The 55,328-nt window shown below is 68.2% G+C and carries 57 protein-coding genes and 1 tRNA gene (2 of these 58 running past the window's edge); 30 read left to right on the forward strand and 28 right to left on the reverse strand.

What is annotated here, in order from left to right:
- Positions 1–757, forward strand: partial view of a heme o synthase gene (locus tag ACZZZF_RS01465; RefSeq protein ID WP_053099149.1) — the 3' portion only. It extends 149 nt beyond the left edge of the window; 757 of the gene's 906 nt are visible here — the last part of the coding sequence; its start codon lies beyond the left edge, outside the window; its stop codon occupies positions 755–757.
- On the opposite strand, the gene ACZZZF_RS01470 is transcribed toward ACZZZF_RS01465, so the two are convergent.
- The gene (locus ACZZZF_RS01470) at positions 703–1,137 is read right to left on the reverse strand and encodes a hypothetical protein (protein ID WP_463496771.1); all 435 of its coding nucleotides are present in this window, start codon (positions 1,135–1,137) and stop codon (positions 703–705) included. The two genes, ACZZZF_RS01465 and ACZZZF_RS01470, sit on opposite strands and share 55 nt — an antisense overlap.
- A gap of 72 nt (positions 1,138–1,209) precedes the next feature.
- Complete coding sequence (locus tag ACZZZF_RS01475; protein ID WP_463496774.1) at positions 1,210–2,313, reverse strand: COX15/CtaA family protein; 1,104 nt, start codon at positions 2,311–2,313, stop codon at positions 1,210–1,212.
- Between the two features lie 232 nt (positions 2,314–2,545).
- On the opposite strand from ACZZZF_RS01475, the gene sufB reads away from it, so the two are divergent.
- Genes sufB through ACZZZF_RS01510 form a run of 7 tightly spaced genes read left to right on the forward strand, consistent with a single transcriptional unit; the run spans position 2,546 to position 9,143 of the window.
- Positions 2,546–3,964: a Fe-S cluster assembly protein SufB gene (sufB, locus tag ACZZZF_RS01480; protein ID WP_053096457.1), complete on the forward strand. Its 1,419-nt coding sequence runs from the start codon at positions 2,546–2,548 to the stop codon at positions 3,962–3,964.
- Positions 3,965–5,170 (forward strand): Fe-S cluster assembly protein SufD, encoded by a 1,206-nt coding sequence (gene sufD, locus ACZZZF_RS01485; RefSeq protein ID WP_463496776.1) that lies wholly within the window; start codon positions 3,965–3,967, stop codon positions 5,168–5,170.
- Complete coding sequence (locus ACZZZF_RS01490) at positions 5,167–5,493, forward strand: non-heme iron oxygenase ferredoxin subunit (RefSeq protein WP_053096453.1); 327 nt, start codon at positions 5,167–5,169, stop codon at positions 5,491–5,493. The genes sufD and ACZZZF_RS01490 overlap by 4 nt, the downstream gene beginning before the upstream one ends.
- Positions 5,494–6,264 carry a Fe-S cluster assembly ATPase SufC gene (sufC, locus tag ACZZZF_RS01495; RefSeq protein ID WP_053096451.1) on the forward strand — a complete coding sequence of 257 codons (771 nt, stop codon included), beginning with the start codon at positions 5,494–5,496 and terminating at the stop codon, positions 6,262–6,264.
- 10 nt (positions 6,265–6,274) lie between these two features.
- On the forward strand, positions 6,275–6,604 hold the full coding sequence (locus tag ACZZZF_RS01500; protein WP_053096448.1) for a metal-sulfur cluster assembly factor: 330 nt from the start codon (positions 6,275–6,277) through the stop codon (positions 6,602–6,604).
- A gap of 2 nt (positions 6,605–6,606) precedes the next feature.
- The gene (locus ACZZZF_RS01505; protein WP_072591383.1) at positions 6,607–7,761 is read left to right on the forward strand and encodes a MalY/PatB family protein; all 1,155 of its coding nucleotides are present in this window, start codon (positions 6,607–6,609) and stop codon (positions 7,759–7,761) included.
- Entirely contained in the window at positions 7,758–9,143 is a 1,386-nt protein-coding gene (locus ACZZZF_RS01510) for an MFS transporter (protein WP_463496779.1), read from the forward strand. The genes ACZZZF_RS01505 and ACZZZF_RS01510 overlap by 4 nt, the downstream gene beginning before the upstream one ends.
- Here ACZZZF_RS01510 and ACZZZF_RS01515 read toward each other — a convergent pair.
- Positions 9,091–9,705 carry a TetR family transcriptional regulator gene (locus ACZZZF_RS01515; protein ID WP_447647660.1) on the reverse strand — a complete coding sequence of 205 codons (615 nt, stop codon included), beginning with the start codon at positions 9,703–9,705 and terminating at the stop codon, positions 9,091–9,093. The two genes, ACZZZF_RS01510 and ACZZZF_RS01515, sit on opposite strands and share 53 nt — an antisense overlap.
- Positions 9,706–9,758: 53 nt before the next feature.
- Here ACZZZF_RS01515 and ACZZZF_RS01520 point away from each other — a divergent pair, with 53 nt between their 5' ends.
- The 3 genes from ACZZZF_RS01520 to ACZZZF_RS01530 are packed head-to-tail and all read left to right on the forward strand — an operon-like array spanning position 9,759 to position 11,621.
- A complete protein-coding gene (locus tag ACZZZF_RS01520; protein ID WP_463496780.1) occupies positions 9,759–10,349 on the forward strand; it encodes a biotin transporter BioY in 591 nt (196 codons plus the stop codon).
- On the forward strand, positions 10,339–11,031 hold the full coding sequence (locus ACZZZF_RS01525) for an energy-coupling factor ABC transporter ATP-binding protein (RefSeq protein ID WP_082586603.1): 693 nt from the start codon (positions 10,339–10,341) through the stop codon (positions 11,029–11,031). Before ACZZZF_RS01520 ends, ACZZZF_RS01525 begins: the two co-directional genes overlap by 11 nt.
- Positions 11,032–11,069: 38 nt before the next feature.
- A complete protein-coding gene (locus ACZZZF_RS01530; RefSeq protein WP_230100746.1) occupies positions 11,070–11,621 on the forward strand; it encodes an energy-coupling factor transporter transmembrane component T in 552 nt (183 codons plus the stop codon).
- On the opposite strand, the gene ACZZZF_RS01535 is transcribed toward ACZZZF_RS01530, so the two are convergent.
- The 4 genes from ACZZZF_RS01535 to ACZZZF_RS01550 form a co-directional block, all read right to left on the reverse strand.
- Complete coding sequence (locus ACZZZF_RS01535; protein WP_463496783.1) at positions 11,568–12,884, reverse strand: acyltransferase family protein; 1,317 nt, start codon at positions 12,882–12,884, stop codon at positions 11,568–11,570. The two genes, ACZZZF_RS01530 and ACZZZF_RS01535, sit on opposite strands and share 54 nt — an antisense overlap.
- A gap of 110 nt (positions 12,885–12,994) precedes the next feature.
- Positions 12,995–13,663, reverse strand: coding sequence for a response regulator transcription factor (locus ACZZZF_RS01540; protein ID WP_285363218.1), 669 nt, complete (start codon positions 13,661–13,663; stop codon positions 12,995–12,997).
- Positions 13,660–14,925: a sensor histidine kinase gene (locus tag ACZZZF_RS01545; RefSeq protein WP_463496786.1), complete on the reverse strand. Its 1,266-nt coding sequence runs from the start codon at positions 14,923–14,925 to the stop codon at positions 13,660–13,662. The genes ACZZZF_RS01540 and ACZZZF_RS01545 overlap by 4 nt, the downstream gene beginning before the upstream one ends.
- A 5-nt stretch (positions 14,926–14,930) precedes the next feature.
- On the reverse strand, positions 14,931–15,551 hold the full coding sequence (locus tag ACZZZF_RS01550; RefSeq protein ID WP_053096431.1) for a DedA family protein: 621 nt from the start codon (positions 15,549–15,551) through the stop codon (positions 14,931–14,933).
- A gap of 197 nt (positions 15,552–15,748) precedes the next feature.
- Here ACZZZF_RS01550 and ACZZZF_RS01555 point away from each other — a divergent pair, with 197 nt between their 5' ends.
- The 4 genes from ACZZZF_RS01555 to ACZZZF_RS01570 are packed head-to-tail and all read left to right on the forward strand — an operon-like array spanning position 15,749 to position 19,214.
- On the forward strand, positions 15,749–17,347 hold the full coding sequence (locus ACZZZF_RS01555; protein ID WP_053096429.1) for an ABC-F family ATP-binding cassette domain-containing protein: 1,599 nt from the start codon (positions 15,749–15,751) through the stop codon (positions 17,345–17,347).
- 47 nt (positions 17,348–17,394) lie between these two features.
- Positions 17,395–18,012, forward strand: a complete 618-nt coding sequence (locus ACZZZF_RS01560) for a pyridoxamine 5'-phosphate oxidase family protein (RefSeq protein ID WP_053096428.1) — start codon at positions 17,395–17,397, stop codon at positions 18,010–18,012.
- A complete protein-coding gene (locus ACZZZF_RS01565; RefSeq protein ID WP_463496788.1) occupies positions 18,009–18,443 on the forward strand; it encodes a cupin domain-containing protein in 435 nt (144 codons plus the stop codon). Before ACZZZF_RS01560 ends, ACZZZF_RS01565 begins: the two co-directional genes overlap by 4 nt.
- 3 nt (positions 18,444–18,446) lie before the next feature.
- Positions 18,447–19,214, forward strand: a complete 768-nt coding sequence (locus tag ACZZZF_RS01570; RefSeq protein ID WP_463496790.1) for a LamG domain-containing protein — start codon at positions 18,447–18,449, stop codon at positions 19,212–19,214.
- 6 nt (positions 19,215–19,220) lie between these two features.
- Here ACZZZF_RS01570 and ACZZZF_RS01575 read toward each other — a convergent pair whose 3' ends face one another.
- The 4 genes from ACZZZF_RS01575 to ACZZZF_RS01590 are packed head-to-tail and all read right to left on the reverse strand — an operon-like array spanning position 19,221 to position 21,255.
- On the reverse strand, positions 19,221–20,021 hold the full coding sequence (locus tag ACZZZF_RS01575; protein ID WP_053096422.1) for an SURF1 family cytochrome oxidase biogenesis protein: 801 nt from the start codon (positions 20,019–20,021) through the stop codon (positions 19,221–19,223).
- An 8-nt stretch (positions 20,022–20,029) separates the two neighbouring features.
- Positions 20,030–20,224 carry a hypothetical protein gene (locus ACZZZF_RS01580; protein WP_187249736.1) on the reverse strand — a complete coding sequence of 65 codons (195 nt, stop codon included), beginning with the start codon at positions 20,222–20,224 and terminating at the stop codon, positions 20,030–20,032.
- On the reverse strand, positions 20,221–20,577 hold the full coding sequence (locus ACZZZF_RS01585) for a DUF3099 domain-containing protein (protein ID WP_072591374.1): 357 nt from the start codon (positions 20,575–20,577) through the stop codon (positions 20,221–20,223). Before ACZZZF_RS01585 ends, ACZZZF_RS01580 begins: the two co-directional genes overlap by 4 nt.
- 51 nt (positions 20,578–20,628) lie before the next feature.
- Positions 20,629–21,255 carry a DUF4190 domain-containing protein gene (locus tag ACZZZF_RS01590; protein ID WP_285363213.1) on the reverse strand — a complete coding sequence of 209 codons (627 nt, stop codon included), beginning with the start codon at positions 21,253–21,255 and terminating at the stop codon, positions 20,629–20,631.
- Between the two features lie 134 nt (positions 21,256–21,389).
- On the opposite strand from ACZZZF_RS01590, the gene ACZZZF_RS01595 reads away from it, so the two are divergent.
- Positions 21,390–22,097 (forward strand): beta-ketoacyl-ACP reductase, encoded by a 708-nt coding sequence (locus ACZZZF_RS01595; RefSeq protein ID WP_053096412.1) that lies wholly within the window; start codon positions 21,390–21,392, stop codon positions 22,095–22,097.
- 21 nt (positions 22,098–22,118) lie between these two features.
- On the opposite strand, the gene ACZZZF_RS01600 is transcribed toward ACZZZF_RS01595, so the two are convergent.
- The 3 genes from ACZZZF_RS01600 to glgC form a co-directional block, all read right to left on the reverse strand.
- A complete protein-coding gene (locus ACZZZF_RS01600) occupies positions 22,119–22,817 on the reverse strand; it encodes an alpha/beta fold hydrolase (RefSeq protein WP_053096410.1) in 699 nt (232 codons plus the stop codon).
- A gap of 32 nt (positions 22,818–22,849) precedes the next feature.
- Positions 22,850–23,485 carry a phosphoserine phosphatase SerB gene (gene serB / locus ACZZZF_RS01605; RefSeq protein ID WP_053096408.1) on the reverse strand — a complete coding sequence of 212 codons (636 nt, stop codon included), beginning with the start codon at positions 23,483–23,485 and terminating at the stop codon, positions 22,850–22,852.
- A gap of 61 nt (positions 23,486–23,546) precedes the next feature.
- Entirely contained in the window at positions 23,547–24,788 is a 1,242-nt protein-coding gene (gene glgC, locus ACZZZF_RS01610) for a glucose-1-phosphate adenylyltransferase (RefSeq protein WP_053096406.1), read from the reverse strand.
- 69 nt (positions 24,789–24,857) lie between these two features.
- Between glgC and glgA the strand changes: the two genes are divergently transcribed.
- The 3 genes from glgA to ACZZZF_RS01625 all read left to right on the forward strand — a co-directional run bounded on the left by glgA (position 24,858) and on the right by ACZZZF_RS01625 (position 27,194).
- Positions 24,858–26,042 carry a glycogen synthase gene (glgA, locus tag ACZZZF_RS01615; protein WP_295101054.1) on the forward strand — a complete coding sequence of 395 codons (1,185 nt, stop codon included), beginning with the start codon at positions 24,858–24,860 and terminating at the stop codon, positions 26,040–26,042.
- A gap of 17 nt (positions 26,043–26,059) precedes the next feature.
- Entirely contained in the window at positions 26,060–26,845 is a 786-nt protein-coding gene (locus tag ACZZZF_RS01620; RefSeq protein WP_053096402.1) for an ABC transporter ATP-binding protein, read from the forward strand.
- 91 nt (positions 26,846–26,936) lie between these two features.
- Positions 26,937–27,194 carry a type B 50S ribosomal protein L31 gene (locus ACZZZF_RS01625; RefSeq protein ID WP_042537536.1) on the forward strand — a complete coding sequence of 86 codons (258 nt, stop codon included), beginning with the start codon at positions 26,937–26,939 and terminating at the stop codon, positions 27,192–27,194.
- Between the two features lie 96 nt (positions 27,195–27,290).
- On the opposite strand, the gene ACZZZF_RS01630 is transcribed toward ACZZZF_RS01625, so the two are convergent.
- Genes ACZZZF_RS01630 through ACZZZF_RS01640 form a run of 3 tightly spaced genes read right to left on the reverse strand, consistent with a single transcriptional unit; the run spans position 27,291 to position 30,878 of the window.
- Positions 27,291–27,572 carry a hypothetical protein gene (locus tag ACZZZF_RS01630; protein ID WP_187249731.1) on the reverse strand — a complete coding sequence of 94 codons (282 nt, stop codon included), beginning with the start codon at positions 27,570–27,572 and terminating at the stop codon, positions 27,291–27,293.
- 53 nt (positions 27,573–27,625) lie between these two features.
- Positions 27,626–28,873: an alpha/beta fold hydrolase gene (locus ACZZZF_RS01635; protein WP_463496793.1), complete on the reverse strand. Its 1,248-nt coding sequence runs from the start codon at positions 28,871–28,873 to the stop codon at positions 27,626–27,628.
- 1 nt (position 28,874) lies between these two features.
- Positions 28,875–30,878, reverse strand: coding sequence for a DUF262 domain-containing protein (locus ACZZZF_RS01640; protein WP_463496795.1), 2,004 nt, complete (start codon positions 30,876–30,878; stop codon positions 28,875–28,877).
- Between the two features lie 176 nt (positions 30,879–31,054).
- Here ACZZZF_RS01640 and ACZZZF_RS01645 point away from each other — a divergent pair, with 176 nt between their 5' ends.
- Positions 31,055–31,828 carry a hypothetical protein gene (locus tag ACZZZF_RS01645; RefSeq protein ID WP_053096395.1) on the forward strand — a complete coding sequence of 258 codons (774 nt, stop codon included), beginning with the start codon at positions 31,055–31,057 and terminating at the stop codon, positions 31,826–31,828.
- 188 nt (positions 31,829–32,016) lie between these two features.
- Positions 32,017–32,520 carry a DUF3145 domain-containing protein gene (locus ACZZZF_RS01650; RefSeq protein WP_053096393.1) on the forward strand — a complete coding sequence of 168 codons (504 nt, stop codon included), beginning with the start codon at positions 32,017–32,019 and terminating at the stop codon, positions 32,518–32,520.
- 139 nt (positions 32,521–32,659) lie between these two features.
- Here ACZZZF_RS01650 and yczR read toward each other — a convergent pair whose 3' ends face one another.
- Positions 32,660–34,063, reverse strand: coding sequence for a MocR-like transcription factor YczR (yczR, locus tag ACZZZF_RS01655; RefSeq protein WP_463496797.1), 1,404 nt, complete (start codon positions 34,061–34,063; stop codon positions 32,660–32,662).
- 95 nt (positions 34,064–34,158) lie between these two features.
- Between yczR and yczE the strand changes: the two genes are divergently transcribed.
- Entirely contained in the window at positions 34,159–34,815 is a 657-nt protein-coding gene (gene yczE / locus ACZZZF_RS01660; protein ID WP_463496800.1) for a membrane protein YczE, read from the forward strand.
- 65 nt (positions 34,816–34,880) lie between these two features.
- Here yczE and ACZZZF_RS01665 read toward each other — a convergent pair whose 3' ends face one another.
- The 6 genes from ACZZZF_RS01665 to aceE all read right to left on the reverse strand — a co-directional run bounded on the left by ACZZZF_RS01665 (position 34,881) and on the right by aceE (position 42,514).
- Entirely contained in the window at positions 34,881–36,119 is a 1,239-nt protein-coding gene (locus ACZZZF_RS01665; protein ID WP_053096389.1) for a beta-ketoacyl-[acyl-carrier-protein] synthase family protein, read from the reverse strand.
- Positions 36,120–36,209: 90 nt separating this feature from the next.
- The gene (locus ACZZZF_RS01670) at positions 36,210–36,458 is read right to left on the reverse strand and encodes an acyl carrier protein (protein WP_017202249.1); all 249 of its coding nucleotides are present in this window, start codon (positions 36,456–36,458) and stop codon (positions 36,210–36,212) included.
- A gap of 68 nt (positions 36,459–36,526) precedes the next feature.
- On the reverse strand, positions 36,527–37,528 hold the full coding sequence (locus ACZZZF_RS01675; RefSeq protein WP_053096388.1) for a beta-ketoacyl-ACP synthase III: 1,002 nt from the start codon (positions 37,526–37,528) through the stop codon (positions 36,527–36,529).
- On the reverse strand, positions 37,525–38,445 hold the full coding sequence (locus tag ACZZZF_RS01680) for an ACP S-malonyltransferase (protein WP_072592302.1): 921 nt from the start codon (positions 38,443–38,445) through the stop codon (positions 37,525–37,527). The genes ACZZZF_RS01675 and ACZZZF_RS01680 overlap by 4 nt, the downstream gene beginning before the upstream one ends.
- A 105-nt stretch (positions 38,446–38,550) precedes the next feature.
- Positions 38,551–39,756 (reverse strand): PucR family transcriptional regulator, encoded by a 1,206-nt coding sequence (locus ACZZZF_RS01685; RefSeq protein ID WP_056278864.1) that lies wholly within the window; start codon positions 39,754–39,756, stop codon positions 38,551–38,553.
- A 31-nt stretch (positions 39,757–39,787) separates the two neighbouring features.
- The gene (gene aceE, locus ACZZZF_RS01690; protein ID WP_053096386.1) at positions 39,788–42,514 is read right to left on the reverse strand and encodes a pyruvate dehydrogenase (acetyl-transferring), homodimeric type; all 2,727 of its coding nucleotides are present in this window, start codon (positions 42,512–42,514) and stop codon (positions 39,788–39,790) included.
- A 153-nt stretch (positions 42,515–42,667) separates the two neighbouring features.
- Here aceE and ACZZZF_RS01695 point away from each other — a divergent pair.
- Positions 42,668–42,740 (forward strand) — tRNA-Val (locus ACZZZF_RS01695).
- Between the two features lie 191 nt (positions 42,741–42,931).
- Positions 42,932–43,366 (forward strand): hypothetical protein, encoded by a 435-nt coding sequence (locus ACZZZF_RS01700; RefSeq protein ID WP_463496802.1) that lies wholly within the window; start codon positions 42,932–42,934, stop codon positions 43,364–43,366.
- A gap of 54 nt (positions 43,367–43,420) precedes the next feature.
- Here ACZZZF_RS01700 and ACZZZF_RS01705 read toward each other — a convergent pair whose 3' ends face one another.
- The gene (locus ACZZZF_RS01705) at positions 43,421–44,257 is read right to left on the reverse strand and encodes an alpha/beta fold hydrolase (RefSeq protein ID WP_072591362.1); all 837 of its coding nucleotides are present in this window, start codon (positions 44,255–44,257) and stop codon (positions 43,421–43,423) included.
- 196 nt (positions 44,258–44,453) lie between these two features.
- Here ACZZZF_RS01705 and ACZZZF_RS01710 point away from each other — a divergent pair, with 196 nt between their 5' ends.
- Both ACZZZF_RS01710 and ACZZZF_RS01715 read left to right on the forward strand, forming a co-directional pair.
- The gene (locus tag ACZZZF_RS01710; protein WP_463496805.1) at positions 44,454–45,707 is read left to right on the forward strand and encodes an MFS transporter; all 1,254 of its coding nucleotides are present in this window, start codon (positions 44,454–44,456) and stop codon (positions 45,705–45,707) included.
- Positions 45,708–45,769: 62 nt separating this feature from the next.
- Positions 45,770–48,061 (forward strand): helix-turn-helix domain-containing protein, encoded by a 2,292-nt coding sequence (locus ACZZZF_RS01715; RefSeq protein WP_463496807.1) that lies wholly within the window; start codon positions 45,770–45,772, stop codon positions 48,059–48,061.
- A 21-nt stretch (positions 48,062–48,082) separates the two neighbouring features.
- On the opposite strand, the gene ACZZZF_RS01720 is transcribed toward ACZZZF_RS01715, so the two are convergent.
- Positions 48,083–49,153: a PucR family transcriptional regulator gene (locus ACZZZF_RS01720; RefSeq protein ID WP_463496810.1), complete on the reverse strand. Its 1,071-nt coding sequence runs from the start codon at positions 49,151–49,153 to the stop codon at positions 48,083–48,085.
- Between the two features lie 233 nt (positions 49,154–49,386).
- On the opposite strand from ACZZZF_RS01720, the gene ACZZZF_RS01725 reads away from it, so the two are divergent.
- From ACZZZF_RS01725 to ACZZZF_RS01735, 3 genes are read left to right on the forward strand one after another with little or no spacing between them, the layout of a single operon-like run.
- Entirely contained in the window at positions 49,387–50,109 is a 723-nt protein-coding gene (locus ACZZZF_RS01725) for an alpha/beta hydrolase (protein WP_463496813.1), read from the forward strand.
- Positions 50,102–51,775, forward strand: coding sequence for an MFS transporter (locus ACZZZF_RS01730; protein ID WP_463496816.1), 1,674 nt, complete (start codon positions 50,102–50,104; stop codon positions 51,773–51,775). Before ACZZZF_RS01725 ends, ACZZZF_RS01730 begins: the two co-directional genes overlap by 8 nt.
- Positions 51,765–52,976 carry a cupin domain-containing protein gene (locus ACZZZF_RS01735; protein ID WP_431738233.1) on the forward strand — a complete coding sequence of 404 codons (1,212 nt, stop codon included), beginning with the start codon at positions 51,765–51,767 and terminating at the stop codon, positions 52,974–52,976. Before ACZZZF_RS01730 ends, ACZZZF_RS01735 begins: the two co-directional genes overlap by 11 nt.
- Before the next feature lie 20 nt (positions 52,977–52,996).
- Here the strand turns inward: ACZZZF_RS01735 and ACZZZF_RS01740 are convergent, their stop codons facing one another.
- Positions 52,997–54,250 (reverse strand): NAD(P)/FAD-dependent oxidoreductase, encoded by a 1,254-nt coding sequence (locus ACZZZF_RS01740; RefSeq protein WP_230100757.1) that lies wholly within the window; start codon positions 54,248–54,250, stop codon positions 52,997–52,999.
- Positions 54,247–54,606, reverse strand: a complete 360-nt coding sequence (locus ACZZZF_RS01745) for a UBP-type zinc finger domain-containing protein (RefSeq protein ID WP_463496818.1) — start codon at positions 54,604–54,606, stop codon at positions 54,247–54,249. Before ACZZZF_RS01745 ends, ACZZZF_RS01740 begins: the two co-directional genes overlap by 4 nt.
- A 142-nt stretch (positions 54,607–54,748) precedes the next feature.
- Between ACZZZF_RS01745 and ACZZZF_RS01750 the strand changes: the two genes are divergently transcribed.
- Positions 54,749–55,328 carry the 5' portion of a Dyp-type peroxidase gene (locus ACZZZF_RS01750; RefSeq protein WP_463496819.1) on the forward strand. 398 nt of this gene lie beyond the right edge of the window, so only the first 580 of its 978 coding nucleotides appear in the window; its start codon is at positions 54,749–54,751; the stop codon falls past the right edge of the window.

Genomic DNA, 55,328 nt, shown 5'->3' on the forward strand with positions numbered 1-55,328 from the left:
GGTGCTGGCCACCGTGATCGGCGGCTCGCTGAGCGCCGGCTCGGCTGCGGCGTTCAACATGTACCTCGACCGCGACATCGATGCCCACATGCATCGCACGGAGAACCGTCCGCTGGTGACCGGCGAGATCAGCCCGCGAGGCGCGCTGATCTTCTCCTGGACGCTCGCCGTCGTCTCGACCGTATGGCTGTGGTTCACCACGAACTGGCTGGCGGCCACGCTGTCGGCATCCGCCATCTTCTTCTACGTCGTCATCTACACGATGATCCTCAAGCGACGCACCGAGCAGAACATCATCTGGGGCGGCATCGCCGGGTGCTTCCCGGTGCTCATCGGCTGGGCTGCCGTCACCGGCTCGCTCGACTGGCCCGCGTTCATCCTGTTCGCGCTCATCTTCCTCTGGACGCCGCCGCATTACTGGCCGCTGTCGATGAAGTACAAGGACGACTACGACGACGTCGACGTGCCCATGCTCGGTGTCACCCGCAACGCCTCACAGGTCGGGCTCCAGGTCATCCTCTATGCCTGGGCGACCGTCGCCTGCTCGCTGCTGCTGATCCCGATCGCGAACATGGGCCTCGTCTACGGCGTCTCCGCCGCGGTGTTCGGCGGCTGGTTCATCTATGAGTCGCACCGCCTGTACAACCAGGCGGTGCGAGGCAACGAGGCGCGGCCGATGCGAGTCTTCCACGCCTCGATCACCTATCTGACGCTGATCTTCGTGGCCGTCGCGGTCGACCCGCTGCTGCCGTTCTGATCCTGCTCTGCGTCGCCGACCAGCTCGTCGTCCGCCGCTGTCGCGGGGATCTCGGAGTCGATGGGGTCGGCCTCAGCTGACTCGTTCGTCCCATCGATCGGCCCGACGACTGCGGGTGCAGGAGAAGGCAGGAGCGCCTGCACCGCACTCAGACCGACGGCGATCAGCACGCCGATGACGCCGGCGCCCAGAAGCGCGGCTCCGACGACGACGAGCGACTGCCCCACGTAGACCTCGATGCCGGTCGCCGTGCCGTCGAGCAGAGTGCTCGTCATGGTGCCGACCTGGCCGGCGATCAGCCACCCGCCCACTCCCGCTGATGCGAGCGAGAGCACGAGGAGGAGCCAGAAGCCGATGCTGCGTGTCAATGACTTGTTCATGTCCGCAACGGTGCACGACGAACTGATGAGCCGCTGATGCCCGGGCTATGCATCCCCTGTGCGCAGCCGGGGTCAAGCCTCCGCAGCGGCCGGCTTCTTCAGGTTCAGCACCACCACGGTGTACGCAGCCGCCGACAGCGAGGCGAGCACCATGTGGATGCCCACTAGCACCGGCGGGAGGCCTTCGCGCGCCTGCCACACGCCCACGCCGACCTGCACCAGGATCGCCAGCACGAGCACGAGCAGCCATCTGCGCGGTCGTAGGTGCAGGACCCACGCGGCGATCGTCAAGGTGACGACGAGCGCGGCGAGGATGTATCCCGGCCAGGAGTGCACGTGGGCGAGCACCGTGGCGTCGAATCCCTGGCGCTCGACGGCCGCGTCGCCGGAGTGCGGCCCGGAACCGGTGGTCAGCACGCCGAACAGGATCGTCACGGCGAGGGCGAGACCGGTGATGTGGCTCAGCGCCGCGAACCAGGTCGGCACCGCGCGCTCACGCGGTCCGGGCGCGGCGTAGAGCCTGACCAGGAAGGCCGCGGTCACGCACACAAGAAGGAGGGACGACACGTAGTGGAATCCGACGATGAAGGGGTTCAGTCCCGTGAGCACCGTGATGCCGCCCACAAGAGCCTGCGCGACGACGCCGATCAGCACGACCCAGGCGAGGATGACGAGATCCCGCCTTTCGGTCGTCAACCTGACCGATCTGACCGTGGCGGCGATGACCGTCACGAGCAGAGCCGCCATCGCGAAGGGCGTGGCGGGGAGGTCGACGAGCGTGAAGATGAAGAACACGACCCCGGCCGCCAGGATTCCGGCCGCGGCGAAGCGGAGGGCCGAGAACACCGTGGCCTTCCCCCCGGTGCGCGCCAGCACGAGCAGCAGGACGGCGAGGGCGATGACGCCGACCACACCCGTCATGACGCGGTTGCCGAACTCGATGATGCCGTGGATTCCCTGATCGGCATAGATCGGGACGAGCGACTCCGGCGTGCAGAGCGGCCACTCGGAGCATCCGAGGCCTGATCCGGTCAGCCGCACGGCGCCGCCGGTGCCGATGATGATGGTCTGTGCGAGGAATGAGAGCCAGGCGAAGACGCGAAGCGCTCGCCCCCAGAGGATCGCATGCGTCGACGCTGCCGCGTTCGTGGGGGAGGAGATCGTCGTCTCGGGCATAAGTCTCTCCGAACCGCGCCGGACACGGCGAGCGGCCCTGTCTTCAGGCGGAACCTGTAGAATCGGATTGTTGTGATGAGCGCTGACCGCGCTGAAGCATCGCTAACAGTTTAGGCGCGATGGATGCGCCGGTGATGAGGGCCCACCAACGGCACCCGCTCCCGCAGACTCGACGGGGATCAGGTGTGTCGGGGCGGATGACACCGTTTGGGACCTGTGAGGAGAGTGTGTGATGTCGGATGTGCTGATCGACCGCCCGGAGCTTGACGGCCTGGGGGTGTACGAATTCGGGTGGCATGACGAAGATGCCGCCGGAGCCATCGCCAAGCGCGGTATCTCCGAAGAGGTGGTCCGCGGGATCTCGGCGCTCAAGCACGAGCCCGAATGGATGCTGAAGACTCGACTCAAGGGCTATCAGCTCTTCGGTCGCAAGCCGATGCCGACCTGGGGTGCAGACCTCAGCGAGATCGACTTCGACAACATCAAGTACTTCGTGCGCTCGACCGAGAAGCAGGCCCAGTCCTGGGAGGATCTCCCGGCTGAGATCCGCGAGACGTACGAGCGCCTCGGCATCCCCGAGGCCGAGCGTCAGCGCCTCGTCGCCGGCGTCGCAGCGCAGTACGAGTCCGAGGTCGTCTACCACCAGATCCGCGAGGATCTGGAGGAGCAGGGCGTCATCTTCATGGACACCGACACCGCGCTCCGCGAGCACCCCGAGTTCTTCGAGGAGTACTTCGGCACCGTGATCCCGGCCGGCGACAACAAGTTCGCCGCGCTCAACACGGCCGTGTGGTCGGGAGGTTCGTTCGTCTACGTCCCCAAGGGCGTGCACGTCGAGATCCCGCTGCAGGCGTACTTCCGCATCAACACCGAGAACATGGGCCAGTTCGAGCGGACCCTGATCATCGCCGACGAAGACAGCTACGTCCACTACATCGAGGGCTGCACCGCTCCGATCTACAAGTCGGACTCGCTGCACTCGGCCGTCGTCGAGATCATCGTGAAGAAGAACGCCCGCGTTCGGTACACGACGATCCAGAACTGGTCGAACAACGTCTACAACCTCGTCACCAAGCGCGCCGTCGCCCATGAGGGCGCGACGATGGAGTGGGTCGACGGCAACATCGGCTCCAAGGTGACGATGAAGTACCCGTCGATCTACCTGATGGGCGAGCACGCCAAGGGCGAGACCCTCTCGGTCGCCTTCGCGGGTCCCGGCCAGCACCAGGATGCCGGCGCGAAGATGATCCACATGGCTCCGTACACGCAGTCGTCGATCGTCTCGAAGTCGATCGCCCGTGGCGGTGGACGTGCGGGATACCGCGGCGAGGTGAGGGTGGACGCGAACGCGCACCACTCCGCGAACACCGTGCGCTGCGACGCGCTGCTGGTGGACACGAAATCGCGCTCCGACACGTACCCGGCCATCGACATCCGGGTCGACGACGTGCAGCTGGGCCACGAGGCCACCGTCTCGAAGGTCAGCGAGGAGCAGCTCTTCTACCTGCAGTCCCGCGGCATGCCCGAGGACGAGGCGATGGCGATGATCGTGCGCGGCTTCATCGAGCCGATCGCGCGCGAACTGCCCATGGAGTACGCGATGGAATTGAACAAGCTCATCGAAATGGGCATGGAAGGATCGGTCGGCTAAATGGCGGCCTCGACGACAGCGCCCAGCGAGGCGCAGCACACGAACGCGCACATCGACCCCGCAGCTCAGGTCTCGGATGCCGGATTCGTCCCGGTGCAGACCCGCTCGGAGCGTCCGCACTCCTTCGAACCCGCCGACTTCGGTTTGCCGACCGGCCGCGAGGTCAACTGGAAGCACACTCCGGTGGCCAAGCTCTCCGCCCTCTTCGAGGTGGCAGGTCTGACCGAGGGCGTGCGCTACTCGTTCGGTGACGGCGAGAAGTACGTGTCGGCACCGCTCGCCGCGGGTGATGCCCCGCGCGGGGAGGTCTTCCTGGCCGAGGACATCACGGCAGCCGTCGCTTGGCAGGGCTCGTCCGAGGCGCTGCACATCCGCATCCCGCGCGAAGAAGAGGTCGCTGAGCCGATCCTCGTCTCGATCGAGGGCCTCGGCGCCGAACTGCGCGCTGATGCCCACATCGTGATCGAGGCCCTCGAGCACAGCTCGGCCACCGTCGTGCTCCAGCACACCGGAGCCGCGCAGTACTCCCAGAACGTCGAGATCATCGTCCGCGATGGCGCGAAGCTCACTGTCATCAGCCTGCAGCAGTGGCAGGACGAGGCCGTGCACACCTCTGCGCATCAGGCCAGGGTCGATGCGGATGCCACGCTCAAGCACTTCGTGATCAGCTTCGGCGGCGGAGTCGTGCGCGTGAACCCGAGCGTCGAGCTCGCCGGCGGCGGATCCGAGGGGTACCTCTACGGACTGTCCTACGCCGATGCCGGGCAGCACCTCGAGAGCCAGGTCTACCTGCACCACAAGGGCCCGCACACCAAGGGCGACGTGCTCTACAAGGGTGCGCTCCAGGGGCAGGGAGCGCACAGCGTCTGGATCGGCGACGTGCTCATCGGCGCCGACGCGACGGGCACCGACTCCTACGAGGCGAACCGCAACCTGGTGCTCACCGAGGGTGCACGCGCCGACTCGATCCCGAACCTCGAGATCGAGACCGGGGACATCCTCGGCGCCGGCCACGCCAGCGCCACGGGGCGCTTCGATGACGAGCAGCTGTTCTACCTGCAGGCCCGCGGCATCAGCGAGGAGGAAGCGCGCCGACTCGTCGTGCTCGGATTCCTCACCGACATCGTTCAGCGCCTGGGGATCCCGGCGCTGGAGACCGAGCTGCTCGACGCGATCGAGACGGAGCTCGCCGAGGTGAACGCATGAGCGCCGAGCGCGTGTGCGGCGTCGCGGAACTCGAGCAGGACATGCCGATCCGCGTCGAGCCGAACGGCGTCCCGATCACCGTGATCAAGGACTCCGAAGGCGTGATCCACGCCATCGGGGACACCTGCACGCATGGCGACATCTCTCTCGCCGAAGGCTTCGTCGAAGGTGACACGGTGGAGTGCTGGGCCCACGGCTCCGCGTTCTCGCTGCTCACCGGCAAGCCTCAGAACCTCCCTGCTTATGAGCCCGTTCCGGTCTACGTCGTCGAGATCGACGGCGACGACGTGCTCATCGACCCGACTGTGACGAAGGAAGTCTGAATGTCTGTTCTCGAAATCCGCGACCTGCACGTGACGGTCGAGACCGAGGCGGGTACCACCCCGATCCTCAACGGAATCACCCTCACCATGAACACCGGTGAGACGCACGCGATCATGGGCCCCAACGGCTCGGGCAAGTCGACGCTCGCGTACACGATCGCCGGCCACCCGAAGTACACCGTGACCTCCGGCTCGATCACCTTCGACGGCCAGGATGTGCTCGCCATGAGCGTCGACGAGCGCGCGCGCGCCGGCCTGTTCCTCGCGATGCAGTACCCGGTCGAGATCCCCGGCGTGACGGTGACGAACTTCCTCCGCACCGCCAAGACGGCACTCGACGGCGAAGCTCCGGCGATCCGCGGCTGGACCAAGGACGTCAAGGCGGCCATGGCGAACCTCCGCATGGACCCGAAGTTCGCTCAGCGCAACGTCAACGAAGGCTTCTCCGGTGGCGAGAAGAAGCGTCACGAGATCCTGCAGCTCGAGGTCCTCAAGCCGCAGTTCGCGATTCTCGACGAGACCGACTCGGGCCTCGACGTCGACGCGCTGAAGATCGTCTCGGAAGGCGTCAATCGCGCCAAGGAGTCGACCGGCCTCGGCGTGCTGCTGATCACGCACTACACCCGCATCCTCCGCTACATCCGTCCGGACTTCGTGCATGTGGTCGTCGCGGGCAAGATCGTCGAAGAGGGCGGCCCTGAGCTCGCAGACCGGCTCGAGGAAGAGGGATACGACCGTTTCCTCGACCCCGCAGCCCCCATCGAGGCGTAGGCTGATTCGCATGACAGCCACCCTCACGGACGCGAAGTACGACGAGGTCACCGAGGCGCTCAAAGACGTCATGGACCCGGAACTCGGGATCAACGTCGTCGACCTCGGCCTCATCTATGACCTCGCCTGGGATGACGAGAACGATGCTCTCGTCATCCACATGACGCTGACCAGCGCCGGCTGCCCCCTGACGGACGTGCTCGAGGACCAGACCGCGCAGGCTCTGGACAACGTCGTCGACCGCTTCCGCATCAACTGGGTGTGGATGCCGCCGTGGGGTCCGGAGAAGATCACAGACGACGGGCGCGACATGATGCGCGCCCTCGGCTTCGCGATCTGAGAATGCTCGAAGTCACGGCTCTGCCTCTGGCGGAGCTCAGACGACGTAGCAGCGAGAAGTGGCGGGAGTATCCCGCCGACGTGCTTCCGCTCTTCGTCGCGGAGACCGATTTCCCGCTCGCACCGGAGGTCTCGAACGCGTTGCGTCGCGCCGTCGAGCTCGGAGACACGGGGTACATCGCCTCGCGGACACCATTGCCCGACACCTACGCGGCGTTCGCACGCCGTCGCTTCGGCTGGGAGGCGGATCCGACGCGGATGCGCACCACGGCCGATGTGAGCATGGGCATCGTCGAGATACTCCGCCGCGTGACGCAGCCGGGAGAGCGGGTGGTCGTCACCCCTCCCGTGTACCCGCCGTTCTTCGACCTGGTGTCCGAGGCCGGCGCCGAGGTGGAACGGGTGCCTCTCATCGACACGGGGATGGGGTGGGAACTCGATCTCGACGGCGTCCGTGCAGCGTTCGAGGACGGCGCGACCGCGATCCTGCTCTGCAATCCGCACAACCCGACGGGCACCGTCCACAGTCGCGACGCGCTCGCGGCGCTGGCCGAGATCGCCGACGAGTTCGGCGCGGCGGTGGTCTCCGACGAGATCCACGCACCGCTCGCCCAGCCGGGAACCGGCTTCACGCCGTTCCTCGACACGGGCGAGGCCGCCGAGCGCGTGGGGTATGCGGTCGTCAGCGCGAGCAAGGCCTTCAATCTGGCCGGCCTCAAGTGCGCCCTCATGGTGACCGCTTCCGATTCGACGAGCGCGGTCGTGCGCGGGTTGCCGATCGAGGTCGAGTGGCGCACCGGTCAGTTCGGTCTGCTCGCGGCTGTCGCCGCCTTCTCGGAGGAGAGCGATGAGTGGCTGGACGGGCTGCTCGCGACACTCGACGCGAACCGCGTACTCCTCGAGGACCTGCTCGCATCGAAGCTCCCCGGTGCCCGCTACCGGATGCCCGATGCCGGCTACCTCGCCTGGATCGATCTCTCGGCTCTCGGATGGGGCGACAACCCCGCGCGTCGGATCCTCAAGGAGGCGAAGGTGGCCCTGCACTTCGGCCCCGCCTTCGGCGAGCAGGGCAGGGGATTCGTGCGGTTGAACTTCGGGACGAGTCCGGAGATCATCACCGAGGCCATCGAGCGCATCGCGACGCTCGTGGATCGATGACGGTCGATCGCGCGACATCGTCGATCTGGGACCGGGAACGCCTCTGGGTCACCGCCGGCGCGGTCGCGTTGATCTTCCTGGCGGCGATCGAGGCTCTGGCGGTGACGACCGTCATGCCGATCGTCAGCGAGGCGCTCGACGGCCAGGCGCTGTATGCGGTGGCCTTCGCGGGGACACTCGCGACGAGCGTGATCGGGATGGTCGCAGCGGGTGCCTGGTCGGACGCTCGCGGGCCCCGGGGTGCGCTGTACGCCGCCGTGTCGCTGTTCATCGCCGGCCTTCTGCTATCGGGGTTCGCGGTGACGATGGATCAGTTCCTCATCGGCCGCCTGGTGCAGGGGCTCGGTGCGGGCGGACAGACGGTGGCCCTGTACGTCGTGGTGGCCCGCCTGTATCCGCCCCACCTGCACGGAAGGGTCTTCGCGGCGTTCGCCGCGGCCTGGGTGGTGCCGTCGATGATCGGCCCGTTCCTCGCGGGTGCCGTCGCCGAGTACCTCGACTGGCGGTGGGCATTCCTCGGGGTGGCCGTGCTGACGACGGCCGCCTTTCTCATGATCGCGATCCGGTTGCGCGGCGTCGACCTCGGGCATGGCGAACCACAGGACCGTCGAGCTCTCGTGACGCGTCTGATGCTCGCCGTCGTCGTCGCGGTGTTCGCCGTGCTGATCGGCTTCACGGCCGAGATGACCGCGCAGATCGGATGGTCGGTCGCACTGGGCTCGGTGGCCGTCATCGCCGTGGCGGTGCTGCCGCTGCTGCCTCGACACACTCTGCGCGCCGGCCGGGGCCTGCCGAGCGTAGTACTCATGCGGGGCGTCGTCGCCGGCGCGTTCTTCGCCGCGGAAGCGTACATCCCGTACCTGCTCATGGAGAGGTTCGGATTCACGGCGACGTGGGCGGGCATCGCCTTGATGTTCGCCGCCTTCGCCTGGGCCGGGGCGTCCGCGCTGCAGGGGAGGTTCGGTGAACGTCTCGGCAACACGAGGATCACCGTCATCAGCCTCTCGCTGCTCGTCTGTGCTCTGGTGTTCGTGCTCCTCGCAGCGCTCTGGGGGTTCTCGCCGCTCTTCGTGGTGGTGGGATGGGCCTTCGCCGGCGGCGGCATGGGTCTGCTCTATCCCCGCCTCACCGTGCTCACGCTCGCGTACTCGGATGCCGGCAACCAGGGCTTCAACTCGTCAGCTCTGTCGATCTCGGACTCCACGGGCGCCGCGGTCGTCATCGCTCTCGCGGGTCTCGCCGTCGCCAGCCTCGGCGGTGGTGCGAGCGCCTTCGGCGTCGTCTTCGCGTTCTGTCTCGGTCTGGTGCTCCTGGCGTTCGTGCCAGGACTCAGGCTGGGGCACGCCGCGGAGCTGACGGATGCGGAGTCGCGCGAGCGGTGAGGTCGGCGCCGGACGACTCTCCGGCGAGCGCGGCCACGCCGAGGTCGAAGACGCGGTCGAGTCCCGCTGTGACGTCGATCGTGTGGTCGTCGAGCGCTGCTCCGTGGCTGTCGGCGTGCATCCGCTGCTGAACGAGAGTCGCATGGCCGAGCACGAAGTGCAGGAGTGCGGCTGCTCGCTCCGGTGCGTCCGACAGGCCGTGGCGCGTCAGCGCGGCTTCCAGTGCGGTGTGCGCATACGACGAGCCGAGACGCAGGGCATACGTGCTGAGCACGAGCTCGGCCCCGTCGCGATAGGTGAAGAGCGCGTCGCGGATGCTGCGGGCGGTGGTCAACACGTCCGCATCGTCGCGCGGGATGCCCGCGGTGATGCGATCGGCCAACTCCGCCAGCAGCTCCTGCTTGCTCGAGAAGTGCCAATAGAGAGCACTCGGCTGCACATCGAGCCTGCCGGCGATCCGCCGCATCGAGAGGTCGGCGAGGCCGACCTCGTCGAGGAGCGCGAGTGCAGCGCGCGCGACGCCGTCGCGGTCGTGACGGGTCGAGTTGTGCTCCGGGGCCATCCCGTCAGTATAGTGAACACCGTTCAAGTGAACGGTGTTCAGGAAGGTGATGGATGATGGCTCGGCACACAGACGACCTCGGTCGCGAACTCGCGAGGGTGGCGATCTTCGCCGCGCTCATCATCGTCCTCGGAATGGTGACGATCCCGATCCCCGGCGGGGTGCCCATCACCGCGCAGACCCTGGGGGTGATGCTCGCCGGCGCTGTACTCGGCCCGCGGTTGGCCCCGCTCTCGGTGCTCCTCGTGCTGGTGCTGGCAGCGGTCGGGCTCCCCGTCCTCGCCGGTGGCCGTGGCGGTCTCGGCGTCTTCGTCGGTCCGACAGCCGGCTACCTGCTCGGGTGGCTCCTGGGCGTCATCGTCATCGGACTGATCGTGCGCAGCGGTCGGCCCAGCTGGTGGCGGATCGCCCTCGGGGTCGTCGTCGGCGGCATCGTGGTCGTGTACGTCTGCGGGGTGCCCGTCACCGCGCTCGTACTCGGGCTCGACCTGGGACCCACCGCACTGGCGAGTCTCGTCTTCCTCCCCGGCGATCTGCTCAAGGCGGCAACGGCCACAGCGCTGGTCCTCGCGCTACGGCGCGCGTACCCTCGAGCTTTCGGCACGAGTGCCCCATCCGTGCCGGCATCCGTCCGTGCGGTCTGAGACCTCGACCGGATCGATCTCGGTCGACGATGTCACCGTGGAGCGGGAGGGGCAGCCGATCCTGCGCGATGTGAGCATCGAGCTCACGACGGCGAGGATCGCGGTCATCGGCGCGAACGGTTCAGGAAAGTCCACTTTCGCGCGTCTGCTGAACGGCCTCGTGCTCCCGGATGCAGGGCGCGTCACGGTGCACGGTCTCGATTCTCGAAGGGATGTGAAGGCTCTTCGGCGGCGGGTGGGTTTCGTCTTCACCGATCCGCAGGCGCAGATCCTCATGCCTACGCCTGCCGAGGACCTCGCGCTGTCGCTTCGCGGATCCTCTCGTGCGGACGTCGACAGACGTGTGGCCGCGGCACTCGCCGAGCACGGCTTGACCGATCGGGCGGACGTGCCGGCGTCGGAGCTGTCCGGCGGTCAGAAGCAGATGCTGGCTCTCGCGTCTGTCCTGATCACCGAACCGCAGCTGATCGTCGCCGACGAGCCGACGACCCTGCTGGACCTGCGCAACTCCCGACGGATCTCGGATCTGCTGCTGGCGCTTCCCGCCCAGGTCGTCATCGTCACCCACGACCTCGAGCTCGCAGCGAGGTGCGACCACGCGGTCCTCTTCGAGGCGGGCTCGATCATCGCGTCGGGCGCCCCGCCGGACGTGGTCGCCGAGTATCGCGAGCTGGCCGCGTGATCCAGTCCTATCGGCCGGGGGCGAGTATCGTCCACCGGATGCCGGCGGGCCCCAAGCTCGCCGTCTTCGCCGTGCTCGCGCTCGTCTCGTCCGGCTACCCGCACGATCGATGGAGCGTCACAGCCGCGCTTCTCGTCGTCTGCCTGCTCTATCTCGCCGCCGGCCTTCCGGTGACGGCCCTGCTCGTCGAGGCGTGGCGGCTGCGGTGGCTCGTCCTGGTTCTCGGGGTCGCCCTGTGGATCTTCGCCACACCGCTCACGGCATGGGTCAGCACGGCCAGGGTGGCATCACTGCTGCTGCTGGCGTCGCTTCTCACGATCACCACCCGGATGGGCGATCTGCTCGCGGTGCTGCATCGGATGCTGAGACCGCTGCGCCGACTGGGCATCGATGCGGATGCCGTCGCGATGATGATCTCACTGACCCTCACGATGATTCCGGTGGTCGCAGGCTTCGCCCATGCGGTCACCGAGGCCCACCTCGCACGCGGCATCCGTCGCGGCGTGCGAGGCGCGGTGCCGCTCATGGTCAGGACACTACGCCACGCGGACGACGTCGGCGACGCTCTCGCCGCTCGCGGTCTCGTGTGATCGGCGGGCGATGCGCAGGGACAGCAGCATGCCGCCGGCGGCGACTGCAGCAGTGAGCACGGTCGTCCCCGCGACGAGGAGCAGGACGACGGAGGCGATGCCCAGGACGGCGGCGATCACGACCCGGTGCGTCCTGTCAGCGGATCGCGGCGACGGCTGCGTCTCGATGCGGGTGAGGGAGGTCGCGATCGCCGCTGTCAGAGTCAGGGCGACGGCGAGCCAGATCGGACGCGACACCCACCAGGAGACGGAACTCGGATCCGGCAGCGCGATTCCGCTGACGAGTGAGGCGACGGCCGAGATCCCCGCCATGGCGAGCAGTACCGGCATGTGCCACAGGTAGATCGTCATGGTGCGGCGATTGACGAAGGCGCCGAACGCGGCGGGGACCGGCCGGTGGCTGAGCGCGTCGATGCGATCGCGCAGAAGCGAGACGGCGCTCAGGTGCACGACGCCGACGAGCAGCAGCGCGGCGGTCGGGGGATTGATGTTCGCGATGAGGTCGGGGGAGTAGATCCCGGTCGCGAACGCTGCGATGAGGGCGGTCAGAGCCGCTGCTCCCACCAGTGCCCGCGTCGCTCGAGGCAGCCGGTCGATCGTGCCGTCGGCGAGGAAGAACCCGATCTGCTGGAGTGCGAGCCACACGAAGGCGAGATTCAGAAACCCCAGTCCCTCGACCCCGGTGCTCGCCCGGGCCACATCGACGCAGACCGATGCCCACACGAGGGCTGCGACGGTGACCAGGGGCCTGCGTGCGTGGGCTCTCGAGAGTGCCGGAAGGAGCGCCTGACAGCCCAGGAAGACTCCGAGGAACCACAGCGGCTGGCTGTAGCGGAAGCCGGCGGTGGCGATGATGTCGGCGGGAACACCTGCGACGTGGAGAGCCGCGAGCGCGACGCCGACGACGGCGATGGCGAACAGTGCGGGCCGGAGCAGGCGATGCACGCGGGCTGCGATGAACTCGGATGCGGTGCCGCCGCGCGCCTGCGACCGCCGGAACGCGATGTGACCGGCGAAGCCTCCGATGATGAAGAACAACGGCATGACCTGGAGGACCCAGCTCATGGGGATGATCCACGAGGTGCCCTCGCTCGCGTTCGCGAAGACCGGGCTGCCGTCGGCGATCGTGACGCCCACCATGATGGCGTGGAGCAGCACGACTCCTGCGACGCAGATCGCTCGCAGCAGGTCGATCGCGGCATCACGACCGGCCGGCAGCGGGGGTCGGGGAGCGATGCGGGGCGGCGCTTCGACGATGGCCATGGAGTCCTCCTCGGATGGGTGTCCGAGGAGCGTATGGGCGCGGTGCCGGTCGGGGGATCACCCTCCGGGCTGGTTCGCACCCCTACTGCGGTGTGACCCAAAGCGGCGGCTCAGGAGGGCTCGACGAGACCCGTGTCGTAGGCGAGGATCACGGCGTGCACGCGGTCGCGGAGTCGGAGCTTGGCGAGCACCTTGCCGACATGCGTCTTCACGGTCTGCTCGGCGATGAAGAGGTCGGACGCGATCTCGCTGTTCGACCGTCCGCGACCGATGAGCACCAGCACCTCCCGCTCCCGATCGGTCAGGTCCGCGAGCGAGGTCGCCGCCTTCGCGGTGCGGGGCCGACGTCCGGCGAACTGCTCGATCATGCGCCGCGTCACACTGGGGGCGAGCAGGGCATCGCCGCCGGCGACGACGCGCACGGCGTGCACGAGCTCCTCGGGAAGAGCGTCCTTCAACAGGAATCCGCTCGCGCCGGCCTCGAGCGCGTCGTAGACGTAGTCGTCGATGTCGAAGGTCGTGAGCATGAGGATCCTCGGCACATGAGCCGCAGGATAGCCGGGGCCGAGGATGCGCCGAGTGGCCTCGATGCCGTCGACCTGCGGCATCCGCACGTCCATCAGGATGACGTCCGGATCGAGGCGGGCAGCGAGGGTGATGGCTTCGGCTCCGTCGGCCGCCTGACCCGCGACACGGATGCCCTCGTGCGCATCGAGCAGAGCGGCGAATCCGGCGCGCACCATCGCCTGGTCGTCGGCGATGAGGACGCTGATCGTCACGGGTTCTCCTGGGTGATCGGAGCGGTGGTCTCGCTCGATGGACGCTCGTGCAGCGGGAGGGAGGCGATGACCTCCCACCCGCCCTCGGCGGTGGGGCCGGCGGTGAAGGACCCACCGAGCAGTTCGACGCGCTCACGCATGCCGCGAAGTCCATAGCCTCCGCTGGGGTGAGCCGGTGGGGTGGTGGCGCGGCCGTTGCGGACGCGGATGCCGATGGCGTGGAGATCCGCCTGCAGGCGCACCGTGACGGCGGCGCCGGACGCGTGCCGTACCGCGTTGCTGAGCGCCTCCTGCGCGATGCGGAAGGCGGCGATCTGCACGGCCTGCGGGGCGTCGGTGAACGCGCCCGTCATCTCGAGCCCCACCGTCACGCCGGCGCGCCGGATCGTGTCGACGAGGGCCGGGATGTCGTCGATGCTCTGCTGCGGCGCCAGCTCGGCCGCCTGATCCTCGGTGCGCAGCACGCCCAGCATCCGCCGCATCTCGGTGAGCGATCCCCGCGCTGTGGCCGCGATGCTCTCGAACTCCGACGTCGCCGCGTCGCCGATCTCGGGGAGTCGGTATCGAGCAGTGGACGCCTGCACCTGGATGACCGACATGCTGTGGGCGATGACGTCGTGCAGTTCGCGGGCGATACGGGTGCGCTCCTCGACGAGCGCGCGGCGGGACTCTTCGAGGGCTGAATGCTCCCGTTCCTTCGTGAGCTCGGCAGATACCCTCACGCGTCCTGCGACCAGTATGGCGACCAGGAACACGGCTGCGGCCACAGACGTGGTCACGATGAGATCTGCCGTGGCGCTGCCTGCCGTCGCCGGGGTGGCGACGATCTCGGGGCGCAGCAGCGGGGCCGTGAGGGAGAGCAGCGCGCCGACGCCGAGCGGGACGACGCCCAGGCGCGCGCCGTGGACGAAGGTCACGACGCCCACGAAGAGGACGAAGGTGACGAGCGCGGGCACCGACCACGGCCACGGCGCCTCGGTCGCCTGATCGGGCACGACCAGCAGCGGGAGCGCGAACGCCGCAGAGCAGAACATCGCGATCGCCCACCGCGGATACCGCAGGGAGAGCAGCGGTGCCGAGCAGAGTGCAGCGCCGAGGATGAACGTCAGCGGCAACGCGGTGCCGTACAGCACGGTCTGCAGCGACACGAGCACCGCGAAGAGCGCCAGGCTCGCCACGGCGAGCGCGGCGCGCGCGGCCGTTCGACGGCTGATGCGGGGAGTCCGCGGTGTGCGGGGTGTGCGGGGCAGGCGACGTGCCATGAGTGTCATCCTGCCAGTTGCGGGACGGGGGCGCGTCGACGCCGGGCAGCGGTGACGCGGTCGATGACCAGTCCGATGATGAGAGCGACTCCGATGCCGATCCCGGCGCTGGCGAGGGGCTGATCTTCGATCCATGATCCGGCGAGCAGCCCGATCGCCAGGCTCAGCGCGCTCCAGCTGAGACCGGCCACGACGCTCAGGGGAAGGAAACGCCTCCAGGGGAATCGCAGCGCGCCCGCCGACATGTTCACAGCGACACGGCCGACAGGGATGTATCGAGCGCCGAGGATCAGAGCCGCACTGCGCTGGTCGAGGGCGCGTTCCGCGTGGGCGAAGGCCGAGGCGATCCGCGGTCGACGCATCCACGCCCAGCGGGTCGTGCCGAGTCGACGACCGAGCACGAATGCGATGTTGTCGCCGATGGTCGCGCCGACGGCGGCGACGAGCCCGAGCGGGATCAGCGCCCATGGCTCTCCTGAGGATGCCAGCACGGCGGCTGCCGCCACGAGCACGGTCTCACTCGGAACAGGCGGGAAGAAGCCGTCGATGATCGTCACCGCGAGCAGCACGGCATACAGCCAGGGGGAGGCGACGGTCTGCAGGATGAGCTCGTTGATGACGTCCACCTCAGCAGGCTAGAAAGCGGAGGGCACGCAGGGCATCACCCTGAGGTATCGATCGCATCCACCCGCAGAGGTAGATCTGTGCACAGGCCGACGACTGCACCACGATCCGTACGTCGACTGAACACCCAGCCGAGCGATCTATACTGGGAGTTTGGCCCCTCGGCCTGAACCCCCTTGAAAGAACGGACATCCCGCCTGTGCTTGCCGTGCACGAACTCGAGATCCGCGTGGGCGCACGCCTCCTGATGGAGAACGTGTCGTTCCGTGTGAGCGACGGAGACAAGATCGGTCTCGTCGGCCGCAACGGTGCAGGCAAGACCACGCTCACCAAGGTGCTCGCCGGCGACGTCCTTCCCTCTGGGGGCACGGTGACACGCTCCGGAGAGCTCGGCTACCTGCCCCAGGATCCCCGTTCGGGCAACCCGGAGGATCTGGCGCGCACGAGGATCCTCGATGCCCGCGGACTCGGACAGCTGAATCTCGGCATGACCGAGGCCTCGCTGGCCATGGGCTCGGAAGACCCCGCCGTGGCCGAGAAGGCGATGAAGCGCTATGCGCGCCTCACCGAGCAGTTCGAGGCACAGGGCGGATACGCCGCAGAAGCCGAGGCGGCATCCATCGCCAACAACCTCTCGCTGCCCGACCGCATCCTGGATCAGCCGCTCTCGACGCTCTCGGGCGGACAGCGTCGTCGCATCGAGCTCGCGCGCATCCTGTTCTCGGATGCGGAGACGATGATCCTCGACGAGCCGACCAACCACCTCGACGCCGACAGCGTCGTGTGGCTGCGCGAGTTCCTCAAGAACTACAAGGGCGGGCTGATCGTGATCAGCCACGACGTCGAGCTCGTCGGCGAGACCGTCAACCGCGTCTTCTACCTCGACGCGAACCGCCAGATCATCGACACCTACAACATGAACTGGAAGAACTACCTGCGCCAGCGGGTGGCCGACGAGGAGCGCCGCAAGAAGGAGCGAGCCAACGCCGAGAAGAAGGCCACCACGCTGCAGCAGCAGGCCGCCCGCTTCGGTGCGAAGGCGTCGAAGGCCGCTGCCGCTCACCAGATGATCGCGCGCGCCGAGAAGCTCCTCGCGGGTCTCGACGAGGTCCGCCAGGAAGACCGGGTGGCGAAGCTCCGCTTCCCCAAACCCGCCGCCTGCGGCAAGACCCCGATGATGGCGACGGGGCTGTCGAAGTCGTACGGATCGCTCGAGATCTTCACGGATGTCGACCTCGCGATCGACCGCGGATCGAAGGTCGTCGTGCTCGGACTCAACGGTGCGGGCAAGACCACGCTGCTGAGGATGCTCGCCGGAGTCGACGAGCCGGACACGGGCCAGCTCGAGCCGGGCCACGGGCTCAAGGTCGGTTATTACGCGCAGGAGCACGAGAACCTCGACGTGAACCGCTCGGTGCTCGAGAACATGGTCTCGGCCGCTCCGCACATCACCGAGATGGAAGCGCGCAAGGTGCTCGGATCCTTCCTCTTCACCGGCGACGATGTGCTCAAGCCCGCCGGGGTTCTCTCGGGCGGCGAGAAGACGCGTCTCTCGCTGGCGACCCTCGTGGTCTCCTCGGCCAACCTGCTGCTGCTCGATGAGCCCACCAACAACCTCGATCCCGCGTCTCGCGAGGAGATCCTCGGCGCTCTCGCGCACTACGAGGGTGCAGTCGTCCTCGTCTCGCACGACCCCGGTGCGGTGCAGTCGCTCAACCCGGAGCGCGTGCTGATCCTTCCCGACGGTGTCGAGGACCTCTGGAGCCAGGAGTACCAGGACCTCATCGAGCTCGCGTAACGCCTCCGGGGTGGGCCACGTCCGACGGGAGTGGCATAGTCGACAGGGTGACCCATGACGACTCCGACCTCGCCCTCGATCCGCTCAACGACTGGCTCAGAGGACGCCACGCTCTCACCGGCGTCGCTCCGGACTGGGACATCCGCGACCTGCCGGATGACCCGGCGGTCCTGTTCGCCGAGTGGTTGCGCGCCGCCGCCGCAGCCGGGGTGGCGGAACCGCACACGGTGACGCTGGCGACGGTCGACGCCGACGGGATCCCCGATGCGCGCACGCTCATCCTGAAGAGGATCGACGAACGAGGGTGGGCCTTCGCGAGCACGCGGTCGTCCCGTAAGGGGGCGCAGCTCGGCGCAGTGCCGGCCGCGGCCCTGAACTTCTGGTGGCAGCCGCAGGTCCGTGCAGTCCGCGTGCGCGGCCGCGTGGAGGAGGCGACGCCCGAGGAGAGCGCCGCCGACCTCGCCGCTCGCTCGGCGGCCGCACAGGCCGGCATCGCCGACGGGGACTGGGTGCTCTGGCGCATCGTCCCGAGCCGCATCGAGTTCTGGCAGGGGGAGACCGATCGGAACCACACCCGTCTCGTGTACGAGGCATCCGCGGACGGCTGGAGCCGGGCGCTCTCCGGTCGCGCCGCTGACCGCATCGAGGAGGAGGCTCGCGCATGAGCGACTTCCAGGTCATCGAGATCGGTGCGCTGGACGAGTGGCGTGAGCACCACGGCGGCTTCGATGCCGCGCGCTCCCGCGACGGTCGCCGCGTCGTCGACCACGAGCTGACGATGCAGTTCATCGGACTCACCGCGAACGCCCTCGCTCCGGGTGAAGAGGCGGGGTACTGGCACGTTCATTCACGCATCGAGGAGCTCTACGTCTTCCTCGAGGGGCGCGGGCAGATGGGTCTCGACGACGAGATCGTCGAGGTCGGCCCCGGCACCGTGATCCGAGTCGGTCAGGGGGTCGCCCGCACCTGGCGGTCTCACCCTGGCAGTGCGGGGGAGCTCCGCTGGCTGTGCATCCGGACCGGAGGCCAGGAGCTGCCGCATCTTCCCGATGACAGTGCGCGCCTGCCTGACCGGCCGCTGCCCTGGTCCGACTGAACGATGAGCGAGGTTCTCCCGCCTCCGCCGTCAGGGGTCCCGAGCTTCGCCGACGACTTCTCGACGGGGCTCGACGACGAGAAGTGGGTCGCCCACTACCTCCCGCATTGGACGGTTCCCGAGAGGTCGGCGGCGCGATATGAGATCGTCGACTCGGGGCTGCGCCTGCGTATCGACAGCGATCAGCTCGATTGGCGGAAGGAGGATGCCTCGCTCCGTGTGTCGAATGTGCAGACCGCGGTGTTCTCCGGATCCGTCGGGTCGGCGCGCGGCACGCACCGACATCGTCCGGACGGTCTGGAGGTGCGAACGGAGACGCCTCTGCACTTGCTGTTCGCTCCCGCCCGCGGACGCATCGATGTGACCGTCGCCGCGAGCGCCGACGAAGGATGCATGCTCGCCGCCTGGCTCGTCGGGATCGAACACCTCTCGGAGAGGGATGCCGGCGAGATCTGCATCTTCGAGATCGACGCGGATGCGGTCTCGAATACGACTCGAGCGCGGACCGGCATCAAGGCGCACGGTGATCCGCGTCTGCAGACCGACATGGCCGAGGTGGTGCTCCCGTTCGACGCGAGTGAGCAGCACACCTGGACAGTCGTCTGGGGTGACGGCGAGACGGTGATCGGCTGCGAGGGGAGGGTGCTGCGGCGGATCCCGCAGTCGCCTGACTATCCGCTGATGCTCCTGATCGATCTCTTCGAGATCGGGACGCCCTCGGGCCGCTACCCCAAGTCCGCCCTCGTCGTGGACGTGCGGGCCTGGGGCTGACGCGCCTCAGCGAGCGTCGAGGAGCTCGTCCTCGACGTCGGCATCGCTGTCACGGCGCCGGGACTTCTTGACGGGTGCCGGCATCCCCTCCACCTCTTCGCGGTGCTTCACGATCTCGGTGCGGATGATGTAGCCGATGAACACGAAGCCCATCAGCGCGAACAGGATCCACTGGATCGCATACGACAGATGCGGGCCGGGGTCGTCGGTAGGGGAGTCGAAGCGGCCCAGGGTGCCTTCGCCCGCCGGTTCCTCGCTCACGATCTGCCCGTACGCGCTCGTGATCACGTCTCCGTCGACCAGCTCGGCGATCGAGGGGAGGTTGATCGTCGGCACCTGGCCCTCGGGAGCGCCGCGTCCCGAGGCCGGCAGCTGCTCTCCGGGACGCAGACGCACGATGACCTCCACCTCGCCGCTCGGAGGCGCAGGAACGGCATCCGGGGAGTCACCGTCACCGGGCGGCACCCATCCGCGGTCGACGATGAACACACGTCCATCGACATCGCGGAACGGCACCAGAACCTCGAACGCACTCGTGCCGCCATGGGGCCGATTGCGCACGAGGAGCTGGTCATCGGCGATGTACTCGCCGTTCAGGACGACGGGATGCCAGACGTCGCCGGGCTCGAGCGCTCCGTCGGCGCCGATGAGGTCGGACAGCGGGACGGGATCCGCGTCATAGTTCTTCTCGACGAGAGCGATCTGCTCGGATCTCGTCTCGTTGCGCTCGAACTGCCAATTCGACAGGAAGGCGCACCCGACCGCGAAGCCGATCGCGATCAGCACGTACACGGTCCATCGACCCATCCGGGCACTCACGAGGGCACACCATCTCTCACTGTCACGGGGAAGTCTCTGGCCGCCAGGTAGTCGTGGAGGAACGAGACATGCTCGTCGCACGCGAGCCAGATCTTCTCACGGTCGGCGGCATGGATACGCGGATTGCGCCACACCACCTGCGTGGTCGCCGCGCTCCGGCATCCGGCACGCGAGCACTCCAGTCCACTCACTCGCGATCCTGGCGGCTTTCGTGGATGGTGATGACGTGAGGCGGCGGATCCTGTTCGACTGGAAGCGTCGGGGCCGGGGCAGGTGCCTCCAGCTGCTGCACGGGAGATTCCGCCGTCGTCTCGGTGCTGTCGCTTCCTGCGTTCGCGAACACCACCGCGATGTAGGGAAGGAGCGCGGCCGCGAGCGCGAAGACCCATGTGTACCAGCCGTAGGGCTGCACGAACATCATGAGCGCGAAGCAGACGATGCGGATCGTCATGGTGAGCGCGTATCGGCGCACGCGGTGGTCCGCCTCGTCTTTCGGCGACTGCGGAAGCGAGGTGACAGCAGGGACCAGTGGCTTGCTCTTCACGATGAGTCCAGCCTACGCCGGTGCGGGCACCACGGCGCGCCCGTCTGCCGCTCAGGTCGAGAAGAGGAAGGGCAGAGTGAAGGCGCCGAAGAACAGGAACCCGATGACCGTCATCACGATGCCGATGACGAGCACCGCGACCATGATGTACCCCATGATGAGGCCGGCGAAGGCCATGCCGCGTCCGCCGATCGAGGGGTTCGCCTTCGTCTGCCGGAGCGCCATGTGGCCGGTGATCACGGCGACGATCGAGGCGAGCAGAGGCACCACGGCCCAGAAGAGCACGACTCCGGCGATTCCGCAGATCAGCGACGTGACCGCGAGTCCGCTCGCCGGGCGAGGTGCGGGATAGTTCGGTGCTGCGTAGTTCGGTGCCGCGTAGTTCGGGTATCCGGTGGCGGGTTGGCCGGGAGCGGACGTCGGGTAGGGCGACGCTGCAGACGCTGAGCCGTAGGGGTGCATCGATTCGCCGCCGTGGACAGGCTGGCTCGGCGCGAAGGAAGGCGCGGCGCCCGGGTACGCCTGGGTGGGCGACGCCGGAGGGGCAGTCGGGTACGACGGCGGCTGCGCCGCCGGAGAAGGTGCCTGGTAAGGCTGTGCGGGTGGTGCCGAAGCTGCGGGCGGCGGGGGAGTCGGCTGCGGTCCGCCCGAAGGGGTGGGGATGCTGTTGTCGCTCACGGTGGCGCCTTTCGTCGGGTTCAGCGTTCCAGTCCCGGCGTCCGTCTGTCAAACGTCGCCGGTCGGACGGCGGCATCCTCGGTAGGATCGAGGACGACCAGGCCCCGACCCGAGCGGCCAGATCAGGAGTGGAAATGAGTTCTCGCGTCGTCCTCGTCACCGGCGGCAACCGCGGCATCGGCCGCGCCATCGCAGAGCGGTTCGTCCGTGACGGATACCGCGTCGCAGTGACGGCGCGGAGCGGGGAAGGCCCCGACGGCACGTTGACGGTCCGCGCGGACGTCACGGACGCCGCGGCTCTCGACGCGGCATTCACCGAGGTCGAGCAGCAGCTCGGGCCGGTGGAGATCGTGGTCGCCAACGCGGGGATCACCAAGGACACTCTCCTCCTTCGCATGAGCGAGGACGATTTCGACAGCGTCGTCGCCACCAACCTCGGCGGAACGTTCCGTGTCGTCAAGCGCGCGTCCAAGGGCATGCTGCGGGCTCGTTTCGGACGCGTCATCCTCATCTCGAGCGTCGTGGGCCTGTATGGCTCGGCGGGCCAGGTGAACTACTCCGCATCGAAGAGTGCACTCGTGGGCTTCGCGCGATCGCTGACCCGCGAACTCGGCGGACGCGGCATCACCGCGAACGTCGTCGCGCCGGGCTTCATCGAGACCGACATGACCGCAGAGCTGCCCGAGGAGACTCAGAAGCAGTACAAGGCGAATATTCCCGCCGGACGCTTCGCCACTCCTGACGAGGTCGCGGGTGTGGTCACCTGGCTCGCGGGCGACGACGCCGGCTACATCTCGGGCGCGGTCATCCCCGTCGACGGCGGCCTCGGGATGGGGCACTGAGCCGAGGCCGACGCCCTGTCGTCACCGACGGGAGACCGCCGCGTCGATGAGCTCGGCCAAGCGGCCCGGAACCGAGAACTGCGGCCAGTGTCCTGAGCCGATGCGGATGACCTCGGCATCGCCGATCGCTCGGAATTCATCCGCGTACGGGCCCCACTGCTCGAGCTCCGACTCGAGAGTCTCCTGATCCATCGCGCCCATCAGCAGTGTCACGGGTACCCCGTGGCGCTGCTCCGAGCGCAGCTCGATCGGATCGGTGGGCACCCGCGCGGGAACGCTCCGAGCCAGCGGACCGGTGCGGGCGCGGGTCGAGTCGTCGAGGTCGTCGACGTCTTCGTCGGGGAAGTAGTCCCACCCCGGGAAAGGGACGACGCCGTCGACGACCTCGAATTCGCTGATGCCGAATCCGGAGGGCGGCGGCACCGTGTCGACGAAGACGACACGCGAGACGAGGTCGGGCCGTGCGTCGGCGACGCCCCAGGCGACGTTGCCGCCGCCGCTGTGACCGACGACGGCCACGGGTGCCCCGATGTCGTCGACCGCGGCCACGGCGGCATCGACCCACTCGGCGATTCCGATGTCGGAGGAAGCGGCGGCGGGGAGACCGACGCCGGGCATCGTCAGGGGATGCACCGAGTGCCCCGCGCGTTCGAGGTCGGCGGTCACCTCGCTCCAACTGGACGCGTCGAGCCAGAGACCGGGGATGAGGATGATGTCCATGCCCCGACGCTAGACGGGGCCTCGGACATCCGCTAGGGCAGCAGCGCGATGACCTCGGAGAGGTCCTGCGGACCGATCACGAGACTCGCCGCCGCGCGTACGGCAGGCTTCGCATTGAACGCCAGTCCGAGACCGGCGACGGCCATCATCTGCAGATCGTTGGCTCCGTCCCCGATCGCGATGGTGGCGTGACGGGGGACCCCGAGCTCGTCGGCCCAGTGCTGCAGTGAGGCGGCCTTCACGGCGGCATCCACGATCTCGCCATCGACGCGGCCGGCCAGGGCGCCGTCCACGATCTCGAGGCGGTTGGCGCGCCACCGGTCTACGCCGAGCCCGGGGGCGACGTCGTCGAGGATCTCGTGGAACCCTCCGGACACGACTCCCACGACACCGCCGCGCTCATGGACGGCCGCGGTGAGCTCGCGCACCCCAGGGGTCGGCTCTATGCGCGCCAGCACGCGCGCGAACCCCGACACCGGCACGCCTTCGAGCGCAGCGACGCGGGAGCGCAGGCTCGTGGCGAAGTCGATCTCGCCGCGCATCGCGGCTTCCGTGGCCGCCTGCACCTCAGGGCCCCGCCCGACCTCATCGGCGATCAGTTCGATCACCTCGTTGCGGATGAGGGTGGAATCGGCATCGAGGACGACGAGGAAACGCGCGGCAGTCACGCCTTCGAGCCTATCGACAGCAGAACGGCCCGCTGTGCAGCCGCGTATCGCGGCGACACCGTCACCTCTCGATGAACAGGCCCTTGCCCACCACGGTGATGCCCGACTCGGTCACGGTGAACCCGCGAGCCAGATCTCGCTCGCGGTCGACGCCGACGGTCGCACCGTCCGCCAGGACCACGTTCTTGTCGAGGATGGCTCGATGGACTCTCGATCCCGCTCCCACCCGCACACCGTCGAAGACGACGGAGTCGGTGATGGTGGATCCTCCTCCGGCGAGTGTCCACGGACCCACGACGCTGCGCTCCAGATGAGTGCCCGAGAGCACGGATCCGAGCGACACGATCGAGTCGATCGCATTGCCGATGCGCCCGACGGAGTCGCGCACGAACTTCGCGGGCGGCGAGTTCACGGCCTGCGAGTGGATCGGCCACTCCATGTTGTAGAGGTTGAAGATCGGAAGCGTGGAGATCAGGTCCATGTGCGCGTCGAAGAAGGAGTCGATCGTACCCACGTCGCGCCAGTACGAGCGGTCGCGCGGCGATGAGCCGGGGACGTCGTTCCGCTTCATGTCGTAGTAGCCGGCCTCACCTCGATCGACGAAATACGGCACGATGTCGCCGCCCATGTCATGCCCGGAGGTCGGCGATTCGCCGTCTGCCTCGACCGCGGCGATCAGCGCATCCGCGTCGAAGATGTAGTTGCCCATCGAAGCGAGCACTTCGTGGGGCGAGTCCTCGAGGCCGGCGATGTCGGTCGGCTTCTCGAGGAACTGCTTGATGCGGCCGGACTCGGTGTCGGCGTCGATGACCCCGAACTGGGACGCCATGGCGAGCGGTTGGCGGATGCCCGCGACGGTGGCCTTCGCGCCGGACTCGATGTGGGCGTCGAGCATCTGTCGGAAGTCCATGCGGTAGACGTGGTCGGCGCCGATCACGACGACGATGTCGGGCTTCTCGTCGTTGATGAGGTTCAGGCTCTGCAGGATCGCATCGGCCGAGCCCGAGAACCAGCGCTTTCCGAGACGCTGCTGCGCGGGCACCGAGGTCACGTACGAGTCGAGGAGAGCTGACATGCGCCACGTCTGCGAGATGTGGCGATCGAGGCTGTGCGACTTGTACTGCGTGAGTACGACGATCTGGCGCAGACCCGAGTTGATGAGGTTCGAGATCGCGAAATCGATCAATCGGTACTGTCCGCCGAAAGGCACTGCAGGTTTGGCCCGATCGGCCGTGAGGGGCATGAGACGCTTTCCCTCGCCGCCGGCGAGGATGATGCCGAAGATCTTCTTTGGTGCGGACATGCACCAACCATAGATGCGATTCGGCTCGGCTAACTAGCATCTGGACAACTGAGTCACTACCGTCTAGACATGCGCGTCGAGATGATCACGAAGGAATACCCGCCGGAGATCTACGGAGGTGCCGGTGTGCACGTCGCCGAGCTCGTCACGGCCCTGCGGCAGAATATCGATGTACAGGTCAGAGCCTTCGGAGCTCCTCGTGACGAGGCGGGAACTTTCGCCTACCGGACACCTGCAGGACTGGCCTCCGCGAACCCCGCGCTGCAGACGCTCGGGACGGACCTCGAGATCGTCGCGGCGATCTCGGACGCCGATCTCGTGCACAGTCACACCTGGTACGCGAACTTCGCCGGGCACATCGCCTCGCAGCTTCACGGCATCCCGCACGTCCTCACCGCGCACAGCCTGGAACCGCTCCGCCCGTGGAAGGCCGAGCAGCTCGGCGGGGGATACGCGGTGTCGAGCGGAATCGAGAAGCTCGCGTACGAGAACGCGGCGGCGGTGATCGCGGTCAGCGCCGGCATGCGCGAGGACATCCTGCGGAGCTACCCGTCGGTCGACCCGACCCGGGTGCGCGTGATCCACAACGGCATCGACGTGGATCGCTGGCGGCCGGTGCAGAACCCGGCGTTCCTCGAGTCGGTCGGTATGGATCCGACCAGGCCGTCCGTCGTGTTCGTCGGCCGGATCACCCGGCAGAAGGGCCTGCCGTACCTCCTTCAGGCCGCTCGTCTGCTGCCCCCGGAGGTCCAGCTCATCCTCTGCGCCGGCGCGCCGGACACCCCCGAGATCATGGCGGAGGTGCAGGAGGGCGTACGACTTCTCCAGCAGACCCGCGAGGGCGTCGTCTGGATCGATCGGATGCTGCCGCGCGACGAGCTGTCGGCCATCCTCACCGCGGCGACGACATTCGTGTGCCCGTCCGTCTACGAGCCGCTGGGAATCGTGAACCTCGAGGCCATGGCCTGCGGCGCTGCCGTCGTCGGCACGGCGACCGGCGGCATCCCCGAAGTCGTCGACGACGGGGTCACCGGCCGCCTGGTGCCGATCGAGCAGCTCCAGGACGGCACGGGGACGCCGGTCGATCCGGAGCGCTACGTCGCCGACCTCGCTGACGTGCTCACCGAGGTGACGTCCGATCCCGAGCGAGCCCGTGCCTACGGCGCGGCCGGCCGGGAGCGGGCTCGCGACGAGTTCAGCTGGGGCGCGATCGCCGACACCACGCGCGCGCTGTACGCGGAGCTGACCGCCTGAGCCGATAGGCTGGAGGCATGTCGAGCGCTCTGGAATTCACCGACGTCGTCGTGCGCCGCGAGGGGCGCAACATCATCGATCACGTGACCTGGCAGGTCGACGATGATCAGCGGTGGGTGATCCTCGGACCCAACGGCGCAGGCAAGACGACGCTGCTCCAGCTGGCAGACACCCTTATGCACCCGACCTCCGGAACCGTCACGGTGCTGGGAGAGACCCTCGGACGCACGGATGTGTTCGAGCTGCGCCCGCGCATCGGCTTCGCGTCCTCCGCGATGGCGAAGCGCGTGCCGCGTGAAGAGACGGTTCTGAACACGGTGCTCACAGCGGCATACTCCGTGCTCGGGCGATGGAACGAGAGCTATGAGGACATCGACGAGCGTCGTGCGCTGCGCGTCCTCGGCGACTGGCGACTCGACCACCTCGCCGACCGGACCTTCGGCACGCTGAGCGACGGCGAGCAGAAGCGCGTGCAGATCGCCCGCGCCGTGATGACCGATCCCGAGCTGCTGCTGCTCGACGAGCCGACCGCGTCTCTCGACCTCGGCTCTCGCGAGGAGCTCCTTGCACTCCTGAGCGGCTATGCGTCGTCGCCGACGACGCCGGCGATGCTGATGGTCACGCACCACGTCGAGGAGATCCCGGTCGGATTCACTCATGTGCTGCTGATGCGCGAGGGGCGCATCGTCGCCGCCGGGCCCGTCGCCGAGACTCTGACGGCCGAGGCTCTGACCGAGACGTTCGGCATGCCGATCGTCCTCAGCAGCGAAGAGGGTCGATATGCGGCCCGCGCGGCATCCTGATGCGCATCTGATAGAATCGATCCTTGGTGCTCTCTGCACCGCAGACTTCCCTCGTCCCTGGCACAATCCAGGGCAGCAACTAAGGAATCCCATGAAGACTGACATTCACCCCGTGTACAAGGCTGTCGTGTTCCGCGACCTCGGCTCGGGCGAGACGTTCCTCACCCGTTCGACTGTCTCGAGCGACAAGACCATCGAGCTCGACGGCGTCGAGTACCCGGTGATCGACGTCGAGATCTCCTCGGCATCGCACCCGTTCTACACGGGCAAGCAGCGCATCATGGACTCGGCCGGTCGCGTCGAGAAGTTCAACCAGCGCTTCAAGGGCTTCGGCGGATCGTCCAAGTAACGACCCCCGCGATCGAAGGCCCCGTGTTCCTCGGAACACGGGGCCTTCGTCGTCTGCAGTGGGTTCGTCTTCTGCGGTCGGAGAGCGCGCGAGTCGTCAGACGTCGATGACGATGCGCTCTCCGTCGATGCGGCCCAGCGGGTCGCCAGGGGCCGGTGCGGGGGCGGTGCGCTGAGTCTGACGGTCTCGCTCGGCACCGGCTTCGTGCGCCGACGGCATCCACACCGCGTCGAACGATCCGCCCAGGCCGCCGCCCGCGCTCTCGTACTTCTTCTCGAGCGGAGTACGGGCGTAGACCGCCACGATCACCACCACGACCGCGGTCGCGGCGACGAGGAGGATCGCGATCGTCAGCAGGGTCCCGAGAATGTCGGCCATGACTCCAGGCTAGGCGGGACGGCTTCGATCGGCATCCGTCTGCAGGAGGATCCTCAGCGGATGCGTCGGCCCTGGGCGAGATCGATGAGATGCGTCAGCACGAGACCCGACCGCAGGCCGTTGTGCTCGTGTTCGCTCGTCACCCAGAGCTTCACGCCCGGCAGCAGGCGCGCGGTCTCGAGGGAGTACTCCAGCGGCACGTAGACGTCGTTCACGTACACGGCGGCCGCGCCCGTCGCACCCGAGGTGGCGATGGCGACCTCGTCGTAGATGCGCGGCCACTCGAACTCGGCGAGCGCGAGCGTCACATCGCGCCACGGCCGGAAGGCCGGCACGGTCTCGGTCCAGTCGCGGCGGATGTGCTCTCCGGTGAACAGCGTGACGTCGTCCCGGAAGTCCTGGGGCTCCGTCCGCTCGGCGGACCAGCGGGTCGCGTGTCCGCTGGCGTAGCTCGACTCGTGGAAGACGAAGTAGAGCGGGTTGCGCCCGCTGTAGGGCAGCGCGTGCATGAGGTCGTGGCGGAACGCGTTCGATGCGGCATCTCGCTCCAGGAGCGACCACAGGGTCTGCCAGCCCTCGTTCGTGCCGAGCGCCGAACCCACAGAGCGCAGTCGAGACGGCGAGACCACCTCGCCGTCGGGGAGCACGATGTCGCCGGCCGCTGCCCGGTCGACCAGACCCCGCATGACCTCGCGATGCTGCGGGAATCGCCGGTAGTACTGCTCGGAGGCCGCGCGCATCTTGTCATAGCAGAGCGCGTACACCTCGTCAGGATGACGATCGACGGCGCTCAGGCCGCCCGTGATGAAGACGTCCGCCAGCGAGTCCGCATCGGTGGACAGATAGGCCAAGGTCGTGAACCCGCCGAACGACTGGCCGAGCACGCTCCACGTCTCAGCGCTGAGGTGCTCGCGCATCGCCTCGCAGTCCCGGACGATCGAGTCCGCGCGGAGATGGGTCAGGTACTCGGCCACTGCCTCGGAGCCTCGTGCGAGGTCGCCGTCGCCCACGGGGGTGGACAGGCCGGTGCCGCGCTGGTCGAGCATCACGACGCGGTAGTGCGCGAGGGCCTCGTCGAGCCAGGCGGGGGAGGATGAGGCGTGGAAGGGTCGCGGCGCTTCGTGACCGGGGCCGCCCTGCAGGTAGACGAGGAAGGGGAGTCGCTCGCCTCCCTCGCGGGTGACGACGCGGGCGAAGATGTCGATCGTGCGGGTGTCTGCGGCGTCGCCCCAGACGAGCGGCACGGTCAGCGTGTGCTCCTCGATCGTGAGGTCGAAGAGGCGGTGGATGGTGGTGGTCATGTCACATCACATTCCCGATATAGGAGTACTTGACGAAGACCTCCGAGGCGATGTCGGCCTCGTGGAGCACGCCCTGCACTGCGTTCATCATGTAGTTCGAATCCCACCCCATGTAGAGGTGGTGCGTCTCGTCCAGCTGGTCCCACTGACCCTTCCAGGCCATGGTGTCGTAGATCGGACCGCCGTGAGCGGCGCAGTACGACACGGCGGCCGCGCGGGTGTCGGTCCAGGCTCGGCGGAAGACGCGGTTGAAGAGGTGCTTGACGTCGAAGACCTCCCAGCGCTCTCCGCGGTATTCGACGTACTCGAACTCGCGTTCCCACCCGGCGGGCCACCCACGGCGGCGGACGGCATCGAGGATGGGAGTGAGGCCGTCGTCATCGATCTCCGGCAGTGCGGGGCGGGCCCAGATCCGCAGCAGGTCTGCGGTCAGGCGGATCGTGCGCTGCGAGATGGCCGCGGTGCCCCAGGTGTCGGTGGCCGCGAGCGCCTTCGTCTCGGCGATCGTGCTGCGGGCGTACGCGGAGTGGCGCTTGACGGAATAGGACTCTCCGAAGACCCGCTCCGCCAGTCGCTGCTCGAGAAGCGTGAGGTTGCCGAGCGTGGGGGCGAGAGCGCGATGCGCGTTGCGTTCGTCGTCCGAGTACTCGATCCACTGGCGCACGCCGTCGCCGGACCAGCTGTCGCTGGGCACCGTGGGCACGATGTGCTCGACATCGAAGTCGATCGGGTCGTCGACCCCCTCGATGCGGCCCAGCACGTATGCCGGGTGCGCGAGCTCGCTGTACTTCACCACCGCACTCACCCGTTCGTCAGACGGGGTGATGCGGGCGAAGGCGCGAGCCAGGGCGTCGCGCCCATGCGCACGTGCGCGGCAGAGACGGGCGACCAGGCGCTCGTTCGGAAGATTGACGAGCGTCCGCCGCAGGTACATCGCCTGGATCCACTCGAGAGTCTCGACGAGCTCATCCCGCTCGATCAGACCTCGGGCGTGCTCGCTGTAGACGCTGAGGACGAGAGGGTAGGACGCCCGGCCGAAGGTGTTGACGTAGCGCAATTGCCGGGCGATCTCCGGGTCCTGCTCGCGCGAAGGATCGAGCAGGATGCCGTAGATCTCCGCGTAGTGGCGCCAGACCTCGGCATCCGCCTGCAGATGGTCCAGGTCGACGCGAGGGAACGACTGCCGGAACGCGCTGTAGACGCCGTGCTCGCCGTTGGCGGCGACCTCCCGTCCCGTCGTCATCACCAGATAGTGCCGCCAGAAGGCTCCGATCGCCTCTCCGGTGTGCCGTTCGATCGGAAGCCAGAACCGCTCCTCGACCTCGAGCTGCTCCGTGTGGGTCAGGCCCATGAGCATGTAGTTGTGGATGAGCTCGTGGTCGCGCAGCGGCTCGCCCGTCGAGTTCAGGCTCGCGAAGATCTGCTGGGCGTTCGCGTCGGCACCGAGCGTGATCGACACGTGCTCGAGCTTCTGCAGACCGGCCCAGATGAGCGGGGCTTCATCGGCGTGCACCTGGCTGCGGAAGAACGCGTAGTTGTCATCGAACCGCGACTCGCGGTCGGCGTGGCCGTCGCGTTCGAGCACCACGGATTCGTAGAGCTCGGCCCACGCGTCGTGCGGGCGCAGCTTCGTGCGGGTGGGGTCGTCGGGGCGCACGAGCACGCGGTCGAGATCGGCGGCGAGCCGGGGGTCGGAGTCCTGGACCGCATGCCGAAGGGCCGCGACCAGCAGCATCAGCGTGGTGATGCGCTGCTGCCCGTCGATCAGGACGAGGTCGGTGTCGGCATCGCTGTCGTCGGCCGCCGACAGGATCGACCCGATGAAGTGGCGGTGGGATGAGTCCTCGCGGGCGACCGCACGGACGTCCGAGAGAAGCTGCTCGCACCCGCCGATGTCCCACCGGTACTGGCGCTGGTACACCGGCACGACGATGGTCGTGGAGTCCTCTGCGAGCCACTCGATCGTGTTGACAGCTGTCGCCTCGACGTTGGTCGCAGTGCTCATGCTGGTGTCTCGTCCTCCCGTAACGCCCGGCGCCGAGGAGTCGCCAGGCGCCCGATTCAGTCTATTCGCTTATTCACGGCGGCCCTCGGCGGCGCTCCAGAGGTGCCCTGTTAGGCTTGCCTTATCAGGGCCTGTTAAAACGTGCTGGCCCCCGATGAAGGGACATGACCTAGATCATGGGATACATCAAATCGAAGGCGCTCGAAGACAAGGGCTTCGTCGTGCTCGACAGCTACGACCAGGAGCTCGACCCCAAGGAGTGGCTCGACATCGAGTACAACGACTGGAAGTCGTCGGGCGACACCCGCTTCGCGCCGCTCGCCAGCGCCAAGGGCGAGATCGAGTGCAACGGCTTCTGGAACCACAAGCCGCCGCGCACCGACAAGGACGGCGTCTGGATCGACTCGCAGACGGCGAAGGCTCCGAACCTCACGCGTCGCGCACAGGAGCCCGGCGCCAACGTCGGTCGCTGCCGCGTCATCGAGCTGCAGCCGACCCCGTACGGCGAGTGCCTGTACAACCTCCACCAGGACGACAACAACCGCCTGAACCCCGACGGCACCGGATGGGTCGTGCGCGGATTCTTCAACCTCAGCGACGACAAGGACAGCTTCTTCGTCCTGCGCGAGAACCGCACGGACCCGAGCATCGAGTACCGCATCGCCCTGCCCGCCGGTGCACAGCTCATCGTCGACACGCAGCGTCTGTGGCACGCCGCGACGCACGTGGGCACCGAGCCCCGCTACTGCCTCATCACGTCGTGGACGTCCGGCCCTGAGCTCGACGCCTACATCGAGAAGTACCACGGCACCCAGGACGTGCCGAACGTCGAGGTCCCGCAGGAGGTCCTCGAGGCCGGCTACGCCGAGCAGGCTCGCCGTGACGCCGCCCGTGCCGCGTACTACGCCGCCAAGGGGCAGCAGGTCAAGCAGGCCATGAGCGAGGCCTGAGCCTCATCCGAATCAGGACCGGCGACGGTCCGAAGGCCCCGGTCCTCGTGACCGGGGCCTTCTTCGTGGAATCACATGCTTGTGATTTCGCCTGGTCTGGGCGAGAATAGCCCCATAACCGCATATTCACGCCAGTTCTCGGTGTTTCAGGTCGTTGGGGAAGACGCACCTGATGAAACGGAGAGATCATGGCGACGGCTTACGCACGCGGAGTGGTGTTCATCCACTCTGCACCTCGCGCGCTCTGCCCGCACCTGGAATGGGCGGTCGGACGCGCCATCGGTCGTGCGGTGAACTTCGACTGGAGCGACCAGCCCGTGCTCGACGGCGCACGCCGTGCCGAGTTCTACTGGGATGGTCCGGTCGGCACGGGTGCTGCTCTCGCGACCGCGATCCGCGGGTGGGAGCATCTCCGCTTCGAGGTGACCGAGGATCCGACTCCTCGCAGTGACGGCGGGCGCTGGCTGCACACTCCCGACCTCGGGATCCACTACGCCCAGACGGATGCGGCCGGCAACATCGTCATCGGCGAGGACCGCATCCGCTACGCGATGGAGATCGCGGCCGGGAGCGCGACCGAGCTGCAGCGTGAACTCGACATCGCACTCGGCTCGGCCTGGGACGAGGAGCTGGAGCCGTTCCGCCACGCGAGCGATGACGCGCGTGTCGTGTGGCTGCACAAGGTCGGCTAGGCAGCCGCCCACAGACCTGGAAGGGGAAGGCGCGAGTATCGGATGCCGGTGAGCGATCCCGGACGCTGAGAAGGCGAATTCCCTTTCCATACATGACGAGGACCCCGCCCCTGGGCAACAGGGACGGGGTCTTCGTCCGTCAGATGACGGCTGACCGGGCCATGTCGGTGCGGGCGGTGGTTCCGCCGGACATCACGTCGTCCCACGCGAGCCGCAGTCGCTGCATCGCCTCGGCGGTGCGCTCCGGGGGCAGCGTGATCGGGATGCGCAGGCGCCGCTCGAGCACGCCACCCGTGGAGAAGCGAGGTCCGGGCGGGAGGATCAGCCCGTGATCACGTGCGGCCAGCGACAACTCCGTCGAGACGGGAGCGCCGAGATCGAGCCAGGCGGACAGTCCGCCGTTCGTCTGAGGCATCGAGAGGCTCTCGATCGATTCGAGTCCCACCGCCACGGCATCACGACCCGCGTGCAGGCGTGACGCGACGTGCGAGGTGAGAGCGGGCATCTCGCGCAGCAGCTCGACGGCGATGCACTGCTCGAGCAGCGCCGTGCCGAGCTCGAACGAGGGGCGGACGGCGAGCAGGCGGGTGATCATCGCGCGGTCGGCACGGATCCAGCCGATGCGCATGCCGCCCCAGGCGATCTTCGACATCGAGCCGACGGTGATGACGCGCGGGCCGAACGCCGCGAGAGGACGTGGAGTCCAGCCTCGATCGATGTCGAGCTCCGCGGTCGTCTCGTCGACGACGAGATGCGTCCCGACGCTCTGCGCTGTCGCCGCTATGCGTGACCGGGCCGTGTCGGGCAGCGTCGCGCCGGTGGGATTGTGGAAGTCGGGGATCAGATACGCCAGGTGGGGGCGACTGCGAAGAAGCGTGTCGGCGATGTGGCGCTCATCCCACCCGGTGACATCCACCGGAGTCGGCACCAGTCGGTAGCCATGGCGGTGGAACGCCTCGAGAGCGTGCGGGAAGGTCGGCTGCTCGACGAGTGCACGCTCTCCGCGTCGGCCGATCGTCGCGAGCACCAGGTTGAACGCGTGGAGAGCGCCGGACGTGATCATGATCTCGTCGGCATCCGTCGGGAGCCCCCGCTGCGTGAAGCGCTCGGCGACTGCGTCACGCAGCTCGGGGAGGCCCTGCAGCGAGTATCCGCTCGTGCCGCGCAGCGCGGCCAGACGGGGGAGCGATCGTACCGTCGCGTCGTACAGCCCCGGCGTCGAATCCATCGAGGCGATCGACAGATCGATCGCCGAGGCGTCAGCCACAGGACCGACACGTGCTGCGGTGTGCGGAAGCGTGACACGGGTGCTGCCTCCGTGCCGTCGCGAGACGTAGCCGTCGACCTCGAGGAGCCCGTACACGCGGGTCGTGGTGGAGCGGGACCGCCGCAGCTCGAGGGCGAGCGCTCGCTCGGACGGCAGACGCTCGCCCACCGTCAGTCGACCGTCGAGGATCAGCGCACGGATCTGTTCGGCCAGGGCCTTCGCTGTACCGCCGGCGACGTTCTGTGCGCCGAGCTGCTGGACGAGTCGTGAGGTCATCTGTCCAGCATGCCGCAAAGTGGCCTGAGGAAAGCAGGCCACTTCTCGTCGAGTGGACGTCTGGCGCGCATCCGCGGCGGGTGCACGATGGAGGGATGCAGCTCCGTTCCGTCTTCCTCCCCATCGCAGCCACCAGTCGTCGTGACATCATCGAGCGCATCGTCCAGCTGCTCGTCGGGCTGTTCCTCTACGGTGTGGCACTCGGTCTGATGGTGCGCGGAGGCATCGGCGTCGCGCCCTGGGATGTCCTCGCTCTCGGCATCGCCGGAAACGCAGGCATCGGCTACGGGGTGGTGACGGTGCTCGTCTCCGTGCTGGTGCTGCTCCTGTGGATCCCCCTGCGGCAGCGCGTCGGTCTCGGCACGCTGCTCAATGCACTGCTCGTCGGACCGAGTGCAGATCTCGCACTGTTCGTCCTCCCCGTGCCCCCGTCGTTGTGGGTGGGTGCCCCGATGTTCGTGGCGGGGCTGCTGCTCCTCGCGTTCGCCACCGGGCTCTACATCGCCGCGGACTTCGGTCCCGGCCCGCGCGACGGCCTCATGACGGGTCTCGTCGGGCGAACGGGCTGGCCGGTCTGGCTCGTCCGCACTCTGATCGAGGGCAGCGTGCTGCTGATCGGGTTCCTGCTCGGCGGACCTGTGGGCGTGGGAACCGTGCTCTTCGCGTTCGGAGTGGGGCCGCTGATCGGGTGGTTCCTGCCCTGGACGACGCGGGTGCGGGCGGCTCGCTCACGACAGCTCGCCCGCGCGTAGTCCCACCGCTGTCGACGACAACGGCCCCCGGGATCACCCGGGGGCCGTTCTCTCTTCCACCTCAGTCAGTCGGCGCTTGCGAACACGGCGACGGCGTTGTGCCCGCCGAAGCCGAACGAGTTGCTGATCGCGTAGAGCTGACCGTCGCCGAGGGGCTGCGGTTCACCTGAGAGCTTGAACGGCACGGCCGGGTCGGGCTCGGTCATGTTGATGGTCGGCGGAGCGACGCGGTCCCGCAGGGCGAGCAGCGAGAAGATCGCCTCGAGGGCTCCGGTGCCGCCGAGCAGGTGCCCCGTCGACGCCTTCGTGGCCGACACGGGGATCTCATCGATCCGGTCGCCGAAGACCTTCTTGAGTGCGACGTACTCGTTGGGGTCGCCGACCGGGGTCGACGTCGCGTGGGCGTTGATGTGGGCCACCTGGTCGGCGCTGATGCCGGCCTCGTCGAGAGCCTGGGTGACGGCGCGGGCGGCACCGTTGCCCTCGGGGTCATTGCCCGTGATGTGATAGGCGTCTGCCGTGACGCCACCGCCGAGCACGTAGCCGTAGATCTTGGCGCCGCGCGCCCGGGCGTGCTCCTCGGTCTCGAGGATCAGCGCCGCAGCGCCCTCTCCCATCACGAAGCCGTCACGGTCGATCGCGCCGGGGCGCGAGGCGGTCGCCGGGTCGTCATTGCGCCGCGACAGGGCCTGAGCCGAGGCGAAGGACGCCATCGTGATCGGGTGGATGGCGGATTCGGTGCCACCCGCGATCACGACGTCGGCGAGACCGTCCTGCAGGTGGTGGAAGGCGTGGATGATCGACTCGGTGCTCGATGCGCAGGCACTCACGACGGTCTGCGCGTAGGCGCGAGCCTGGAACTGCAGCGACAGGTTGCCGGCAGCGGCGTTCGGCATCAGCATCGGAACGGTCAGCGGCATCACCCGGCGCGGTCCCTTCTCGCGCAGGGTGTCCCAGGCGTCGAGGAGAGTCCAGAGGCCGCCGATGCCGGTGGCGAAGTCGACACCGAGGCGCTCGGGTGCGACCTCGGGCGAGCCGGCATCCGCCCAGGCCTCGCGCGCCGCGATGAGCGCGAACTGCGACGACGGGTCGAGACGCTTCGCCTCGTGGCGGGGAAGGACCTCTTCGGGGCGGACGATCGCCTCAGCGGCGAAGGTCACGGGGAGTTCGTACTGCTGCACCCAGTCGTGCTCGAGAGTGCGGGTGCCGGACTGGCCTGCGAGCAGGTTCGTCCAGTTCTCGGGAGCTGTCCCGCCGATGGCGGACGTGGCGCCGATGCCGGTGACGACGATGCGCTTGGTCATGTGTGGTTCCTTGTCAGGCGGGTCGAGCAGAGGGCGGGCAAGGCGGAGGATGCCACGCCCCGCAGATGCGGGGGTGGCATCCTGCGTGGATTACTCCTGGCCTGCGACGATGAAGTTGACGGCGTCGCCGACGGTCTTGAGGTTCTTGACCTCGTCGTCGGGGATGGTGACGCCGAACTTCTCCTCGGCGTTGACGACGATCGTCATCATCGAGATCGAGTCGATGTCGAGGTCGTCGGTGAACGACTTCTCGAGGGCGACCTCGGAGGCGTTGATGCCGGTCTCGTCGGTGATCAGCTCTGCGAGGCCAGCGAGGACCTCATCGTTGGTGAAAGCCATGTGGTCTTCCTCTTTCTTACGGGTTGTATTCGGAACCGTGGAACAGTCTAGGGAAAGTCGGCGCGTTGTCAGGGAAGGACGACGACCTGAGCGGCGAACACGAGACCCGCGCCGAAGCCGATCTGCAGTGCGAGGCCGCCGGAGAGCTCGGGGTGCTCGGCCATCAGACGGTGACTCGCGAGCGGGATGGAGGCCGCCGACGTGTTGCCGGTGGTCTCGATGTCGCGGGCGATCACGGTGCTCTCCGGAAGCTTGAGCTGCTTCGCGAACTCGTCGATGATGCGCATGTTCGCCTGGTGCGGGATGAACGCGGCGATGTCCGTCGGCTCGACGCCGGCCCGGTCGAGCGCTTCGCGCGCGACCTTCGCCATCTCCCAGACCGCCCAGCGGAAGACCGTCTGGCCCTCCTGACGAAGGGTGGGCCACGGCACCTCGCCGTCGCGGAACTCGGTGAGCGTCGCATTCATGCCGACAGCGTCGGCCTTCGACCCGTCCGATCCCCACACTGCGGGCGCGATGCCCGGCGTGTCGCTCGGGCCGATGAGCGCGGCTCCGGCACCGTCGCCCAGCAGGAACGAGATGCTGCGGTCGGTCGGATCGACGACGTCGGACAGCTTCTCGGTTCCGATCACGAGCGCGTAGCGGGCGGCGCCGGACCTGATCAGCGCATCCGCCTGGGTGATCGCATAGGCATAGCCGGCGCAGGCGGCGTTCACGTCGTAGGCCGCGGCGGGATTCGCACCGACGCGGTCGGCGACGATCGCGGACACCGACGGCGACTGCTTGGGGTTGCTGATGGTGGCGACGATCACGAGGTCGACCTGGTCAGCGGGGATGCCCGACTTCTCGATGGCCTCAGCGCCGGCGATCGCGGCGAGATCGATCGCGTCCGTGTCCTTGTCCGCGCGAACACGTGTGACGATGCCGGTCCGCTGGCGGATCCACTCGTCGCTCGAGTCGATCGGTCCGATGAGGTCCTCGTTCGGCACGGCGTTCTCGCCCCGGGCAGCGCCGAAGGAGTAGATGCGGGTGTAGGCGGGACCGGTGATCTGGTTCAGGGTGGGGCTCATGCGGCTTCTCCGTTCAGCAGCGCGACGGCCGCATCGAGATCATCGGGGGTCTTCACGGCGACGGTCGGCACGCCGCGCAGGCCGCGCTTGGCGAGACCGGTCAGCGCGCCCGCCGGGGCGAGCTCGATCAGGCCGGTGATGCCCTGGTCGGCGAACGAGGCCATGCACAGGTCCCAGCGCACCGGCGAGGAGACCTGGTCGACGAGATAGGTCAACGCCTGCGAACCGTCACTGACGACCGAGCCGTCGCGGTTGGTCCACAGTGTGATGTCGGGATCTGCGGGAGTCACGGTCGACACGGCGTCACGCAGCGCGGCGACGGCCGACCCCATGAACGAGGTGTGGAACGCGCCCGCCACCTGCAGAGGGATGACGCGGGTTCCCTTGACGGGCTCGGTGGCGAGAGCGTCGAGCCCGGCGAGCTCACCGGCCACGACGAGCTGGCCGCCGCCGTTGTAGTTGGCGGGGGAGAGACCGAGCTCGCTCAGACGGGTGAGGATGGCCTCCTCGTCTCCGCCGAGCACGGCGCTCATGCCGGTCGGAGTCTGGGCGGCGGCATCGGCCATCGCGCGGCCGCGGATGCCGACGAGGCGCATGCCGGTCTCGGCATCGATCACTCCGCTGCCGACGAGTGCGGCGATCTCGCCGACGGAGTGTCCGGCGACGCCGTCTGCTCGGCGACCCGCGCGAGCGGTGAGTGCGGCGGCGGCGATGAGGGACGCGGCGACGATCAGCGGCTGGGCGATGCGCGTGTCGCGGATCGTGTCAGCATCCGACACCGTTCCGTGCTGCCGGAGGTCGACCTCGGAGGCCTCGGAGTACGAGGCGAGAGTCTCCGTCACGCCGTCCAGCTCGAGCCAGGGGGAGAGGAAACCGGGGGTCTGCGAGCCCTGTCCAGGGCATACGACGACAATCACCACCCCAGTCTGCCAACGATCTGACAGAAGTGGTGGATGATCCATCACAAGATTCCGAAGAACCCTTGTGTGTGGCGTACAGCTGAAGCGTGTCTGGTGCGGCGATCAGCGTGAGGGACGCCGCAGCGGAGGGCGACGTCGCACCTGCTCGGCGGCGCCGATCGAACCGAGGATGAGCGCCGTCTGCAGGATCAGAGCCTCGCGTGGGCCCGTGGCGTCCCAACCGATGACCTCGCTGACGCGCTTCAGGCGATAGCGCACGGTGTTCGGGTGCACGAACAGCTCGCGGGCGGTCGCCTCGAGGGAGCGACCGTTGTCGAGGTAGCTCCACAGCGTCGTCACGAGGTCGGTCGAATGCGCCTGCAGCGGTCGGTAGATGCGCTCGATCAGCGTCTGCTTGGCGAGCGGATCACCGGCGAGGGCACGCTCGGGAAGCAGGTCGTCGGCGTCGACGGGCCGCGGAGCGCTCCGCCACGCCCGCGCCACGGCGAACCCGGCGAGGGCGGCTCGGGCGCTCTGGCTCGCGTCGACGAGCGCGGCGACCGCGGGGCCGAGCACGACGTAGCCCGGACCGAAGGAGGGCTCGAGGCGCGTCGCGATCTCTTCGAAGCCGAGTTCCTCCTCTTCGCCCTCCGCGAGCTCCTGGCCGGCGACGCGTGCCCGCCCGATGACGAGAACGAGGCGCGAGCCCTGCACGCCGATCAGCACATCGACCGCGAGCTTGCGTGCCGTGCGACGCACCAGATCGACATCGAACTGCGGGGGAGTCGTGCCCACCAGCACCGCGACCTCGCCGTGTCCGTGCCAGCCCAGCGCGGCGATGCGACTCGGCAGCTCTTCGTCGGCTTCGCCGGTCAGGATCGAGTCGACGACGAGCGCCTCGAGCCTGGCATCCCAGAGGCCGCGGGCCTCAGCAGCGCGGGCGTAGACGTCGGCCGCGGCGAAGGCCACGTCGCGAGAGTAGAGGAGGATCGCCTCGCGGAGATCTGCACCCCGACCCGCGACCCTCTCTTCCGTCACCTCGACGGTGACGCGGATCAACTGGAGGGTCTGCTGCAGGCTGACGCTGCGGAGCAACTCGCGCGGTGCCGCCGCGAAGATGTCGGCGGCGATCCACGGCGTCGACGTCGGGTCCTCGTACCACTGGATGAACGAGGTGATGCCCGCCTGGGCCACCAGCCCGACCGCAGAGCGGCGGGCTGGTGGCATGTCGGCGTACCACGGGAGGGTGTCCTCGAGGCGCTTGATCGTCACCGAGGCGATGTCACCGGAGATCCGGCGCAGCCAGGTGAGCGTGGCGGACTTGTCCATGCCGCGCGAAGAGGAACCCGTCACCGATGACTCAGCTTTCGCCGCCCGCGTTGCCGCTCGTGCCGGCGTTCACGTCGAGCAGGCTGTACTTCTGGATGGCCTGCGCGGCGAGAGAGCGGTCGACGACCCCGTCTTCGGCGAGCGACTGCAGCGTGCGGACGACGATCGACGGACCGTCGATCTTGAAGAAGCGACGAGCGGCCGCACGCGTGTCGGAGAAGCCGAATCCGTCGGCACCGAGCGTCGCGAAACGCTGCGGGACCCAGGGACGGATCTGGTCCTGCACGGCGTGCATGTAGTCGCTCACTGCGACGACGGGACCCTCGGCACCCTGCAGCTTCTGCGTGAGGTACGCGGTGCGGGGCTCTTCTTCGGGGTGCAGGAAGTTGTGCTCGTCGGCGGCGAGGCCGTCGCGGCGCAGCTCGGTCCACGAGGTGACCGACCAGACATCGGCGATCACGCCCCAGTCGTTCTTCAGCAGCTCCTGTGCTTCGAGAGCCCAGGGGAGTCCGACGCCCGAGGCGAAGAGCTGGGCACGCGGGCCCTCGCCCTCGCCGACGGAGATGCGGTGGATGCCGCGCACGATGCCGTCGACGTCCACGTTCTCCGGCTCGGCCGGCATCACCATCGGCTCGTTGTAGAGCGTGATGTAGTACATGACGTTCGGGTCTTCGTGGTTGCCGCCGTACATGCGCTCGAGACCGGAGCGCATGATGTGCGCGATCTCATAGCCGTAGGCCGGGTCGTACGAGACCGTCGCCGGGTTGGTGGCGGCGAGCAGGTGCGAGTGGCCGTCGGCGTGCTGCAGGCCTTCACCCGTGAGGGTGGTGCGGCCGGCCGTCGCCCCCATGATGAAGCCGCGCGCCATCTGATCACCGGCGGCCCACTGGGCGTCACCGGTGCGCTGGAAGCCGAACATCGAGTAGAAGAGGTAGATCGGGATCAGCGGCTCGCCGTGCGTGGCGTACGACGTGCCGGCCGCGGTGAACGCCGCGAGGGCGCCCGCCTCGTTGATGCCGACGTGCACGATCTGTCCCTGAGGGCTCTCCTTGTAGGCGAGGAGGAGCTCGCGGTCGACCGAGGTGTAGTGCTGGCCGTTCGGGTTGTAGATCTTCGCCGAGGGGAAGTACGCGTCCATGCCGAACGTGCGGGCCTCGTCCGGGATGATCGGGACGATGCGGTGCCCGAAGTCCTTCGAGCGCAGCAGGTCCTTCAGCAGACGGACGAACGCCATGGTCGTGGCGATCTCCTGCGTGCCGGAGCCCTTCTTCGGAAGCGCATAGGCCGTGTCGTCGGGAAGCGAGAGTCCCACGTGAGTGGAACGGCGCTCGGGCAGGTAGCCGCCGAGAGCCTGGCGACGCTCGAGCATGTACTGGATCGTCTCGTCCTGCGGGCCCGGGTTGTAGTACGGGGGCAGGTAGGGGTTCTCCTCGAGCTGCGCATCCGTGATCGGGATGTGCATCGCGTCGCGGAACGTCTTGAGGTTGTCCAGCGTCATCTTCTTCATCTGGTGGGTCGCGTTGCGGCCCTCGAAGTGCGGACCGAGGCCGTAGCCCTTGACGGTCTTCGCGAGGATGACGGTGGGCTTGCCCTTGTGCTCGGTCGCGGCCTTGAACGCGGCGTAGACCTTGCGGTAGTCGTGGCCACCGCGCTTCAGGTTCCAGATGTCGTCATCGGAGTAGTCCTTGACGAGGGCCGCGGCACGCTCGTCGCGGCCGAAGAAGTGCTCGCGGACGTACGCGCCGGACTCGGCCTTGTAGGTCTGGTAGTCGCCGTCGGGGGTGACGTTCATCAGGTTGAGCAGCGCACCCTCGGTGTCGCGGGCGAGCAGGTCGTCCCATTCGCGACCCCAGACGACCTTGATGACGTTCCAGCCCGCGCCGCGGAAGAACGACTCGAGCTCCTGGACGATCTTCCCGTTGCCGCGCACCGGACCGTCGAGACGCTGGAGGTTGCAGTTGACGATGAACGTCAGGTTGTCGAGCCCCTCGTTGGCTGCGACCTGCAGCTGTCCGCGGCTCTCGACCTCGTCCATCTCACCGTCGCCGAGGAAGGCCCAGACGTGGGACTGCGAGGTGTCCTTGATGCCGCGGTTCTCGAGGTACTTGTTCGACATCGCCTGGTAGATGGCGTTGATCGGACCGAGTCCCATGGAGACGGTGGGGAACTGCCAGTACTCCGGCATCAGACGCGGGTGCGGGTACGACGGGATGCCGTGCGGTGCGTGCGACTTCTCCTGGCGGAAGCCGTCGAGCTGGTCTTCGCTCAGGCGGCCCTCGAGGTACGAGCGCGCGTAGGTGCCGGGGGAGGCGTGGCCCTGGATGAAGATCTGGTCGGCGCCACCGGGGTGGTCTGCGCCCTTGAAGAAGTGGTTGAAGCCGACCTCGTACAGAGCGGCCGACGATGCGTACGTCGAGATGTGGCCGCCGACGCCGATGCCGGGGCGCTGCGCGCGGTGCACGGTGATCGCGGCGTTCCAGCGGATCCACGCACGGTAGCGGCGCTCGATCTCTTCGTCACCCGGGAACTCGGGCTCGTTCTCCGGCGCGATCGTGTTGATGTAGTCGGTGGTCGGGACCATCGGCACGCCCAGGTGCAGCTCCTTCGAGCGCTTGAGCAGGCTGAGCATGATCTCGCGGCCACGACCGTGGCCCTTCGCGTCGACGAGCTCGTCGAGAGACTGCTGCCACTCGCCCGTCTCTTCCGGATCGCTGTCGAGGGGGCCCTGGGAATACGGATCCTGGTCGTGCACAGTCACGGGGAGCCTTTCGTCAAGCTGGCAGGTCATGCCAATGAAACGGGAAGCGACGCGGGCAGCCTTGTCGGCTGTGCACAACGCGTGCCGCCCTCAGCCTATCCCTCTTCCACGACATCAGCGCGCATCGGGTCATCTGTAGACTGGGACGCACCAGGGCCTTTAGCTCAGCTGGTAGAGCGCCACGTTTACACCGTGGATGTCGTCGGTTCGATCCCGGCAGGGCCCACCGCATCGATCACCTGCTGAAGGCGGCCGATCCTCCACCCCGTGTCTCCGACGGGCGCAGAACTCTACTCCGCAGGGTCGAGAATGGCCAGGGTCGGCTGATTTCTTCCTGCGGCGTCGCGCCGCTCCTAGAGTTCTCCGTGGACTCTGAGCGGCTTGCGGACGTCGAGGCGATGCCGGGAAGGAGGCCACGTGGACATCTGTCGAGAGTGTCGGTTCATCGTGGTCAATCCGGTGGGCCGACTCACCGTCTCGCGTGTGGGACTGCTCTCCGACGCCCGGTTCCCCGGCCGGAGCATCCTGAGCCTCCGCGATCACTACCACGACATCGCCGACGCGCCGGCGGAGATCGCCGAGCTCTTCCTGGTCGACATCCAGTTCGCCTCTCGCATCATCCGCCGAGCGACCGGAGCCGATCGGGTCGATGTCGTGCTCTCCGGAGCTGCAGGGCCGCATGTGCATGCGCACCTGGTCCCGCGCCGCCGAGACCGCGACCCTCGTCCTGACCACGGCCCCGACGAGGACCCGAGGGCGTGCCGGCCGCTCGAGCCGCTTCCTGAAGCGATGGCCGTCGGACTGCTCGCCGCGGCCTTCGACGTGGCCGGGGCCGGTCTCGCCGGGACATAGCGATGGCGCACCCGGACTCTCGGTCCGGATGCGCCATCGTGTGCCGCGTGGGCGCTACTGCTGGATGAAGGCGAGGATGTCGGGGTTGATCACATCGGCGTGCGTCGTCAGCATGCCGTGGGGGAACCCGGGGTAGATCTTCAGGGTCGAGTCGCTCAGGAGCTCCGCCTGCTTCAGAGCGGCATCCTTGTACGGCACGACCTGGTCGTCGTCGCCCTGGATCACGAGGACCGGAACGGTGATCGCCGTGAGGTCTTCGGTCTGGTCCGTCTCGGAGAAGGCCTTGATCCCCTCGTAGTGAGCGAGGGCGCTGCCCGTCATGCCCTGTCGCCACCAGTTGTCGACCACGGGCTGCGACAGCGTGACACCATCACGGTTGAAGCCGTAGAAGGGCCCGGAGGCGACAGCCTGGAAGAACTCGGCGCGATTCGCGGCGAGTGCCTCGCGGAAGCCGTCGAAGACCGAGATCGGGGTGCCCTCGGGGTTGCTGTCGGTCTGCACCATCAGCGGCGGCACCGACGAGACGAGCACCGCCTTGGCGACGCGGCCCTGAGGCTGTCCGTACTGCGCGACGTAGCGCGCGACCTGGCCGCCGCCCGTCGAGTGCCCGATGTGGATGGCATTGCGGAGGTCGAGGTGCTCGACGACGGCCGAGGCATCGCTGGCGTAGTGGTCCATGTCATGGCCGGTGCCGATCTGCGACGACCTTCCGTGGCCCCGGCGGTCGCTCGCGATGACGCGGTAGCCCTTGTCGAGGAAGAACAGCATCTGCGCGTCCCAGTCGTCGGACGAGAGCGGCCAGCCGTGGTGGAACATGATGGGCTGCGCGTCGGGGCTGCCCCAGTCCTTGTAGTAGATCTCTGCGCCATCATCCGTGGTCACGAACGCCATGATCAGCCTCCAGGTTTCCGCCGTCCCGAGAGAGATCCCGGACGACTGTCGAACGCCCCACGTCAGCTTCGTGGGAGCGCGACCACGCTAACCCGTCCGGCCTCACGGCGCGCTCGACATCTGTCCAGAATCCGTCCCCGGCGTTTTCGACATCTGTCCGGTGCGGCGTCGAGGCCGCATCGATAGCGTCTCGACCATGTCGAACTCCCGGATCTCGCACGGGGCGGGATTCTGGGTGGTCGCCTCCGCCTTCCTGCTCGTGATGGCGTACGCGACCGTGCCGACCCCTCTGTACCCGCTGTACCAGGAGGTCGACGGGTTCCCGGTCTCGGTGATCACCCTGATCTTCGCGGCCTTCGCCGTCGGCGTCGTGCTCAGCCTCTTCCTGCTCGGGCATGTCAGCGACTGGATGGGGCGACGGCGGATGCTGGTGATCGCGATCCTCATCGCGGCTCTCAGCGCCGTCCTGTTCCTCGCATGGCACGTTGTGCCGGGACTGCTCGCCGCGAGGTTGGTGAACGGCGCGAGCGTCGGCATCCTCACCGCCACCGCCACCGCGCATCTGGGTGAGCTGCGGGCCCAGGCGCGCCCCAGCGAGAACGCGATCGTGGCCGCATCCGTGGCGGGTGCCGCCAATCTCGGCGGACTGGCGCTCGGACCGCTGATCGGCGGTCTGTTCGCCGAGTTCCTGCCCGCGCCGCTGGTGCTGCCGCACGCGGTCTTCCTCGTGGTGCTCATCGCGGCCGCCATCGCGGTGTCCGGTGTCCCGGAGACGGTGACACCACCCGGCGAGCCGAGACGGTACAGGCCGCAACGCATAGCCGCACCGCCGCGATCGAGGGCGGCATTCATCGCCGCGGGCTTCGGAGCATTCGCCGGATTCGCCCTGTTCGGCCTGTTCACCTCTCTCGCGCCCACCATCCTCATCAGCACGTTCGGCGAGCATGACCACCTTCTCGCCGGGATCACCGCGTGCTCGGTGTTCGCTGCCGCGGCAACCGGCCAGGTGGCTCTCGCTCGGGTGCCGCTGCGCATCCAGCTGACGGTCGCGGCCGTCTGCTGCGCATGCGGGCTCGTCGCCGTCGCCGCAGGAACGCTGGTGCCGTCGCTCGCGGTGTTCCTCTTCGGAGGCGTCGTCGCAGGCGTCGGCGTCGGGCTGCTGTTCAAGTCGTCGGTCGCGACGGCCGCGGGTCTCGCCGAGCCGGGACGACGGGGGGAGACGCTCGCGCTGGTCTTCCTCATCGCCTACTGCGGCCTCGCGCTTCCGGTGCTCGCGATCGGAGTGATCCTCACGTTCGCATCGCAGACCACGGTGCTCCTCGTCTTCATCTCGATCGTGTCGGTCGCGACCGTCTCGGCCGCGGTCGTCATGCGTCGCGCGCTCGTCGGTCAGGAGCCCGGCGCGAGGGCCGGACGTGCAGTGTCCGGTCCCGACGAAACCGCCCTGTAACCGGCGCGCCATCAACCCGCCGACGAGACCTGCCAAGCTGAGATCAGCGAAAGGCGGACGTCGTGACACACCCCTCACCCTTCGGGCTGATGCTGCGCTCGTTGCGCGTGGGCCAGAACCTGACTCTCGAAGCGCTCGCGTCTCGATCCGGGGTGAGCGTGCGCACGATCGGCGACCTCGAACGCGGAGCGAGCGCCTCGCCGCAACGGCGCACCGTCGATGCGCTCGCCGACGGACTCGGACTCGATGTGGCCGATCAGCATGCGTTCCTCCGCGCTGCGCGTGCCCGGCCCCGTGCCGCCGCCGCGACAGAGCCCGCGGGGGCCATAGCCCCGCACCGGGTGTTCGACTTCTCGGGCCGGCAGGCCGAGATCGATGAAGCACTTCGCATCCTGCACGGCCCTCCACCCGCAGATCGGCAGCGACCGGCGCTGGTCATCAGCGGCGCGCCGGGAATCGGCAAGACGACCGGCGCCGTCGAGATCCTGTCGCGTGGAGGAGAGGCCGACCGCCGTCCGCTGGTCTTCGTGGGGCTGGACGGCTTCAGCTCGTCTCCGCTGACACCGCTCCAGGTGGTCACCGCCATGCTGCGGCAGCTCCCCGGAGCGGAGCAGAAGCCGCCTGCTGATCTGGCGACGGCGCGGACGCAATGGCAGGCAGCGGTCGCGGAGGCTCCCGTCCAGGTGCTGCTCGACAACGTCGCGAACGAGGCGCAGATCCGTCCGATCCTGTCGATCTGCGCGGGAGATGTCGTGGTCGTGACGTCGCGCCGCAGTCTCGCAGGCCTCGAAGGGGTGCGGCGCCTGCGGCTCGGGCCCCTGCAGCGGGACGAGAGCATCGCGTTCCTCGGTCGTCTCATCCCGCATGACGATGCCTCCGACCTGGATGCGCTGAGCGAGATCGCGGCCCTGTGCGACGACGTGCCCCTCGCGCTTCGAGTGGTCGGCAATCGCATCGCCAGTCGCCCCTCATGGACGGCCGCCGATCTCCTGAGCCGACTGCGCACGTCGGAGGACAGGCTGCGCATGCTCGTCGCCGGTGACCTGGCCGTGGAAGCGGCCATCTCTCTCTCCTACGAGGAGCTGGACCCGCGCACTGCCGCGCTGTTCCGGTGGATCTCGCTCATCGACGGTCGCACCTTCGGGGCCCATCTCGCAGCCGCTGCCGTGCGATCGTCAGATGTGGCCGAGGTGGAGCGTCGGCTGGACGACCTCACGGACCTGGGACTGCTCGAGGCGCGCGGTGGCGACCGCTACCGTCTGCACGATCTGATGCGTCTCTTCGGGCTGGGCAAGCTGCGCGATGCTGTCGGATCCGATGAGATCGCGCGGCGGCACGCCCATATCCGCACGTGGCTGCTGGGGAGTCTGGAGCGCGCAGGCGCCTGGTACGAACCGGGAAGGGATGCGAGCGCAGTCTCACGCAACGGCCGCAGCTTCATCGATGCCGAGGCGGCCGCGGTGTGGATCCGCGAGGAGGTCGAGCACTGGTGGCCGGCGTATGCGGAGGCAGCGGAGCTCGGCGAGGACGCGATGGTCTGCGACGTCGCGGATGCGCTGCACTGGTACTCCGACATCTGGATCACGTGGGGACACTGGCATCGATTCTTCTCTCTCGCGGCTGCGGCGGCGAAGAGGCTGGGCGACCCGAGAGCAGAAGCCGCGCAGCTGGGGTACGTCGCGTGGGCGGAGATCGTCGAGGTCGGTGACCGGGCGAACGCGGTGCTCACCGGGCATGCCGCGCTGGAGGCGGCCACCCGCGCGGGTGATGCCGCGCAGCAGGGCTGGGCGCACTACTACATCGGGTGGGCGAGCTGGACGCTGGATCGTCTCGTCGAGGCCGACGCGGCGGCCGCGGCGGCCATGGTCGCCTTTCGCGCGGCTCAGGAGACGACAGGGGCGGAGAACGCGCAGGTGCTCTCGTCGATGGTCAAGGCCCGACGCGGCAAGTACCTCGAGTCGATCCCCGAGACGGAGGCGACGCTCGCACGCGTCCGATCCGCCGAGACCACGGACAGTCTGACCAGCATCGTCACGCAGTTCGCGGCGTGCCTCGACCTCGTCGACGCCTATGTCGCCGTCGGACGACACGAGGACGCGGTCCGAGTCGGCGCGCGGGGCATCGAGATCGCACGATCGCTCAAGGACGACACCCGTGTGCTGCTGATGATGCGCCGACACATCCGTGCGCTGATCCACGCGGGCGACGGCGAGGCTGCGATCGCCGAGGCGGATGAGGCTCTGGCCATGCTGGGGCCGGGGAGCAGCGAGGCGTTCATCTTCGACAGAGTGCGCCGGGAGGTGTCGCTCATCGGCACGTCTCGCGCACCCGGTTCAGAGGGCGATGCAGCGTGATCGTCCGGCGGGGTCCCGCGGTCACAGGCGGCCGGTCGACTCCCAGAGCCTGATGAGCTTCAACGCAAGATGGAGAGTGCTGCGCGCGACGCCGTCGTCGAGCGCCTCTCTGACCACCTCGGGCAGACGCTCGAGCCGGTAGTAGAGCGTCGTCCGATGGACGAACAGGATGCGGCAGGCCGCGACGACGTTCGCACCCACGTCGAGATACGTCTCGACGGTCACCCGCTGGCTGTCGTCTCGTTGGGAGTAGAGCGCATGCGCGGCGGGCGAGATGATCCGGAGTGCTGCCGGATCGGCTGACGCCGAGGCGAGCAGCCGCCATCCGCCGAGAGCGCTCGAGTCGACCGAGGGGTGGAACTGCGGGAGGGCGGCGGCGAGAGAGGCGGCGATGACGGCCTCGTCGGCGGCGCTGCGCAGGTCCGACGCGCCCTGCGCAGGGGAGGCGGTGCCGATTCCGAGAATGCGGATGCCGCGTCTCGCCGCCTCGTCGAGGAGGAGGTCGGTGAGGCCGCTGTCGGACGGCTGTCCCACGAGCAGGACGACACCGCGCTCCAGCCCGATGAAATGAGCCGGCACGGGCCGGAGGTGCGTCAGGTGACGTCCGAAGGCGATGCGGTCGACATCGCTCACCGTCGCATCGATGAGGACGGCGCGGGCGACCGTCCCGGGGCCCGGCCGGAGCCACCGCTGCTGGACGGCGTGCGCGAAGGCGCCGCGACGCACGGACTCGTCGGCGTGCAGCAGATCGACCAGGATCGACTCTCGATCGACACGCGACGAGCCAGGGACCCTGCGCAGGGCGATACGGGTCAGGGCGACGGCCGCATCGATCGCCTCGAACTCGCTCGCCGTGAGCTGCGGCCCATCTCCGAGGTCGATCTCGATGACGGCGACCGGGACACCGTCGTCATGCACCGGAACGGAGAGGAGCGAGGCGGATGCCTGAGGTGATGCGGACAGCCCGCCGTCGGACGCCGCCGGACCGAACTCGTGCACGACCACTCGGCGGTGCAGGGATGCTGCGAGTTGGAGGGCGATCTCCGACAGCGCCGTCGAGGCTGCGGGGGTCGTCGTATCGCTGATCGTCATGGGTCGCTCCTGTGCGGGGGATGGGCTCACCGTGTCGCTCTGCGTCGATGGATGCGGACATCACATCCACCGAACTCGAGTACGCCCCATAGAAGCGTCTTCCGAGCAGCCGCACCAGGCGGAAAGCAGGCAGAAGTGAGGAACGACCGTCTTCGACTCCTGTCGCATGGTCGTGAGTCTGACGGTTCATAGATTCGTATTCAGCGGACGAAGGGACACGAGGAGACGCGATGATGAGCAGCAGCACGGTCGTCCTCGTGCACGGAGCCTTCCTCGACGCATCCGGTTGGTGGCCGGTCGTGCTCCGCCTGCTCGACGGCGGACACCGGGTGCTCGCTCCTCCGGTGACCGGCCGCGGCTTCCGCGGCGACTGCGACTACATCCGCACGATCGTCGAGCACGTCGACGGAGAGGTGCTGCTCGTCGGACACGGGTATGGCGCGGCCGTCATCACGGTCGTCGGCGAGGCGGCGAACGTCTCAGGGCTGCTCTTCATCGCGGGCTATGCGCTGGAACGGGGCGAGAGCATCGCCGAGATGCGAGACCTCTTCGCGCCGGCAGAGGCATCCGCGCATCTCGTGGCCACCGTGTTCCCGGGTGAAGACGGCGTACGGCGAACGGAGCTGACCGTCGCACCCGACCAATTCGCGCGCCTTCTCGCGCAGGGCCTTCCCGCCGACGAATCGGGAGTCCTCGCGGTCTCACAGCGCCCGATCTCCGACTCGGTGTTCGCCGAGCGGGCGTCCGGCGCGGGCTGGGACGTGACGCCGAGCTGGGGCGTCGTGGCGACTCACGACCGTCTCATCAGCCCGCACCTCCAGCGCTTCGGATATCGGCGAGCGGGATGTCGAGCGGTGAGGGAGCTGGACGCACCGCACCTGGTCACGCAGACGCACGCCGCGGAGATCGTGCGGTTCATCGACAGCATCCTCGACGAGATCGAGACCCGTGGCTGAGCAGCAGGGGAGTGCTGTCGACACCCGCCCCGGTTGGACGGCGGGGTTCGCGCCGCTCGCCGTCCCGATCTTCCGCCTGGTGTGGCTGGCATCGATCGTCAGCAACATCGGCAGCTGGATGCAGACCGTCGGCGCTCAATGGCTCCTGGTGCAGGACGACAGCTCGCCGCTGCTCGTCGCGCTCGTGCAGACGGCATCGGCAGCGCCCGTGCTCCTGTTCGCGATCCCGGCCGGCGTCATCGGCGAGTTCCTCAACCGTCGGCGCGTCCTTCTCTGGTCGCAGACGGTCCAACTCGCCGTCGTGCTGGGTCTCACGTATCTGACCGCGGTCGGCCAGACGACAACGACCATCCTGCTGGCGTCGACGTTCGTGCTGGGGACGGTCTCGGCCATCCAGCTGCCGGCATTCCAGGCACTCGTGCCGGACATCGTGCCACCGAAGCTCCTGATCGATGCGGCGAGCCTCTCCTCGATCGGCGTGAACATCGCCCGCGCGGTGGGACCGGCGATCGCCGGCCTCGTGGTCGCCCAGTTCGGCGTCGCGGCGGTCTTCCTGCTCAATGCGCTCTCCTTCCTGGTGTTCCTGGGCGTGCTGCTCTTCTGGAAGACCTACAGTCCGCCGGTGGCTCGGCCCGAGCCCTTCGTCGATGCGACGCGGGCCGGCATCCGCTACATCCGCCACTCGCGGATCGTCCGCCGCATCCTGCTGCGGCTCGCCGTCTTCCTGATACCGGCGAACGCGCTCTGGGCGCTGCTGCCGAGCATCGCGAAGAACTCGCTCGGGTTCTCTGCGAGTGGCTACGGCCTTCTGCTGGCGGCGCTGGGAGCAGGATCGATCGTCGGTGCGTTCGTGCTTCCGTGGGCGCGGCGCGTCGCAGCGGTCAACGGTGTGGTGCTGACCTCGTCCGTGGTCTTCGGGGCGGGACTCGTGGTCCTCGTGACCTCGCCGACCCTGTGGATCACCTTTCCGGCGCTCGTGGCGACCGGTCTCGCCTGGATCGGGGTGATCGCGACCATCAACGGCACGGTGCAGGCGTTCCTGCCCGTCTGGGTGCGTACGCGCGGCCTGTCGTTCTACCAGCTCGTCCTGTTCGGCTGCACGGCCGCCGGGTCTGCGGGCGCGGGCGTGCTCGCGTCCGTGTGGGATCCCGGGCTCGTGGTCATCGGGGCCGGGATCCTCTGCGGCCTGGGCGGACTCTCCCTGCTCGTGTGGCCCATGCCGGCGACGAGCGGCATCGGCCGCGGCATCGTGGAGGTGCCGGGGGTCGAGGACCGGCTCCGCCCGGACGGTGCTGACGACGCGCCCGTTCTGGTGGTCATCCGGTATCGCATTCCGGTCGAGCGGAGACAGGAGTTCCTCGACACGATGACCGCCGTGCAGCAGACCCGTCTGCGGACGGGGGCGCGGGGGTGGCAGGTGTACGTCGACGCCGACGACCCAGGGTCGGTCATCGAGGCGTACTCCGTCGGCTCCTGGCGTGAGCACGTGAGTCAACACGAAGGTCGCACCACCGAGTTCGACGCCCAGCAGATCACCCGTGCGCGCGCGATGAGCACTCAGGAGCTCGAGGTGACGCACCTGCTCGCCATCCCCCTGCCTCACCACCGCGGCGTCGAGAAGCGCCGCACCCGCGACAAGAGACGGAGCCTCCCGCATGGAACGTGACGACCACCCCACCACCCACCCCGAGATCCCGTCGCTGGGCGACCCCGATCTGCCGCAGGAGGGGGAGGTGAACATCGCCGACCGCCCGCAGAGCAACACGATGACCGGTCCGCAGAACGAGGTCATCGAGTCGCAGTTCCCGAACCAGATGCACGCGCCGGCGACGGACATCAGCACGCAGCCGTTCTTCTGGTCCTCGTTCAACATCTCACCCCGCCGGGTGCAGCGCGGCGGCTGGGCGCGGGAGCTCACGAAGCAGGACTTCCACATCTCCGACGAGATCGCCGGGGTCAACATGTACCTCGAGCCGGGCGGCATCCGCGAACTGCACTGGCACCAGACCGCCGAATGGGCGGTCATGACCCGCGGCAAGGCGCGGGTGACGACTCTCAGCAGGTCGGGTCTGCCCGCGGTGGAGGATGTCGAAGAGGGTGATCTGTGGTTCTTCCCGGCGGGCACCCCGCACTCCCTGCAGGGGCTCGGGCCGGACGGGGCGGAGTTCGTGCTGGCGTTCGATGACGGCGACCAGTCCGAGTCGAACACACTGCTGCTGACCGACTGGTTCGCACACACCCCGCCCGAGGTCCTCGCGAAGAACTTCGGCGTCGCGCAGTCGGTCTTCTCCGACATCCCGCTGCACAACCTCTGGATCTTCCCCGGCGAAGAGCCACCCGCGCTCGACATCGACCAGGCCGCCGCGGGCGTGGAATGGGGCATGGAACCGGTCATCTTCCGACTGTCGCGCTCGAAGCCGCTGTATGAGAACTCCGGCGGATCCATCCAGATCGCCGACTCCACCAACTACGCCTACTCCAGCACCGTCGCTGCAGCCCTCGTGACGGTCGAGCCGGGGTCGATGCGGGAACTGCACTGGCACCCGAACGCCGACGAGTGGCAGTACTACCTGCGCGGCTCCGCCCGCATGACCGTGTTCAACACCGGGCCGCACGCGAACACGACCGACTTCCGCGCCGGAGACGTGGGTGTGGTGCGCAAGAATCTCGGCCATTACATCGAGAACACCGGCGATGACGTGCTGCAGTTCCTCGAGGTGTTCCGCACCGACAAGTACGAGGAGATCTCCCTCGCGAACTGGCTCTCCCACGTGCCCCCGCAGCTCGTCTCCGCGCACCTGAACATCGACCCCGCGGTGCTGGCCACGTTCCCCCGCGGAGCACAGGGCATCACACCACTGCGCTGATCAGCGCCCTCCGAGCGCGATCAGCGTTGAGCGCCTTCGGCGAGGTATCGGTGGATGAGGGTGACGGCCATCGCGCCCTCGCCGACGGCGGATGCGACGCGCTTGACGGAGTTCGCACGGACGTCGCCGGCCGCGAAGATCCCGGGCACGGATGTCTCGAGGTAGTAGGGCGAGCGATCCAGCGGCCACTTCTGCAGGTCGTCGGCGGAGAGGTCCACGCCGGTGAGCAGGAACCCGCGACTGTCGAGCTGCACATCCGTCGTCGCCGCCCACTCGGTGTTGGGAGCCCCGCCGATGCAGACGAACAGGTGGGTCGCGGGCACGCGTGTGGTCCTGCCAGCCTGGTCGAGGGTGATCTCCCGCAGATGCTCGTCTCCGTCGACCGCGACGACGCGGGAGTGGACGAGGATGGTGACGTTGCTCTGCGCGGCGAGCCGGTCGAGCAGATAGGCCGACATGGTCGACGAGAGCGAGGGGCCGCGGACGACGACAGTGACGTGCGCCGCGTGGGCCGCGAGGTTCATGGCCGCCTGTCCTGCGGAGTTGGCGCCGCCGACGACGTACACGTGCTGACCGATGCAGGCGGAGGCTTCGCTGGTGCCCGCGCCGTAGTAGATGCCGGCACCGCGGAAGCCCTGCTCGCCGTCGAGGCCGAGTCTGCGCCACTGCACGCCGGTGGCGCAGAGCGCCGCGCGTGCATGAATCTCCGACCCGTCGGCGAGCCGAGCCCGCACGTCGTGGTCCCTGAACGTGCGGGCGATGCCGTACCTCATGACGATGAGTTCGGCGCCGAAGGAGAGCGCCTGCCGGCGGGCGCGCTCGGCGAGCTCCGCCCCGGAGATCCCCCCGGGGAAACCGAGGTAGTTCTCGATGAGGCTGCTGAAACCGGCCTGCCCGCCGACGGCGTCGCGCTCTACGACGGCGACGCTGAGACCCTCGGATGCCGCGTAGACGGCGGCCGAGAGTCCGGCGGGTCCTGCTCCGTAGATGATGAGGTCGTACGTCGACTGCGCCGGAGGCTTCACCCAGCCGAGAGCCGCAGCGACCTGCTCGGGATTCGGGTCCTCCAACACGGCGCCTTCGGGAAGGACGACCAGCGGCAGCCGCCTGCCGGTCAGGTCGATTCCCGCCGCCGCGGCGGCACCTCGGGGAACCATGATCGGCAGGAACGGAACCTCGCTGCGGGTCAGATAGTCGCGCAACGCGAAAGCCTGCGGCCCGTCGGCGTCGGCGATGAGACGCAGGGGCGACCGCTGGTCGGGTGCCTCGGTCACGCGTCGCCTGCGAGCTGCTCCTGCCAGTCCGCAGGCACGCGCTCAGCCGGGCCGGGGGTGGTCTGCGACCGCGGATGGCTGTGCGGGGGAGCGAGGACGGGACCGTCGAAGGCTGTCTCGGTGCCGAAGTCCCAGAACCAGTCCTCACCGGGCTCGAAGCTCTGGATCACTCGATCGCCGCTCGTGTGCGCGTGCTTCGTCGCATGCTTGTGCAAGGAGTCGTCGCAGCATCCGATGTGCCCGCAGTAGGCGCACCGGCGCAGATGCAGCCACCACGAGCCGATCGCCTCGCAGTCCAGACACCCCGGGCCGGAGGGGGGAACGTCCGCCCGGATGAAGTCGCTGACGTCGCTCATGGGTGCATCTCCTGTCGTCGGTATGCCGTCGGGGTCATGATGTCGGGATTCCGTGTCGTACTCAAGGGTGCCCGCGGGAGTCCTCATGTTCCTTCGACACCCGTCGAAGCCGTGCTCGTCGGCATCCTCTAGGTTCGGGGAGGTGAGCAGCTCTTCCTCCCGCCGGGTCCCGATCGAATCGCAGAAGGTCGATGCGCCGCTGACGTCCAGCGCGACGTTCCTCGTGTTGCAGATCGCTGACGGAGCGGATGCCGCGTCGACCGCGCGCGACGCGATCGCCGGTATCGACGACCTCGTGAAGAACGTCGGATTCCGTGATCTCGACGCGATGCTGTCGTGCACGGTCGGCATCGGAGCCGCGGCGTGGCCGCGCCTCACCGCGCGCCGGGTTCCGGCCGAGCTGCACCCATTCGCACCGGTCGTCGGCCCGGTGCACACCGCGCCGGGCACGCCCGGGGATCTCCTCTTCCATATCCGTGCGAACCGCCAGGATCTCGTGTTCGAGTTCGAGCGCCAGCTGCTCGACGTGCTGGGCGACGCCGTGACCGTGGTCGACGAGACCTCGGGATTCCGGTATTTCGACGTGCGCGACCTGCTCGGCTTCGTCGACGGGACGGCGAACCCGGTGGGGAACGCCGTCGCCGAGTCGACGCTGGTGGGCGCAGAGGACGGTGATCACGTCGGAGGCAGCTACGTCGTCGTCCAGCGATATCTGCACGACC

The sequence above is a fragment of the Microbacterium sp. AC215 genome, assembly GCF_979258645.1.

Coding starts and splice junctions, on each gene's coding strand:
- ACZZZF_RS01505 (WP_072591383.1), top strand. CDS start 6,607: ATGCTCGAAGTCACGGCTCTGCCTCTGGCGGAGCTCAGACGACGTAGC.
- sufD (WP_463496776.1), top strand. CDS start 3,965: ATGGCGGCCTCGACGACAGCGCCCAGCGAGGCGCAGCACACGAACGCG.
- ACZZZF_RS01725 (WP_463496813.1), top strand. CDS start 49,387: ATGAGCAGCAGCACGGTCGTCCTCGTGCACGGAGCCTTCCTCGACGCA.
- ACZZZF_RS01595 (WP_053096412.1), top strand. CDS start 21,390: ATGAGTTCTCGCGTCGTCCTCGTCACCGGCGGCAACCGCGGCATCGGC.
- ACZZZF_RS01530 (WP_230100746.1), top strand. CDS start 11,070: ATGCCGGCGGGCCCCAAGCTCGCCGTCTTCGCCGTGCTCGCGCTCGTC.
- ACZZZF_RS01685 (WP_056278864.1), bottom strand. CDS start 39,756: ATGGACAAGTCCGCCACGCTCACCTGGCTGCGCCGGATCTCCGGTGAC.
- ACZZZF_RS01665 (WP_053096389.1), bottom strand. CDS start 36,119: ATGACCAAGCGCATCGTCGTCACCGGCATCGGCGCCACGTCCGCCATC.
- ACZZZF_RS01600 (WP_053096410.1), bottom strand. CDS start 22,817: ATGGACATCATCCTCATCCCCGGTCTCTGGCTCGACGCGTCCAGTTGG.
- yczR (WP_463496797.1), bottom strand. CDS start 34,063: ATGACCTCACGACTCGTCCAGCAGCTCGGCGCACAGAACGTCGCCGGC.
- ACZZZF_RS01620 (WP_053096402.1), top strand. CDS start 26,060: ATGTCGAGCGCTCTGGAATTCACCGACGTCGTCGTGCGCCGCGAGGGG.
- ACZZZF_RS01515 (WP_447647660.1), bottom strand. CDS start 9,705: ATGGCCCCGGAGCACAACTCGACCCGTCACGACCGCGACGGCGTCGCG.
- ACZZZF_RS01720 (WP_463496810.1), bottom strand. CDS start 49,153: ATGACGATCAGCGATACGACGACCCCCGCAGCCTCGACGGCGCTGTCG.
- ACZZZF_RS01640 (WP_463496795.1), bottom strand. CDS start 30,878: ATGAGCACTGCGACCAACGTCGAGGCGACAGCTGTCAACACGATCGAG.
- ACZZZF_RS01470 (WP_463496771.1), bottom strand. CDS start 1,137: ATGAACAAGTCATTGACACGCAGCATCGGCTTCTGGCTCCTCCTCGTG.
- ACZZZF_RS01735 (WP_431738233.1), top strand. CDS start 51,765: ATGGAACGTGACGACCACCCCACCACCCACCCCGAGATCCCGTCGCTG.
- ACZZZF_RS01705 (WP_072591362.1), bottom strand. CDS start 44,257: ATGGCGTTCGTGACCACGGATGATGGCGCAGAGATCTACTACAAGGAC.
- ACZZZF_RS01635 (WP_463496793.1), bottom strand. CDS start 28,873: ATGACCACCACCATCCACCGCCTCTTCGACCTCACGATCGAGGAGCAC.
- ACZZZF_RS01645 (WP_053096395.1), top strand. CDS start 31,055: ATGGGATACATCAAATCGAAGGCGCTCGAAGACAAGGGCTTCGTCGTG.
- ACZZZF_RS01535 (WP_463496783.1), bottom strand. CDS start 12,884: ATGGCCATCGTCGAAGCGCCGCCCCGCATCGCTCCCCGACCCCCGCTG.
- ACZZZF_RS01570 (WP_463496790.1), top strand. CDS start 18,447: ATGAGCGAGGTTCTCCCGCCTCCGCCGTCAGGGGTCCCGAGCTTCGCC.
- sufC (WP_053096451.1), top strand. CDS start 5,494: ATGTCTGTTCTCGAAATCCGCGACCTGCACGTGACGGTCGAGACCGAG.
- ACZZZF_RS01630 (WP_187249731.1), bottom strand. CDS start 27,572: ATGGCCGACATTCTCGGGACCCTGCTGACGATCGCGATCCTCCTCGTC.
- ACZZZF_RS01545 (WP_463496786.1), bottom strand. CDS start 14,925: ATGGCACGTCGCCTGCCCCGCACACCCCGCACACCGCGGACTCCCCGC.
- ACZZZF_RS01745 (WP_463496818.1), bottom strand. CDS start 54,606: ATGAGCGACGTCAGCGACTTCATCCGGGCGGACGTTCCCCCCTCCGGC.
- ACZZZF_RS01650 (WP_053096393.1), top strand. CDS start 32,017: ATGGCGACGGCTTACGCACGCGGAGTGGTGTTCATCCACTCTGCACCT.
- ACZZZF_RS01575 (WP_053096422.1), bottom strand. CDS start 20,021: ATGGGTCGATGGACCGTGTACGTGCTGATCGCGATCGGCTTCGCGGTC.
- ACZZZF_RS01490 (WP_053096453.1), top strand. CDS start 5,167: ATGAGCGCCGAGCGCGTGTGCGGCGTCGCGGAACTCGAGCAGGACATG.
- ACZZZF_RS01510 (WP_463496779.1), top strand. CDS start 7,758: ATGACGGTCGATCGCGCGACATCGTCGATCTGGGACCGGGAACGCCTC.
- ACZZZF_RS01675 (WP_053096388.1), bottom strand. CDS start 37,528: ATGAGCCCCACCCTGAACCAGATCACCGGTCCCGCCTACACCCGCATC.
- ACZZZF_RS01565 (WP_463496788.1), top strand. CDS start 18,009: ATGAGCGACTTCCAGGTCATCGAGATCGGTGCGCTGGACGAGTGGCGT.
- glgA (WP_295101054.1), top strand. CDS start 24,858: ATGCGCGTCGAGATGATCACGAAGGAATACCCGCCGGAGATCTACGGA.
- ACZZZF_RS01710 (WP_463496805.1), top strand. CDS start 44,454: ATGTCGAACTCCCGGATCTCGCACGGGGCGGGATTCTGGGTGGTCGCC.
- ACZZZF_RS01625 (WP_042537536.1), top strand. CDS start 26,937: ATGAAGACTGACATTCACCCCGTGTACAAGGCTGTCGTGTTCCGCGAC.
- ACZZZF_RS01520 (WP_463496780.1), top strand. CDS start 9,759: ATGATGGCTCGGCACACAGACGACCTCGGTCGCGAACTCGCGAGGGTG.
- sufB (WP_053096457.1), top strand. CDS start 2,546: ATGTCGGATGTGCTGATCGACCGCCCGGAGCTTGACGGCCTGGGGGTG.
- yczE (WP_463496800.1), top strand. CDS start 34,159: ATGCAGCTCCGTTCCGTCTTCCTCCCCATCGCAGCCACCAGTCGTCGT.
- ACZZZF_RS01670 (WP_017202249.1), bottom strand. CDS start 36,458: ATGGCTTTCACCAACGATGAGGTCCTCGCTGGCCTCGCAGAGCTGATC.
- ACZZZF_RS01475 (WP_463496774.1), bottom strand. CDS start 2,313: ATGCCCGAGACGACGATCTCCTCCCCCACGAACGCGGCAGCGTCGACG.
- ACZZZF_RS01500 (WP_053096448.1), top strand. CDS start 6,275: ATGACAGCCACCCTCACGGACGCGAAGTACGACGAGGTCACCGAGGCG.
- glgC (WP_053096406.1), bottom strand. CDS start 24,788: ATGTCCGCACCAAAGAAGATCTTCGGCATCATCCTCGCCGGCGGCGAG.